The organism is Tateyamaria sp., from assembly GCF_039945315.1.
In the GTDB taxonomy this organism is placed as follows: Bacteria; Pseudomonadota; Alphaproteobacteria; order Rhodobacterales; family Rhodobacteraceae; genus Tateyamaria.
In genome coordinates this window covers 1-42,966 of sequence record NZ_JBDUXB010000016.1, presented here as the reverse complement: position 1 = coordinate 42,966, position 42,966 = coordinate 1, and the positions used below count along the sequence as shown (strand labels likewise).

Genomic DNA, 42,966 nt, shown 5'->3' with positions numbered 1-42,966 from the left:
CGGTAACCGAATGTACAACATCACCGCCAAGCGAATGATTTCCGGGCTGCTTTGAAAGCCCTTGAAAGGGTTAGGTTTGGTCATGTTCAGACGCTACGAGGCCGCCCTGCCCGTCTCAACTGGAATCTTTCTGACAAGACCCGCACCCCGTATGCGAACACCAATGACACAGTTCGGTATATCCAAGGGTTGAAAGCCGCTTACAGCGATTAAAGCTGTATCCGATCTCTTCGCAATTTAGTTACTCGAATGGAGGTCCAGCGCTGGCCCACAGCGAAAGACCGCTTCGAGCTCTTCTTGGTCGTTAGTAAACAGTGTGGCATGCAGCGCTGTCCACGAATGGCCTGTATGCGAAAGCTGCGCCGCGGCATTTAAGCCTCCGGTGAGCGACCGGATTGGGCCGGAAGCGGCATTTGCCTCACTTTTGCTGAACGGCGGTTTTGTCCGCACAGCAGTCGTTCGAGCGGTCTGTAGCGAACGACCGCTCTGAGCCCGAAGCTGCTATAGCTAAACCCTCATTGAGCGATTTGATTGCTCCGCCCCCAAGGTAGGATAATTGCGAAAAACCACTCAAAATGTGAGTCTTGTTCTGAGACCAAACACCAGTTTTGTGGAGTCGCCCGATGAAAGTGGCGTATCGAAAATCGCCTGCACGGAAGGGGTTATCTGAATGTGGTCTGTTGCATCCCATCTAAAGAATGCTTCTGCGGCTCGCTGCTCGCCGAGTGTCGTATCAGAGAGCCTCTCCCACCCCAATGCGAAGCCAAATTCCGCAACTCCATTTTCTGGGCGATAAAGTGTGCCTGCGGTAAATGACCGGTCTGCGCGCGCGACAGAGCCCTCGGAAACCCCAGCCCTAACAAATGGCATCCAGCCGTTATCCATCATCCAGTTGACCGAAAAGGCTAGCCCGTAATCTTCTGGTTTGCCGGCATCCTCTCTTTCGCCAAGATGCCAGAGCGTTAGGTGAATGGCGCGGTCGAACCGGCGTGTCCTGTCCGGTGACCAACTGAGATAGGCCTGAGAAAAGAACTCGGGGCCGTTCGGGAACCACTCGACCGAACCGCTATTGCCGTTAGCGTCATGGATGGTCAATCCTAACACGGTCTGGTCATTGGGCTTAAAACCGAAACCCGCGCCAAATCCCAGATCCGGGAAAGCAATGGTCGAGTTGACCAGGAGCGACGCGTTCTGAAATCGGGTCCACTGTCCCGAATAGCCGGACAGGTCGACGAAATCCAACGGGTCGAGCCTGCCAAATACAAAGGCGGCACTGCCCCTTTTAAGATATTGCTCCCAATAGAACGGTGCGAGAAACCATCCGGCATCGGTAAAGCTGGTTCCAGTCAATCCGGCATAGCCAAGCCGAGGACCGAGGGACGCAGGCGCGTCACCGAAGGCTGTCCGGTTTTCAATTTTCCAGACAAGGCTTCCGGTCTCTGGAGTATCGCGACCTGTCAGGGTCCAGCGCCCATAGAGCCGGAACACCCCCGACGACGCGGACTCGCCATTATCGGCGCGCTGAGCGAGGATGGCCAAGTCTCCACCAATGTCGAAGCCAAAGTTCTCCCGCAGGTCCATTTTTCGCTTCTGCCACCCTCGCAACGTCTTAGGTTCTGCCGCATCATCCGCGCTCAGGTCCGCGCCGACACTACTGGGGCCGCCTAAAAAAGTGGACTGGTCAATTGGTTCCTCCGCCAAAATTGAGGACCCAAGCGTCACGCCGAGGATCGTAAACACATATGTTTTAAGACACGACACCAACGCCTATCAGACCGGGATGTACTTGCAAGAGTACGGTGCCCAGCGGTCTTTCCAAGGGCGCGCCTCTTCTAGTTCGAAAGCCAACTCGTACAGCTTGCGGTCGTTGCCCCTGGCCGCCTGGAACATCGATCCGATCGGCAGACCCGTCTCCGGGTCCCAGTTCAGGGGGACGGACATAGCCGCATGGCCGGAAACGTTCACGGAAGCCGTATAGGACAGGCCAGCCTGAAGGAAGTTAACAGTAGACTCGTTGACCATGGTGTCGGGCGTTAGCGCGTATGCGTCTATCGACAGGAACGGCATGCAGGGTGACAGCAGCAGGTCGACCCCTCCAAAGACCTGTGCGTATAGCTCCGGTATAGTGGCGAGATACTCCAGACCTGCCGCCTGTACGTCTGCTGGTATATTGCTGCCGTATTCGATCAGGCTCGCCGTAAAGACATCAAGTAGACCACTGTCCATTGCGTTGGCCCCAGTAATCGCTCTCGCCTGATCGGAGAACACGCCAAACTGGCCAAGGAACGCGCTGTTGAAATTCGTGAAGAATTCGGAGGCATTGATTGGAATGTCCGCTTCGACGACTTCGTGGCCTAGGTCCCGCAACAACTGCGCCGTTTGCTCTTGCGCGGCCGCAACTGCCGGATGAACCGGTTCTCCGCCGTCCAGCGTTAGCGCAAATCCTATCCTGAGCCGATTTGCTGACGGTCCCGTGACCAACCCAATAGTAGAAAACGGCCCGTTTGGGTCTTCCGTGTGCACAAACAACGCAGCACTGTCTCGGACCGTGCGGCTGATTGCCTGATTGGTCTTGAACGGCCCGTGCACGCCGCCAGCTTCGCCGGGCAGCATGCGTGCCCGGCTCGGTTTTATACCGAACAAACCTTGCGCGCCGGTTGGCAAGCGGTTGGAGCCTCCCCCATCCGTACCATGGGCCAAAGGCACCATTCCCGAGGCGACCGCAGATGCCGCACCCCCCGAGGACCCAAGAGCAGATACGGAAAGATCCCATGGGTTGCGTGTCGCGCCGAATGCCGAGTTGTTTGTGATGATACCCAACTGTGCGAACTCCGGCACGTTCGTCATACCGATGATGTTCATGCCTGCGGCCTCGACACCGTCGATGTAGGGAACGTTTTCAGCAGGGATATTCGACAACATCATTCGCGACCCGTCCGTCCGACGCACGCCGCCGACGTCAATCATGTCCTTGATCAGGATCGGCATGCCCGCAAATGTCGTATCCGCCGAGATCGTTTTCGCGTTCTCGAAGGCTCGTTCATAGGTGCGGGTCGTGATCGCATTGACGATGGGTTCCATCGCCTCAATCCGGCGGATCGTGATTTCGACTGCTTCACGAGCGGAGATTTCACCTTTCTTGATCAACTCGGCCATGCCTAGCGCATCGTAATCAATGAATTCATCACTTCGCTTTGGAGCGGCCTGTGCAGGTTTGGCAATAGCCGGTGCAAGCGCGGCGTACGACACCGTGCCAATGATATTTTTCAAAACACTGCGCCGTGATGGCATTCCAAAACCTCGATCATAGCCTGACAACGTGAGCAGGATACTCAACAACTTTTGGGAGTAAATACATAGAAGGAATGAGCAAGTTGCAGGAGGGCATATACTGGACTTGGGCGTCAGCTTCGTCCGCAACTCAGCCGTTCACTTACAATGCGAAGAACGGCAACTTCTAGGCGTTTTATAGGTCCAGAGCCTAAACCATCCGAAATTTGGTGGTGTCAGACGAATTCGAACCAGTCTCAGTTTGCCGCGGAATGCGTGAACTTATCCGGAACAAAGCTGCCGCCACTCGGCGAGAGCGGCGGAACGTGCCTCTTTGAAGTTTGTCCGTTTGGAGAGCGATCATTCCTGGTTAAAGTGATTTGAGACGGAAGCGTGAACTGCAGCGAATTTCTGAAGACTTCGCATCCGCCGGAACCGGAGCATTGCCCGCTCTCTTCGTCGGAATGGCAGGTGAGAATTCTCCGCTCGATTGTTGAGCCACCCACCGGTTTCTTGACGGGCACCTGCGCCAATGTCGCGCAAGGCAGCTCGGTAGGATCGGAGTTTGTCCGAAACGATCACTTCAGGGCTGCCGTATCGTTTCATTGATTTCCTGAGGAATTTCAACGCAGCTTTGCGGTCCCGACGCTTGGTGACGTAGCTTTCCAGTATCTCGCCTTCGTGGTCCACAGCCCGCCACAAGTAGTGCGTCTCGCCGTTGATCTTCACGAAAACCTCGTCGAGATGCCACTGCCAATTCGAATAAGATCGCATCCGGCTGACCCTGTTTCTGCGGATCTCAGCCGCGAACATCGGGCCAAATCTATTCCACCAGAACCGAACCGTTTCATGACTAATCTCAATGCCACGCTCATGTAGCAGGTCTTCAACGTTGCGAAGAGACAGAGGAAATCGAACGTACATCATTACCGCCAGGCGAATGATCTCAGTGCTGGTTTTAAAGTAGCGAAATGGATCAGGTTTGGTCATGCCTGAACGCTACAAATCCGCCCTGCCCGCCTCAAGTTGGTTTCTTCTGACAGTGCCTTCCGTAGCGATAGCGGGAACCGCTCATACATCATTACCGCCAGGCGGATGATCTTAGGGCTGGTTTTGAAGTAGCGAAATGGGTTGGGTTTGATCATCCGACGAAGCTACGAAACCGACCTACCCGCCTCAAGCTGGTTTCTTCTGACAGTGCCGTTGATTTTTCTGTGTTGCAGGAATGGCTGCTTACGGAGCGCAGTCCAAGCTTGCCCTGCAGCGCCGCCGCAATACCGTTCTGAGCACAATGCGTCGGGCTTCTGCAATTCAGCGGATATCCGCGTCGATGTCGTGACAAGTCACCCGATTCATGGTTTCTGCGTCAGGCATTGAAGATCAGGCCTCACAAGCAGTGCCACGACCCAAAGTAACACCTTAGATTTCCAATACCGTACAGCCTGTTGTCTGGCGCGCCTCCAGCGCTTCATGGGCGTTTGCTACATCTCGTAATGCGAACCGCTGGCCTATATTGACCTTCACATCTCCTGCCAGCACTTTTTTGGCAAGATGCTGTGCCATGGCCTGACAAGTTGCGTGATCGGCAATATGAGTGAACAGAGTTGGACGCGTGATTTTCAGCGATCCCTTTTTTCCTAGAAGGCCAATTTCAAAAGGGGGCACCGGCCCCGATGCATTTCCAAAAGATATCATCATACCAAGAGGTTTCAGGGAATCTAGCGATCCTTCGAACGTGTCTTTGCCGACAGCGTCCATCACCACGTCGACTCCTTTGCCGTCTGTCAGGCTGCGCACTTGCGCCACCCAATCGCCGCTGCGGTAGTTCAGGCAATGGGTTGCCCCATATTCCTGCGCGAGCTGGCATTTTTCGTCTGTTCCTGCAGTTCCGATCAAGGTGATCCCTTCCGAGCGGGCCCATTGGCAAGCCAGAAGGCCCACTCCGCCTGCTGCCGCGTGAAACAGCACTGTATCACCCGACTTCAGAGGTGAAGTGCGGCGGAAAAGATACTCCACAGTCAGACCCTTGAGCATCATCGCGGCACCTTCCTCAAAGGAGATACCTTCAGGCAATGGACAGACCTGGGCGGCGGGCATGACACGTGCCTCGGTGTAAGCGCCGGGAGGGTTTGCGGCATAGGCCGCACGATCACCGACCTTAAGATGCGTAACCCCTTCGCCCACGGCCTCGATCATGCCCGCGGCTTCCATGCCCATCGCATGGGGCAATTGCATCGGGTAAAGTCCGGTGCGCTGGTAAACATCGATGAAATTCAGGCCCACAGCCTTATGTGCGATGCGGATCTCGCCTTTGCCCGGTTCACCCACATCAAGGTCCACCAATTTAAACTGCTCTGGTCCGCCATGCGCTTCGCATTATTGCAGTCAGTGCCATTTTCGATCCTCCCCTTTTTCTTGCACCATGAAGACAATTTTACCGGGATGTCCAATATTTACTTGTGACTTTTGCACCACGCAGTCTGGATATGCTCAAGGGCTATGTCACTGAATCCTTTGCAATTTGTGTCGGTGCCTCTGCTATCACCACTGCCAACATCAAAGCTGATATATTGCCGATGGGCGACTTTCGAACTCTTCGCAGCGAATTCACGCTTTGTCCCTCAACTCGGTCATTGCCCCACCAAGATTCGCCGCGGTCGCGCCCAATATCTGCTTTTCTAGCTGCGATGCAGCGCGTAGCCGAAGCGCGCAGTTTGCTGCAAGAGCGAAGGGCGCGATTTCAGTACGGCTGCTTTGGGCTCAGTGCGGTCATTCGCTGCGGGGCGCCACAAGGTCCGCTTTTCAGCAGCCCTTGTAATCCTTGGCCACGCATGCCCGTGCAAGCCGCTGCGCTTCCGTGATTTGATCTGCGGTCATCTGTGAAGCCACTGTGTCTCTATTTTTCGCGCCAATTTCGTTACCGAGTGAAGCTGCAATATTAAACCACATATGCGCGTAAACATTGTCTTGGATGACGCCTAGTCCTCTGCTGTACATCAAGCCTAGACTGATCTGCACACCTGCGTCACCCTGTTCTGCTGCCATGCGATACCACTTCAACGCTTCGGCGTAATCCTTCGGGACGCCTTGGCCGTAGCGGTGCATCCCGCCCAGAGCGTCCTGCGCACTTGCGCTGCCCTGTTCTGCTGCCAAGCGATACCACTTCAACGCTTCGGCGTAATCCTTCGGGACGCCTTGTCCATTGCCGTACATCCAGCCCAAGTTATTCTGCGCATCGGCTTGACCCTTTTCCGCGGCCAAGCGAAACCAATTCACCGCTTCGGCATAATCCTTCGGGACGCCTTGTCCATTGCCGTACATCACACCCAGATTGCTCTGCGCAATTGCGTTGCCCTGTTCGGCCAGCGGACGCCACTCTTCGAGCGCAGTTTCAAAGTCGTCAGCCATATACGCCGCCATTCCTTTGTCGAAATCCTGCGCCCTGACGGTTTGACCACCAACAGCCAAAAGCACCGCCAGAGCAATAGCACCAAAAACCTGTTTCAAAACGCCTACCTCCAAAACTCAAGTGCAGGTTATGCACCTCAAATTGGAAACGCCAGTTGCGTTCTGGGATGTCGGTGTTCCCGCAGGTCAGACAAGGCCCTGATCGATCGCCTTCGGTCCTGACGTTCGCTGCGTGGCGCTTCAATGACCGAGTTGCGGACAAAGCGGACTTGTGCAGTCACAGCCTTTGCTCACGCAGCATTTTGCTCGCAGGTGCGGCACACTCATCGTTGCGGTGCAGCCAAGTCACCAAACCAGTCATTCAAAGCGGGTGTCAGGAATAATGTTCAAACAACCTTTTCGCTAGAAAAAGGTATAACAAGGACGGCGCGTACAAACTTGCCATTCGAGCCAATGTTTGCAGGAGTGTCTGTGGTCAGGGTTTTTGGCACCAATCGCGGCGAAAGCTATGAGAGAGTTTGGCTCATCTGGTTGGTTTGAGTATGCGGCGCGTTGTCTGTGATGCAAGCGTTGCGTTTCGAGCGTTTTTCGATTGATATTTTTCCATTGCCTGACAGGGTATCGCGCAGCAATGTCCCGAGAAGGGCGTTACTTTAGAATGGCCTTGCCTCGTCCGGATGCTGCGACCATCTCGGACGTCCGATTTGTTACTCATCACCCGTTCCAAGGCCAATCTAGCACATACGATCAAGACTGCATTTCGCATCATTGTGCTCAACGCGAAAACAAGAATTTAAAGGGCATCGTAAATCTTGAACTGACCGCAAAGCTTTAACACTCCGGATTTCACCTTGGCCTCAACGGTGGCATTTCCGTCTTCACCATTGGCAGCGAGCCCGGTGGTGACCTCGACAATCCAATCGGCGATCTGGCGGAACTCAGGTTCTGCGAACCCACGTGTGGTTCCAGCCGGTGAGCCTAGCCGCAGCCCGCTCGTAATCATCGGCTTTTCGGTATCGAAGGGAATGCCGTTTTTGTTGCAGGTGATATGCGCGCGCCCCAAGGCCTTTTCAGCGGCATTTCCTTTGACGCCTTTGGGACGCAGGTCGACCAACATGACATGGGTGTCGGTCCCGCCAGTGACAATGTCCAGACCACCTTTGATCAGCTGATCCGCCATGGCTTGGGCGTTCTTGATCACCTGCACTTGATAGTCTTTGAAACTGGGTTCCAACGCCTCACCAAAGGCGACGGCCTTGGCGGCAATCACATGCATCAGGGGGCCGCCCTGAATGCCGGGGAAAATCGCCGAGTTGAACTTTTTCGCAAGTGCTTCATCGTTGGTCAGGATCAAGCCGCCGCGTGGTCCGCGCAAGGTTTTATGCGTGGTGGTCGTGGCCACATCCACATGAGGGAAAGGCGAGGGGTACAGCCCTGCAGCAATCAACCCGGCAAAATGCGCCACATCGGCCAGCAGATAGGCACCCACCTTGTCGGCAATGGCGCGAAACCGAGCGAAATCTAACTGACGCGGAATGGCCGAACCACCAGCGATGATCATCTGTGGTTTGTGCTCCAGCGCGAGGGCCTCCAGCTGGTCGTAATCAACATCGAGCGTGTCCTTGCGCACACCGTATTGCACGGGCGTAAACCACTTGCCCGACTGGTTCGGCGCCGCGCCATGAGTGAGATGGCCGCCCGCGTCCAAGGACATGCCGAGGATGGTGTCACCCGGCTGTAGCAACGCCTGAAAAACCCCTTGGTTGGCTTGCGAGCCGGAATTGGGCTGCACGTTTGCAAAGTCACAGTTAAACAGCAGTTTGGCGCGATCAATTGCAAGGTTCTCAGCGATATCAACGTATTGACACCCACCGTAATACCGCCGTCCCGGATAACCTTCGGCGTATTTGTTGGTCATCACTGACCCTTGCGCCTGCATTACGGCCTTTGAGACTATGTTCTCAGAGGCGATCAGCTCAATCTCGTCGCGTTGGCGACCCAGCTCTGAGGTGATCGATGCGAACAGCTCGGGGTCGCTATCGGCCAAGTCGCGGTTGAAAAAGCCGTCGGGGCGGAAAGTTGCAGTCATAAGGATGTCTCCTGTGGATTAGGCCACGCGGTCGCGCGGTGCTGAGCCTTTGAAAAAGTCATTGAGGTTATCCACCACACGAAAACCCATCGCCTCACGCGCTTCTTTCGTGGCACTGCCCAGATGAGGCAGCATGACGAGGTTGTCACATTGGGCCAGCATCGGGTTGATGCGGGGCTCCGCATCGAACACGTCCAAAGCGGCACCGCCGATAGTGTCGAACATCAAAGATTGTGCAAGGGCGTGTTCATTAACAACCTCACCGCGTGCCGTGTTGATCAGGAAAGCGTCCAGTTTCATCAGATCAAGCCGGGCCGAATTAATCATGTGCCGATTTTCTGCACCACCAGGGCAATGGAGCGAGACGAAATCGCTTTGCGGCAGCAAGTCCTCGATGGTGTCGACTTGGCGGGCATTGAATTGTGCAAGGATCTTGGGATCGACCTTGGAGCGGTTAAACACCACAATCTCCATCCCAAACCCATGATGCGCACGGCGGGCCATTTGCTGCCCGATGCGGCCAAAGCCAACAATGCCAAGCGTTTTGCCGGACACTTTGGTGCCAATCAGATGCGTCGGACGCCAGCCAGACCACGCCCCCGCGCGCACTTCGCGTTCACCATCTCCGGCACGCCGGGCGACCATCAGCATCAAGGTCATCGCCAGATCGGCGGTGCAGTCCGACAGCACATCAGGCGTGTTGGTGATGGCGATGCCGTGCTTTGCGGCAGCATTCACATCAATATGCGAAAAACCGACGCCATAGTTGGCAAGGATCTTGGTCTGTGCCTTTGGCACATTCATCGCCTCGGCACCGATCTTATCCGTGACTGTTGGCAGGACGGCGTCGAACTTTGCAATTGCCTCGCGAAAATCAGCCTCTGACAGCGGTCGATCATTACGGTTCAGCACGACGTTATAGTCTTCGGCCAGCTTTTGCTCGACCACTTTGGGCCAACGGCGGGTGAGCAGGACACTTGGTTTGATCATCACACGGTCTCCATTACTTTTGCTATCGTTTCGCCAATCACAGCGGGGTTTTCCGCCACGGTCACACCGGCGGCAGACAGGATTTCGACCTTTTCAGAGGCGCTTTCCCCGAAGGCAGAGATAATCGCCCCCGCGTGCCCCATGGTGCGCCCTTTGGGGGCTGTCAGACCGGCGACATAGGCGATCACGGGCTTGCTCACGTGATCACGGATATAATCCGCAGCTTCGGCTTCTTGCGGGCCGCCGATTTCCCCGATCAGGGCGATGACATGGGTGTCCTCGTCCTGCTCAAACTGCTCCAGAATGTCGCGGAAGGAAGAGCCATTGATCGGATCACCTCCAATCCCCACCGATGTCGAAACACCAATGCCACGTTCCTTGAGCTGGGCGGCGGCCTCATACCCCAAGGTGCCGGAGCGTCCAACAATGCCGACGTGGCCTTGCAGATAGATATGGCCGGGCATGATCCCCAACAGAGCCTTACCGGGGCTGATCGTGCCTGCGCAATTTGGGCCGGTCAGGATCATGCGGCGTTCTTTGGGGTAGCGGTACATATAGCGTTTGACGCGGATCATGTCCTGCGCGGGGATGCCATCGGTGATGCACACACAGTAGCGGATACCGGCATCTGCGGCCTCCATAATGCCATCGGCGGCAAAAGGCGGCGGGACAAAAACAAGCGACGCTTCAGCGCCTGTCTGCTGCACGGCTTCTTCCACCGTGTTGAACACCGGCACGCCTTCGACGGTTTCACCACCCTTGCCGGGCACAACGCCACCCACAACCTTGGTGCCATACTTCAGCATGTCTTGGGTGTGAAAGCGCGCCATTTTGCCGGTGATGCCCTGCACGATCACTTTGGTGTCGCGGTCCAGTAGAATGCTCATGAGGCTACTCCCATCTTGGTGCCTTGGGACAGGTCATTGCGCCAGGCTCCCACCACCCGTTCAGCGGCCTCGTTCAAAGTTGCTGCTCGGATGATCGGTAGGCCGGATTGTGCAAGGATCTTTTGACCCGCTTCGACATTGGTGCCGGCAAGGCGCACAATTACTGGCACCTCGACGCCCACGTCTTTCATGGCTTGCACCACGCCCTCGGCAACCCAGTCACAGCGGTTGATACCTGCAAAGATGTTCACAAGGATCGCCTGCACATTGGTGTCTGACAGGACCAACCGAAAGGCTTTGGCCACACGCTCGGGCGTGGCACCGCCTCCGATATCAAGGAAGTTCGCAGGCTCACCCCGCGCCAGTTTGATCGTGTCCATGGTTGCCATGGCCAAACCCGCGCCGTTCACGATGCAGCCGATGTTGCCATCGAGCCCGACGTAATTCAGCCCCCGGTCCGCCGCGCGGCTTTCACGCGGGTCTTCTTGGCTTTTGTCGCGCAGTTCGGCCACATGGGGGTGACGAAACAGGGCGTTGTCATCAAAGGTCATCTTTGCATCCAGCGCGATGACGCGGTTGTCTGTGGTGACGACCAGCGGGTTGATCTCCACCATGGTGGCATCCAACTCTGTAAAGGCGCGGTAGCAGCCCTGCAGCGTGCGTACCATTTGTTGGATCATGCCTGTTTCGATCCCCAGTTTGAAAGCAATCTGGCGACACTGGAATTCACGCAGACCCACGGCAGGTTCGACCGTGGCGCGCACAATGCTGTCGGGCTTTTCGGCTGAGATTTCTTCAATCTCCATACCGCCCTCAGCACTGGCCACAATCATTACCCGCTGGGAGGAACGATCGAGCACAAAGCCAAGATAGATCTCACGATTAATCGGCACGGCGGCCTCGACATAGACGCGGTAAATGCCTTTGCCTTCGGGCCCAGTCTGGTGTGTGACCATCTTTTGGCCGAACATCCCTTCGGTGGCTTCTTGAATCTCCACATCGCTGTCGCAGACCTTCACGCCACCTGCCTTGCCGCGCCCCCCTGCGTGGATCTGAGCCTTCACGACCCAACGGTCGCCGCCCAACTCGCGCGCACGGTATGTGGCCTGTTCCGGGCTATAGGCGAGCGCCCCGTCCGGGACAGCAACGCCAAAGTTCGCTAAGACTTCTTTGGCCTGATATTCGTGAATGTCCAAGGTCGCTCCTCCCAAAGCTTGTGGTGATTACTCAGCCGCCAGCGCAGTACCGTAGTGACGGTTCAGTGCGTGATCGACAGCCGCCTGATCCACCTCTGCACCCAGATCCCGCATGGCCTGCGCAAACCGCATCGCGATGTCGGTGATCGCAGTCTGGTTCAGCAGGTTGAGGATCCCGATACGCACCTGAACAGGCTCGGACAACGTGGGCCAAATGCCAAAATTCTGCGCACGGCAATGCTGCACCAGCTCCATCTCGCGGCCTGCCATGTCTTTGGGCAGGTCGAGCACGATCAGCGAGGTCATGTTAGAGGTGATGTCACAGCCCATCGCGTTCAGCGCATCGCGCAATGCGGCCTCATGGAAGGTGTAATCTTTGGCGCGCTGTGCCACGCCCTGCTGCAAAGTGATCCGCAGCGCCTCGTGAAAGGCCGCAACCGCGTAAGCGGAATGGGTGCGGTGGTAGGTGCCTTTTTCCACATCCTCGCCGCCCACAATGCCCCAATGACGCGCCTCAAGGATCGGGTGATGCACAAAGGTGCGCGTGCCGGTCGCTTTCAGTGTTTCAATGTAGTGATCCGTGAAGGACACGGGCGCGTAAGTTAGCGGCAGGCAGCAAATGCCTTTCTGCGGGCATGAGGCCCAGCCATGCACGCCGGGGAAATCATCAATCCGGAAGTCTTCCACACCAAGGCTGGAAACCGCATCCACCAGACCCATCGCGCCATGCTTTTCGCAGGCATCAGAGAACCCTTTGATGTCATTGATCCGGCCAGAGCCTGTTTCCCAATGCGCCATCGCGGCCCACTTTGGCTTGTGTTCGACCAAGGCGGCCTCAACGATCTCACCCGTCACGGACTGCCCGTGGGGGATGTTGATGATGGTGACGCTTGCCGCCTGTGGGTCCATTGAGTTGGCCGCAAGCTCCTCTGCCGTCGCTGCCTTCATGCGCACGGTCAAACCGTCAATGCCGCTGAACGTGCCGTTCACAAACATCACAACACTGTCGCCGGGCATCACAGCGCTGAACATCATGTCGAGGCCCGACCAGCCTGTGCCCGCCACGCCAAAGGTGTAGACGTTGCGCGTGCCCATGACATCGCGCAGCATCTCTTTGCATTCCGCCATGCCGCGCAGCACATCAGGGTGCATGTGATCGGCCATACCGGAGCTGGCGAACCGCGCAAGAACACGGGCGTCGGTATTGCCGGGGCCGGGGCCTGCTGCAATAGTCTCGGGAATGGTCAACTGTGGATGAATGGTCATAGGGCTCTCCTTATCGGTGGGCGAAAATCGATCATCCCTTAAGGTAAATGGAGCGCGAATGCGCACAACGCCCCTAAATCCTGCTTTTGGGTATCTATTTGGGTAGGAAAATTCCTACCTAAAGGGCTCAAAATGCCATAGTATACCAAAAGAAGACCCATGCTAATGGGTAGTTTATTGGGATTACCTTGTATGAATCAAAACGTTGGCCAAAATGACAAGCCGATTGATATTATGCTGGCGGACAGCAACCCACTGGTTTTGAGCGCTTTATCCGAGCTTATCGACCGGGATCCGCGATTCTCTCTGGTTGCGACCTCTGCCACAGCTGAGGGGTTTCTGGGCATTGTCATGCGGGTGCCGGTGCAGATCGGCGTGATCAACTGGAACCTGCCGGTGCTGGGCGGCGCCAAGTTGATTGAGGTGCTGCGCGAACAGGCCATGGCCCCCCGCATTGTCGTTTACGCCGAGGACACAGGCGATCTGCCCCGGCTTGCCATGACAGCGGGGGCGGCTGCCTTTTCGCCCCGCTCCACCCCTGCCGAGACCTTGTTAGAAACCTGTGTGGATGTCGCTGCAGGCAAGATGGTCTTCCCGTTTCTGGACGTGCGCGAGCTGCAATCAGACCCGATCCACCAGCTGTCTCGAAAGGAGCGCGTGATACTTGAGGCGCTTTCAAAAGGCCTCACCAATCGGGAGCTTGCCAAAGAGTTGGAAATCTCCACCAACACGGTCAAATTTCACCTCTCCAATCTCTACGAAAAACTGTCGGTCAAAAACCGCGCACAGGCCATCGCGTTTTACTATTCTTCGCGGCTGGCACTGGATGCGACCTGATTTCGGTATACCCAGATAGACCGAAAGAGTGCTTGACATAATCGGTCGTTCTTAACCTTTTTGGCGCAATATTCTTACCGCCAGAAAGGTCCTAAACAGATGTCATTCCACCCCATAGAACAAGCCTCTGGCCGCCTCAACCGATCAGAGCTTGCCATCCCCGGCAGCCAGCCGCAAATGTTTGAAAAAGCGGCAAAATCAGACGTTGATGTTATCTTTCTGGACCTCGAAGATGCGGTTGCTCCAGATGAAAAGGAACAGGCCCGCAAGAACATCGTCAAAGGCCTGAATGACATCGATTGGGGCACCAAATCCATGTCCGTTAGAATCAATGGATTGGATACGCACTACATGTACCGCGACGTTGTGGATGTGGTCGAACAGGCAGGCGAACGCCTTGATCTGATCATGATCCCCAAGGTCGGCACCGCCGCAGATGTCTATGCCGTCGACATGATGGTTACGCAGATTGAAGACGCCAAAGGATACAAAAAGCGCATCGGTTTTGAGCACATCATTGAGACCGCTTTGGGCATGCAGAACATCACTGAAATCGCTGGTGCCTCCAAGCGGAATGAGAGCCTGCATTTTGGTGTAGCAGACTACGCCGCATCGACCCGCGCGCGCACCACGGTCATCGGCGGTGTGAACGAAAACTACGCCGTGCTGACCGACCCGGATAGCGATGGGAACCGTGAAACCCACTGGGGTGATATGTGGCACTACGCGCTGGCCCGCATGGTGGTTGCTGCCCGCGCCAACGGGTTGCGCCCCATCGATGGGCCTTTTGGTGATTTTCAGGATGCGGACGGCTACCGCGCCGCCGCCTACCGCGCTGCTGTTTTGGGCTGCGAAGGCAAATGGGCCATCCACCCCAGCCAAATTGCCCTTGCAAATGAAGTTATGAGCCCCTCTGAGGGCGAAATCACGAAAGCCCAGCGTATCCTGGAAGCGATGGCGCAGGCCGAAGCGGAAGGCAAAGGCGCGGTCTCACTGGACGGTCGCCTGATTGACTATGCCTCCATCCGCCAGGCGGAAGTCCTTGTAGAAAAGGCAAAGCAGATTGCCGACGGATAACAACAAATGCAATCTGCCGCCTTGCCGAAAGCAAACGCTAGCTTTTGGCAGGGCGACGGCAGCTTTGTCCGCCCCTTGAGCGTTTCGTTCTCGTGGCGCTTTGTATGAATGGCCGGTCTTCACGCTGCGTTGTGACACCGAGTTCCTAGCCGTTGCAGCAATTCAGGCGCTGCGAGCGTACGCAGCATGAAAACCGAACTCACAGAATGGGCTCAGAGCTGTCGTTCGCTGCGCTCTGCCTGAACGACCGCCTTGCGGGACAAAGCGGTCGTACGGGACATCTCCCCGAAGGTGTGCATTTGGGGCCAATATCCACTTTGGCCTCATGATTTCGCGGGGTGGATCCGCTACCAGTTTGAAGTCTGTGACGGTTCCCATACAAACGGGTGTTTTATTCTATAGAAGCCTATTGCGACATCAAACAGGTGTGACTTCCCCGATTGGGTCAAAAACCGCATGGCAGAGCCTGCACTGTCCAATACATGACCACCTTGCAGGCTAGCGGTGAGACTCTCTTTTGTATCAGCAAACTCACAATGAAGCAGCCTGTTCGCGCCAAGCGGTTCGGCCATTTTTGCGTTGACGTGGATGGCGCTGGTTTCCTCGGGAATCAGATGCTCCGGGCCGATGCCGAAGTTGACTACTCCGTCAGGTGCATCCGTTTCCAAGGTCCGTTGATCACCCAACACCATCCTGCCATTCTCAATCTGAGCATCTAAATTATTCATTACCGGGCTACTGATAAACTGTGTCGCAAAAGCGCGCGCGGCGTTTCGCAAACTTCGAGCGGTGTGCCAATTTGTTCGGCAATTACACCGTTCATCACAATCATCCAGTCAGCCATTTTGATTGCTTCGTCGCCGTAAAACAACGGGCCGATACGCTTGACGCAATTGTTGAGGAACTTGATCTCCTGGAGTGAGCTGGCCACTTTGCCCCGAAGGCAAATAGAACCACAATCGCACACTCCATGTTGCCGAAACCAGACCTTCGCCGCGTTGCGACAATTCCGTAGTTTGAGCCCAAAATGTCGAATGCTGCCAGGCGCCCGAACGTCTGCTTCAAAGAGATAGAGAATGGGCTTTTGCAAGATTGTATGTGGTTCAACAATTTGTTGTCTTTCGTGCTTTAGGCGTTACAAATTTTTAGTGCGCGAGAAGCCAAATCAGGGATTTCCTGGTTGCGTATGAAAGAGCGCAGCAAACCGGGAGTTGTTTCATGAGTCGTTTTCGCAAACTGTCTTTGACCTTGGCAGTTCTTGCTGTACCGGTTCTGGCCGATACAGCAGCCGAAAGGAGCGGCGAGACAGCTTTCCATGATCCAAAAATTGAACATGCGCCCGGTGATGGTATTGTCCGCTTGTATGGTGCTGGCGGCCCCCACACAGCGTTCCGCAGCGTGGCAAAAGTTTGGACCGAACGGACTGGGACTGAAGTCAAAGTAGTCGCCGGCCCAGAGGCCGATTGGACTGCGGAAGCACAATCCCAAGCAGATATTCTATGGGGCACGTCCGAACAATCTATGACCGCTTTCCTGCTGACATATACAGCATTCGATCCAGATAATGTTGAGCCGATTTATATCCGTCCCACTATTATTGCGGTGGCCAAAGGTAACCCTCTAGGCATTGAGAGTTTTGAGGATTTACTTGGAGAGGGTGTTCGCATCGTCGTCACTGAGGGAGCGGGTGTCTACAACACATCCGGCACGGGCACGTGGGAGGATGTGGCCGGTCGTCTAGGGCGGCTGGAAGATATCGCAGGATTGCGCGCGAACATTCAATCTTTTGCCTTGGGGTCGGGTGCCGGATACGCTGAGATTTCTGAAGGACGCGCAGATGCCTGGATCACATGGCCAAACTGGCCATTGACCAAAGAGGACCTTGAAATGATTGAGCTTGCTCCCGAGCGAACGATTTGGCGCGATGTAAACATCGTTCTTTCGCCGCGGGCCGATCTGGAGGCGCAGGCATTTCTAGATTTTCTTGTGTCTGAGGAGGCTCAGGAAATCATGGCGACCGAGGGCTGGGAGCGCTGATTGAAATGCAAAGCTTAATTGGAGGCATGGCAGCCAATCCAAGACCGAAAATTCAACAATAGCCAAATAATGGGTTGGTTCGACGTCCCGAAAGCTGGCATCAAATACCTATAGCTCAAAGGCAGCTCTACCTGTAGCAAGCGGTGGCTCACCTATACGAAAGAGTTAGTAGGATATCCATTTACCTGCCCCAAAACCTATTCCGAAAAGCTATGTCTTGGTTACTTCTGGGTGCGTGTTGTTAGTGTTTCGATTTCCTTGAGCGCGCATGCACTTTGTATCTCAAGAGGATAAAAATGGGTTTTAAATCTTTACTAGTTGCAGGTGCTATTGCCCTCGCTTCGACATCTTTGAGCGCAGTGCTTTCGCCCGCAAGTGGCGCGATGGCTGCCACGTTCGATCCAATTTACATCGAGAGTTCGGACAACCGTCCCGGTGCAACGGGGGACATTAGCGGTCAAAGCGATTTGGGTCTCATCGCTGCTGGATCCCATATAGGTATTGCAGGTCGGATCGTGACGGCCGTGGATACGTGGGAATTCCAGACGGACACCAGATGGGATATCCGTTTTATTGATTTGCCAATCGATGACCAGCTGTATTTTGACAGTTCGAATATCACCGATCCTGTTGGAGGTTTCGCTGACAACGCTGACACAACGACTGCGATTTTCTCGATATTTGATGCTTCAGACAACTCGCTTCTTTTCTCAAACACAATTACTGCGGCAGCATTTGGTGCCGGCACACAGAGCGAAATCGACTATACCGGGACCGCTGGTAGCTTCGTTCTTAAAATTGATGGCCAAAATGGTAGCCCCGGGGCTACCTACGACATAGGCATTTCAACGGTTCCGCTTCCGGCGGCAGCTTGGCTATTATTAGTTGGTGTGAGTGGCTTGGCAGCTGTGAAGCGTCGCAAAAAGAAAGTCTAGTGTGCCATCAAACATAACCTATTGGTAAAGGCGGTGTTAATACATCGCCTTTTTTGCGCTGGCATGGCTGTGAGTGGCCAAGACTAACGTGCAAATTCAGCACGGGTATCAGGCGTCTTTGTCCGCAGCCCGGTCGTAGGCTTGAGCCTCTCCCTCTGAAGTGGTCCGCCCCTATAGTTAGGAAAGCAGAGGACCAGAGATGGCCATTAAGAGCCCCAAGCCCGAAGAGATTGTCGTGAAGTTACGGCAGGTTGAAGTTCTGATGGGGCAAGGTATGCCCCGGATTGATGCAATCAGACAGATCAGCGTGACTGAACAAACCTATTACCGTTGGAAGAAGAAGTATGGCGGAATGGGCACGGAACAACTCAAGGAACTGAAGCGGCTACAGAAAGAGAACGAGCGTCTGCGTCGGGCGGTTTCTGACCTGACATTGGATAAGTTGATCCTGAAGGAAGCTGCATCGGGAAACTTCTGAGCCCCTCGCGTCGGCGGGCCTGCATCGACCATGTTCGTAGTCAGTTCAAGGTTTCTGAACGACGGGTTTGTCGCGTTCTGGGCCAGCACCGATCCACACAACGCCGATTACCACGTGGACGCGCTGACGAAGAACGCTTGGTCGAGGATATGATCGAGCTGACGCGCCAGTTTGGTCGATATGGATACCGTCGAGTTGCTGCCCTGTTGAGAGACGCAGGCTGGCAAGTGAACGACAAACGTGTCGAACGGTGCTGTCAGACCAATTCGAACTAGTCTCAGTTTGCCGCCGAAACCGTGAACTTAGGCGGAACAAATCTGACGCCACTCAGCGAGAGCGGCGGTTCGGTTGAGCTTGAAATTATCTCTGTTGTAGAGATGGCGCTCCTGGTTGAAATGGTTGTGAACTGAAGAGTGGACTGCGGCAAATTTCTGCAAGCATCGCATTTGTCTGAAGCGGAGCATTGCCCGTTCTCGTCGTCGAAACGGCAGGTGAGAATTCTCAGCCCGATTGTTCAACCAGCGGCCCGTTTCCTGTTTCGTTACGTTACCAATGTCCTTCATCGCGGCACCATAAGATCGGAGTTTGTCCGTAACGATCACTTCTGGGTTGCCGTATCGCTTCATTGATTTTCTGAGGAATTTCAATGCCGCTTTGCGGTCTCGGCGCTTGGTCACGTAGCTTTCCAGCACTTCGCCTTCGTGGTCCACAGCCCGCCACAAGTAATGCGTCTCGCCGTTGATCTTCACAAAAACCTCGTCGAGGTGCCACTGCCAGTTCGAATAAGATCGCATACGACTGACCCTGTTTCTGCGGATCTCTGCCGCGAATATCGGCCCAAATCTGTTCCACCAATAACGCACAGTTTCGTGGCTGATCTCGATGCCGCGCTCGTGCAGGAGACCTTCCACGTTCCGCAGCGATAGCGGAAACCGAACATACATCATGACGGCCAGACGGATGATCTCGGGGCTCGTCTTGAAGTAGCGAAAGGGGCTGCGTTTTGTCATCCTGAGACGCTAAGTGCTCGCCCTGCCCGCCTCAACAAGTTTTCTTCTGACAGTGCCATCCCAAGAAGCTACGGATCCGCCCCGCCCGCCTCAAGCCAGTTTCCTCTGACAATGCCCAATCTGACCCTTGGTTTTTTCACTTGCAAAAAGCACTCACAAAAAGACCAAGTCAATTGCTTCGGCTTGTTCTGATGTCAGACCACAAAAAAGAATGGAATCTGCTTCCCCATAATCAAGACGAAGTCCCCGGTCATCTTCAAGCCAGCTGGATTCCCCCTCGAATATTCCACCCAGCCAAACTGTATCCTCCAGTATATCGAATTTTCTGACTTCGTCTTGGCCATCGTTGAGCCGGAACTCAAAAACATCAGCACCTGCGTCGCCGTAGAGGCTGTCATTTCCGGCGCCGCCGTTCAGAATGTCAGCCCCTTCTCCTCCGCTCAAAACGTCAGCCCCATCGCCGCCAAAAATGACATCATTTCCATCGTTTCCGAACAGCCTGTCTGATCCGGCATCGCCGCGCAGGATATCGTCTCCGAACATTCCGTTGATATGATCATCGCCTTCTGCTCCGGATAAGATGTCGTTGCCGATATTGCCGGTGATCCGGTTGTCGCCCGTACTACCTACCCCGGTGAAACCTCCATCGCCGAAAAAGACCAGTTCCTCGACATTCTCAGAGAGTGCGAAGTCCGCAGAGGCATGGACCACATCATAACCCTCACCGGCGTATTCAATAATGGTGTCAAAAGCGTCTGTGACCTTATAGGTGTCATCGCCCGCACCACCGTAGGCGATATCCGCACCGGCGTTCCCGGACAGCAAATCACGCCCTGCCCCACCGTACATCACATCATCACCCTCACCAGGGCACAATACATCGTCTCCATCACCGCCGAAGACCAAATCATCGCCCAGACCGCCGTGCAGCTTGTCGTTGCCTGCGCCTCCGTACAACTCGTCCACGCCATCGTTGCCATGCAGCTTGTCATGCCCTTCGCCGCCAAAAATAATGTCGTTGCCAGCCCCGCCCATTAGATTGTCGTTACCCGCCTGCCCGTCGATAAGGTTATCGTTTTTGTTACCTACGATCATGTTACGCAACTCGTTTCCGGTGCCGGTGCTCGCCGCGGAGTTCTTATCCAGCCATAGGTTTTCGAGACCAGAGCCTAAAGTGAAATCCACCTTGGACTTAACTGTATCCGTTCCACTGCCGCCCTCTTCGGACACCACATCCGCAGCGTTATCCACGAAGTATATGTCATTCCCGGTTCCACCAAACATCTGATCGGCACCTGCGCCGCCGTCCAAAACGTCGTTGTCCGCTTCGCCATAGATTACGTCGTTGCCGTCCTGTGCACGGATGAAGTCGTTTCCTGCACCGCCATAAATGTCATCATCACCACGACCCGAAAAGATCTTGTCTCGTCCGCCATAGCCAAGAATGACATCGTTAAGGCCGTCTGACCCATCGATCTGCGTGCCATCTGCATCAGTAAACCCGACCATGTGGTCGGCATCGATGCCACCTTGAACCGGAGATGTGTCAATTCTCAAAACCGCAGTATCAGACACACCGCTACTGTTGCTGATGGAATAGGTAAGTTCCGCAGAAACGTCACGTGGCAGTTGCCCAGGCGTGACCGCCACACGACCGTCTCCGAGATATGTGACGATCTCTCCATTTTGAAGAGTTAGCGTGCCAAGAGCAGCGACTTCGACACCGTTCAGGTGGGTCAGAACCAATGTATCACCATCAGTCACCTTGTCGTTGGCGAGCAAATCTATAATGGTCTGTTCGCCCTTCGCGGCCAGTTGCACTATGTCATCTTCCGCGATTGCAACCGTTACTTCCGGCGCTCGGATCAGAACCGTAGAAGATGTGTCGATGCCCAAAAACGGATCGACACCGCGGGTATCCATTGCGCCGTCATTGCTGGATACTTTAGGCGCCTCGGCAAGCAGCTCCATCTGAAGGTTACCGTCGGCATCGGTCACAATCTTGTAGAAACCGCCAGCGTTCGGCGTGCTCGCATCAAGGTCATGGTCGGTGCTGTTCGCCCCGACATATACGTTGCCATCGCCATCGACGATGGTTGCCCCAAAGGCACTGGAGGGAATGCCAGATTTGAGCTCACCATTGACTATCGTGCCGGTGATGGCCTGTGTGGTAACGACCGGCTCCCCTCCTAGGCTGACCTCGGAGATATCGATCGCAACCAAGGTTCCCGGAAGACCAGTTGAACCGCCATGCGCTACACCGAAAAATGTCTTCGTCTCTGCGTTGTAGGCTAAATCGGCCAGGCCTTTAGTCGAAACCCCGAGCGACGGCATGCTAACCGTTTGACTGACCAATGACCCATCCGGGTTTGTAGCAGACAAATCGTAAACCACCGCAGTGCTTAAGCTGCCATTAAATGTCCAGAGATTGCCCTGATCGTCCACGTCACCAATATACGAGCCCATGCTTCCGGGGGAGACAACAAATGTCGCCCCTGTCGCATCCATGGCAATCAGTTCATTTTTGGATATCGTTTTTCCGACAGCATCGATACCATCCGACCGTGCGATGCCGTAGATCAGGTCATGCTCGGCAGAGTAGCCAATCGCATTTACGTTAACTGCGGCCGGTGTTTCCGTCTCTGTATAGCCGTTGGTCTCGAGATCGAATTTTACCAGTTGTCCATTCAGCACTTGATAGATGAAGTTCTGACCAGGCGCGAATGCGTTGACCGTCACATCCTCACCTAGAAAAGTCATCTGGCTCACGTAAGAAGGAATGACGCCCGAAGTGTCGATTGAACTACCCGACCCAGAGTTGACGTCAGTGATTTTGAACTCAAGCTCCGAAATCTCCCCAGTTCCCACGAATTCGAACGTGTAGGTCTCAAATACACCGCCTTCGTGATAGAAATTTCCAATGCTTTCGCCGTTGTAAAATACTTCGACGGTTACATTCTGCACATCTGCAGCAAGGTTCGCTGCAAGATTGAAATCCAGCTCGTAGGTAACGTTCTGTACGGTCTCGACCGTTGTCGACAACACGGGCGTGCCATCCTCTTCGACTTCGCCGATCCAATAATCTGATACGGCATATTGGTCGAATGTCAGCTTATCACCGATGTCCTGAAGCAAGTTTTCCATCTTGGGTCTTTCCTATTTATTCTGCGATCCATTCGGGACGCGTCTTGATTTTTTCCGCAGTATTGAAACAGTGCTGCCACCTGTAGGTTTGTCCGTTGGGGAGATGTCGGAGTGTGTCTGAAAACTGAGGGGTCAGGTCGGCAAAGCCGCTGATGCCCGAGCACCATTGCGGACAAGCGCGCTCAGCATTGAGCCGTAGGCGGTTTTGCCCAACTGAAGCATGGCGCTCTCCACGGAATCGCAAGAGCTCCACCCATGGCTGAAGGCCGCGCCATCCGGTGACCCGAACAATTCCCCCGTCCGCTGAAATCGCTGAACGGCCTGCCCCGCTTCAAGCAACGCATCATGGGTACCGGCATCAAACCACATGATCCCAGCGCCGAGCCTTTGAACATTCAAGGCTCCTTCTTCAAGGTAGCTTTCGAGTAGTGTGACAATTTCCAGTTCGCCTCGCTCAGAAGGCTTTAAGGCGCGAGAACGGCGCGGCGCATCTGCATCAAGGAAATAGAGACCCGTGATGGCGCAATTGGACAGGGGATTGCGCGGTTTTTCGACAATACCCGTGACACGGTTGCCTTCGAAAGTTGCTACACCGAAGCGTTCCGGATCCGTTACCTCGCAGGTAAAAATGGTTCCGCCGGAAAGTGCCGCATTCGCGGCAACCAGATGTGGAGACATGCCATCCCCCAGAAACAAATTGTCGCCAAGCGCCAGCGCAGAAGGCGCACCATCAAGAAAGTCTTCAGCCAGCAAATAGGCTTGCGCGATACCGTCCGCTGTCGGCTGCACGATCCATTCCAGTCGAATTCCCCATTGGCTCCCATCGCCCAGCAGCCGTTGGAAAAGCTGTTGATCTTCCGGCGTGGTGATGATGGCGATTTCGCGGATGCCAGCCTGCATCAGCACGGTGAGGGGGTAGTAAATCATCGGCTTGTCATAGATTGGCAAGAGCGGCTTGCTGACACTATTTGTGATCGGTCTGAGGCGTGTACCTTTGCCACCGGCGAGAATTATTCCTTTGCGTTGCATGGTGACGCTCTCCTTCGATAAAATTTTTAGGTGCGATGGGCGGCCTGGGTCAGTAGGCACCTCTGCCGCTCAGAACTGCGCGAAAAGTCATCAGCAGGATCACTGCGTCAGTCTGAAAGGACACTCGGCGCACATAGTGGAGGTCGAGCGAGATCATCTCTTCAAACCCGATGTCGGCGCGACCGGATATCTGCCATAGGCCGGTGATGCCGGGCAGAACTGTGTGACGGAGATGTGCGTGATCGGGATATTCCTCAACCTCGGACACGAGGGCCGGACGAGGGCCAACAAGTGACATATCTCCCAAAAGCACGTTGAAGATTTGTGGCAGTTCATCAAGCGACAAGCGCCGCAGCACGCGACCAACCGGAGTGATACGAGGGTCACGCTTTACTTTCAGGCAGATGCCGTTCCGATCGCTGAGCTTCTCGACTTCTGCGCGTCGCGCATCAGCGTCCTGATACATAGAGCGGAACTTGAACATCTTGAAGGTCTTACCATTCAGGCCGACGCGCTGTTGCACGAAGAATACCGGGCCGCGCGACGTGCAGGAGACGGCAACTGCAATCGCAAGAAATACCGGCCAGATCGCCAGCAGACCCAACAGCGACAGTGTGAAATCCATAATGCGCTTAGACCGCCCACCGGACTGTACAGTATCGAGGCGAACGGCCTCAATTAATGTTGTGGTCATAGTTACTACTCCAAACTGCTTAAAACTCAGGTTCTGACTGCCAACCAGGGGTCTCTAGCCAATGCGTTGCGCAAGACTGCGACGCTGCCATTGCGCGGCAGGCTGTCCAGTCGGTCGATTTGAGAGATGATTTCCAACCGCTCATCAGAAGGTTTGATAGCAAGCACCGCGACTTCCGAATTGGATAGGATAAACTGGGCCGAAAGACGGTCCTGAAGGCTACCCGCAGAGACGACCACGACGTCAAATTCACCAGAAACTCCCTCGAGAGCCGCCCGGACCATAGGGGCTGAAACACCCCGGTCTTTCAGGGTATGGTCATTGCCCGCGCCAATTTCAAAAAGGTTATCCGCACCATCGACATCACAAGGTTTGACGACTGTCCCAGAGAGTAGATCGCTCCAACCTGCATTGGCCATTTCGGCATCCTGCCCCTCAAGGTCGGCTTCGATGAAAAGCGTTTTCATACGCGCCCGAGCAAAGCTCTGAGCCAGCGCATGAGCAAATTCAGTCGTATCGCCGGCGTTGGCACGGGTGATCGCGATGACCGGTGGTTTACCGACCAGCCTTGGCTTTCTGAGGTTCTGCAATTGCAGCTCGTTGCGCAGTAGATCAGACGCATAGGGGTCGGTTGCGTCGGCAGCAGAAACTTGTAGGACCGGCAACCGGTGCTCGAATGGCACAAGCGTTTCGGCAAATCTGACACGACGTTCGCGCAGTGCCATCGCCAACGTCATCGCCAATGCAAGGAAGGCACCCGCCATGCCGCCGCCAGAAATCATCATTTTGCGGGTATCTTCCGCGGGATCGACCGGCGTCGACGGTGGAGACATTACAACCGCGTAGCCCGGCAATGCCCGACCAAACTCAAGACGGATGACTTCAAGCGCCCGACGGGTTTCTTCCAAAAGCCCTTCGGCTTCACCAATTTCGTTTTCGATATGGTCCAGTTCGATGCGACGGCGATTGAGATCGCGCGCTTCTTTACGTGCGAAGTCGAGTTGGCTTTTTACCTTAATGTATAGTGCTTGAATTTCGGCAGTCGTGGTGTCGTCCCCGCCGGTGGTGACATCGGTTAGGGCCCCGGTCTGGCCAAGGACGCGGATCTGCTCGCGGCGATCTGACATTGCCTTTTCGATCACAGCTATCTCTTCGACTTTGGCGAATTCTTTTTGCTTAAAACGCATGTTGGAATGATTTTCGTAACCGGCACGTAATCCGGCCAGTTCACTCATCAGTTTGGCACGCTCAAAGCTCAGATCGGCCATGGCGCGATCCAAAAGTGTCGCCCGCATGATCTCCTGATTTGATGTATCGGCAGAGGCTGGCGCGCTGTTGGCCTCAAGAGTCGCCAGCGTTGCTGCAACCTCGGATTTACGACCCGCGAGCGCATCAATTTGAGCGATTTTTTCTATATGCGCTTTGGCCAGTGCGTTCAGGCCAAACTCTCCGCCAACCTCAAGCTGATCTGATCTCAGCTTTGACAGTCTGGCGGCCAGTTGAGTTTCCCGTGAGCGCAGTTCGGACAAACGCACCGAAGTCCGCGCCTCTTCCGCTTCTGTTTTTAATGCCAGATAGGATTCGATCAAAGCGGCCAGTTTCTGGCTCGCAAATGCGGCTTCCTTGCTTTTTGTTTTAAGCACGATCAGGCTGTCAGAACGTTTTATTTCGATGGACCCCGCAAGGTCCTTGGCCTTTATACCGTCGGCAATGTCAGGCCGCTGAACTACGATCTGCTCCAGAGCACGTTCCATGACCTGATGCGACGCAACATAGGTGGTTTCAGCCTTTACAAAGCTGTCGAAAGTTTTGAGAACCGAATCCTCACCCGTCGCATAAAGGATATTGGATTCCTGAGGATAGACGCGCAGGATCGCTTGAGATTCATATAGTTGGACACCCGAAAAATAGCCCACCGCTGCAAATGCCGGCGCCAATAGAATTGCCCCCGCCACTGCTGTGCGCCAACGCCCGCGCATGGCGCGTGTCAAAGCTGCAATGGGATTGGGTTGAGGCGTATCTTGAGGGACTGGGACATAGGTGTCCTGCGAATCCTCTGCCGGGATTGATGCTGCGACATTCATTTCAGGACACCACCCTCGTGGTCAGATCACGTCCCCAATGGCCCGATTTTCCCGACGGCCGAATGGCCAACACGAACCGCGCTGCAGTGTTGACTGATAAGTAGACAAATATCGAAAAAGCGCCGTTCGGCTGACGCAGGGCGCGTCCGATGACTGCCTTCACGCTGGAGCCTTCCGATTTACGCAGCCCCATGGCCTGAACTTCGCGCGCCCCGCGCAAACTACGACATCTGACTTTAAACAGGCTCGAAAGTCCCAGCGGAGCACGTGCAACGAAACGGCATTCTTTAACGAAGGCCGTTTCCTCGATGGCAAAACTGCGCCGGATGTATTCATCGTCTGCGGTGATTTCAGGCAACGGGAAAACCACTTTTGCGGCCTCTGCCGACAATGCAAAAAGGCCACCAAATTTCCCTCGATCGAAGTAGGGGTTTGTGCGCCAGCCTTTGTAATATGCCCGCACCAAATGAGACGCTTCGCTTGCGCGCACATCCATGTGCCCGCAAGCAGCCAGCGCAGTGCCCTCAAGGATCGGAACGATGAGTGACGTCAGAGACTCTGCAGTCACATCCAGATCCGCGTCGAAACAAATGACGGGTTTGTCCGGGTCCGCCTCTTTGTATCCCAGATTCAGCGCGTTGCACTTCCCAGCCTTGCTGGTTTCGATGACAACCGCCTGTGGCATAATTGATCGCGCTTTAGCGGCTGTTGCGTCAGTACAAGCATTCGCAATGACAACGATCCGAAAATCAGCAAGCGACATGCCCCGCGACATATGCAGAAGCGTTCTTTCGATCACAGCGACTTCGTTGAATGCGGGAATGAGTATGGTCGCCAAAGTCATGCTGCTTCGCTTCCTCTCGACACTTCACTTAATGAGAAAGCAGGCTCATCTTTCCACACGAAATTCCTTATCTCGCGGATCAGAGGGTCGAGCTCGCCCGCAACGTCGACAGATTGGTCGCGCGGCATTGGGAAACTGAGCGCACGCGCAACGTTCAGCGCTTGATGCAGGGCTTCGACATCTTGAACAATCGAGACATTCGAAAGACGCGCCATCTCTTTGGCAGTATCTAGCTGATGATCATTCCGATGTTCCCCGAATTTTGCCAATCGCGGCATAAGGATAACCGGCAGCCCCAGTTCTGCGGCTGAAAGGATTGTCCCCATGCCCGCGTGAGCTACGACCAGGCGGGCAGAAATCATGTGATCTCTGAATTCGGCTTGGCTGAGATACGAAACGGTTTGCATATTTTGAAAACGACGGGTGCTCGCACCTGCCTGCGCAATAACTTTTACGCCTTGGTTGCGTGCCGCCCAGCTATCCATACCACACAGCAATCGACCAAAAGGCAGTTGAGTTCCGACAGTCGTAAAGATCACGTCTTTCTCCTCAATTCAGGTTGGCAATTCAGATGACTGCGCCGCGGTACTCGGCACCGGTCAATGCGGCCACGCCAGGCCATTGCGACAGCACGCGGTCGGCAACTCCTATCGAGAGTCGCGCCGAAATCGACAGCTCGCGCGCGTTGGCGATCGAGTCGATGAACATCGTGCGAGCGCCAATCAAACGCGCCATGCGGATGGCAAGAAACCCACCCGCAGCGCCTGTCGAAACGACCACGTCTGGCCGCAGCCAGAACACGATCAACGCAAGACGGAAAACGCAGTACAACAGACGGAGTGGTGTTTTCTTATTGGCGTCAGGGTAAACGTGAAGTTGTGACGCACCGACGTGTTCCACTGCTGTTGCATCAGTCGTTGCAAAGTGCACATCCGCGCCGGAAAAAGCTGGCGCAATACGTCGCATCTGAACCCAATGCCCTCCTCCCGAAGATACGGCGAGTACGATTGGGCGTGATTTTTTTCGTCCGTGCATTTGGGTGATCCTGATAACTTTTTTCGTTGGCACTTTTTAAGGTACCCCGGATCAACTCTTTGATGTTAGTGCGTAAAAGGCTACTTTCAGGAAGCTTACGGAGTAGCGGTGCTAGCTTTTTGGATAGAAGTTATTGCAGAAGGATATTCGAGAATACCCTTGTAGACAGCAAACAGCCCATTTGCCTTTGCAGACCAAAGTCCCTCGCGCAAAACTTTGCTACATGCCCCTTTTCCAAGCCGCGTTCTGAGCGCAGGCGACAGAGCAAACTTGCGCAGTGCTGCGCCGATATCCTGTGAGAACTGGATCGGCTCTGTTACCGGAATGCGCATACCGGATGATGTATCGATGATACTCGAGGGACCGCCCCGATCGGCGGCGATTACAGGCAGGCTGTGACGCATGGCCTCGTAGAGAACCCCCCCCGCGGGTTCACGGAAAGACGGAAAACAGAATACGTCATGTGACGCGTAAAGCTGCTCGACCTCTTCGCGGCCAATCTTGCCCATGAACTTAATACGGTCTGCTACGCCCAGCCGCCCCGCTTCCGTGCGACAGATTTCGATCTCTTCACCGGCGCCTGCGCTGGTCAGTGTGACGCCCGGTAGGTCTTTTAGCATCGCCATTGCCCTGACCGTATCCCGCAGGCCCTTTGTTCGAACGCCGCGACCGACATGCAGTACGCGGAGCTGTCCGATCCGCCCAGTCCGCAGCCTTTCTTGCTCGACGCCGTCAATGCCAAGTTCAAGAACGGGCTCGAACCGGCGGAACGGAATATCGGCGAGAACATCTTTGACGTATGGCGCGACCCCGAGGATGCAAGCGGCACGTGAATAAGATTTCCTCAACCACGGATCATGGCGGAACCGATACTGATCAAGCGCGCGAAGACGCGTAAAAAATGGAGCGTTTGCGGCTTCATTGCGAAATGCCTCCGGGGTGTCGAGAGCACCACCTAAAGGTCCTATGAGGTAGGGAATTTTGAAATGCCTCAGAGGCGACGGATAACGCGCAGCCTGAGGCATCAGTTGATGCGCAATATCGAAATCTTCTCCAGCAAAGATTGCAGATTTTATCCACTTCCGTACATGGCGGGAAAACACCGGCCACGCGGGTTTAAGCATCGCATTCAATCGTTCGTTTCTGCGCGCCCAAGTCGGTTCCGGCCATGTCACGACATGTGCATTTGGCAATTGCTTGGCTAGATCGGGCCGGCCAGGCCGTTGGAACGCCAGTATGGTTACATCCGTGATCCTAGAGAGCGCATCAGCCCATTTGAACGCAACAAACGCCTCACCTACGTCCGTGGCATCAACATTGGGCGCTATTAGAAGAACTTTCACGAGTGCTTAGCCTTGTGGGTCGAGTTGCTAGGCCAGGCCCTGCGAAAATTCGCCGATACCATTCCAAAGTGGCGAGCCCGCTCAGCGGCTCCGGGACGCTTGATCAGGCTGGAGAGTGCCCAAAAAGCGGCTCTTGAAATATTGTGCAAGGTCAAAAGGGCATAGCACAGAATACCAGCAACCCATCCGCCATGTTTGAGGTGCAGACGGGTTGTTCCCTCAGTCATGAGGACATCCCGCTTGTGACTCAATTTGCTGACGGACCCGTTTCCGAAATGCGTGATCGATGGTATCGGCGTGAAAACGATGTCCCAGCCCGCATTGCGAAAACGTCGGCACCAATCAGTTTCTTCACCGTAAAAAAAGAATGCTTCATCCAGAAGACCGACCTGCGCCATTGCGGAGGAGCGCACAAACATCGCCGCGCCAGAAATGACATCGACCTGTCGTTCCGAAGACCGATCCCATCCTGTCATCCGGTAAGCATCGAAGCACCGGAATCGAGTCAACCCAAGGGTCTGCATTGCCAGAAACCCCAAGGAAGGAAAGGAACTACAAGAGGGCTGCACAGTGCCGTCCGTGTTCAAAACCTTAGGCCCCATAACGCCGCATAGCGGGTTTTCGTCCAGCCAAGTGACTGCATCCTGCAGCACCGTCCCGTGCACTAACGTGTCAGTATTCAGCAACAGAACATAGCGACCGCGAGCAAGTCGCAGCGCCAAATTGTTCCCTCCCGCAAACCCCAGATTGGATTTGCTTTTCATCAACCTAACTTCCCGGAATTCACTGATGACCATATCGCAAGAGCCGTCGGTCGATGCATTATCAACGACAAGCACCTCTGCTTTGAGGTTTCCCAAACCGGCGTGCACGGAACGCAGACAATCGCGCAGCAGATCCTGCGTGTTCCAATTGACGATGACGATCGAAAGATCCATGGGATTTCCTTTACTCAATAAAATCAGAACAGGCGCGCCGCAGGCCTGAATGGCAGTATAAAGCTGGCCTCCGTCATGCGACCCTTTTTGGGGTCGGGCTTTGCGTCCAAAAGCCAAGCTCCCGCTCCAATCAAAAACAGAAACAGCACAAAAAGCGCGTTCCACAAATGAACCGTGGCCGCAGCTACCGTGATGCCGAACAGAGTGAACGCCCAAGCGTGACGGGCGCGCCGCCATTCTGGTGGTAGGTTCTTGCGCTGTCCGACCGTCCAGACCAGACCAAGCAGCAAGGCCAAAAGCAAAAAGAGAGCAGGCAAACCATATCTCACAGCCGTAACCAACCAGAAGTTGTCCATGCTGTCTGACATCCACACAGGCCGCACCCAGTCGCCAAGCCCAATCCCAAATATCGGATACCGCGCAACTTCGGCGCTACCAAATTCGAAAATCAGGATGCGGTTGTAGGCGGATTCTCGTGAAAAGGTGAAATTATTCACAAAGACATGAAACGGCGATTTCGTCGAAAAGAGGTCAATCGCAATGTATGCCAATGCAAACAAGCTAAAGAGAGCGGCCCACCTGCCCTGCACGTCGCCAAGCACGCGTTGCCAGGCACATACGAACCCTTGCATCATCAGCACAAGGTAGGGCCCGCCCGACGCCGACATAAAAGTGGCGAGCACCACACCGACGACTTTTGCCATCCCTGAGAAATTCATCAGTTGACGTTTGGCTATCACAAAATAAGCAAGCGAAAAGGATGATGCCGAGAACACACCATATAGGATCGGGTGATCGAATGGTCCAAACGTACGCTCGATCCCCATGCGTGGCTCAATATAGGGCGCCATGGGTCCACCTACGGCTCCGGAAATGCCATCGTGCAAGATGTGAATAGCGGTCAACGCTTCGGGAACCGTAAACACGAGTGTGGCGAGGACCAATCCGACATAGGCCCGCGCCATGGCCGCGAAATCTTCATATGACCGGATGTACAGGCGGCCCAAGAGGTAGGCACCAGCAAATTCGACGATATAGATGCCGCCAGATTCGATGCCCTGCGCCACGCCACCCCAATTTATCAATGCCAAAAGGGCCCATCCGCAGTGCGCTAAAACGAGAAAATCGAAAACATGCGCTCGCCCTCGGCGACCGGACACAAGATCCAAAAGCATTGGCAGGATCATGACAAGCAAAACAACACGATAGGCAGAGAGCCTCAACCCGCCAAGGTTCACCGACACGGCGGTCGGCAACATCATCGCGATGAAAAAGAGCGCAACCGGGACAGGTACGCCGAAAACTGTTTTTGATGCTGCGCCGGTCTGGGTCATTTTCTACAACACCGAGCGGCGCGCGCTCAGGCTCGGCCGTTCAACAAGGTGCCAACTCAGGTACGCCAACGGAATAGTGCACAGAACGGTCACTACGGCCAGCACAGCTGGTATGACCCCGGGGGACAAATGAACAATCGCCTGAGACACCGGCCAACCGTAGATATATAGCCCGTAAGACGTATCGCCCCGTAGGGTCACAATCGGCGCGTGCATGATGAGTGTCAGCATGATCAAAGCGACTGGAGCAACGGCGAGTTGCCATGGCAATAGAACCGTAAGACCCAAGCAGACAATGACGACACTGGGCGTCAGTTGGATATGCTCACGATAGAGATAGGCTGCGATGCCGAAAGCGAAGGCCGCAAAGAGCGGCGCAAAGACACCAAGGCGTCCGGGGATGAGATCGTGAAGCAGTGCCCCTGACACCGCGACAGCCAGCAGGGCAGCAACCGCCCACCTGTTGTACGCGCAGCCCGCCCAAACAAAGCAAGCACATACACAATATGCCGCGACCTCATAGAACAGGCTCCAGAGCGGGCCATTTACCACTTCGGGGAAAGGGTTGCCGGCGAAGGCACCGGGCAGACGATGTTCGATCGACACCAGAGAGAGTGCCCGGAGATACCAAATCATCATCTCGGAAAACCGCGGCACAGCACCGCTTGCCAACGCAATAGCAAGCGTAGCGAGCAGGGCAACACTCAGGCCAGGCAGGATTCTGCGCGCCCGCGCTGTCCAGAAACGTGTCTTCCCACTGCGTGTTGCACTGCCCGTGATGAGCATGCCGGACATAAAGAAAAAGAGCCCCACCGCCCAACCGCCAAGCGACCGCCCCGTCAGCCCTTCAAGCGGTTCAGGCGTGCCGGGCCCCAAGGCAAGCGGCCAAGCATGGCTGATGATAACCGAAACAGCCAGAACGACCCGCAGCACATCGAGATTGCTGGAGCGCTGGGAACGCAATGCCTGCCCGAGCGTCATTGGCTACGCCTCGCGACGACAACCGGCCGCCAGAGTCTTTCGCGGAAAACACGTTTCCAAGTCCCGAGCACCGATTGCACTTTTTGCCTGAACGACAGCTTGAGCCACAGCCCAAAAATCTGCTGACCGCGATCCACAGGGGCTACCATCCCAAGCACACGCATAGCCACACGACGCCCCCAGACAGCCCCGTGCGTGGCGCTCAGATTGGGCTGAGCCCGCGCAATGACATCCCGCGATTGGGCATCAGCCACCAGCACGCCCGCGGCGATGGCCGCTTCGACGAATGCCACTCCGCGGGCGGTGCGTGCCACGATCAGCGAGCGTCCGGCATCGATGTCGCCGTCTGGCGGTGCATGCCACGGGTCACCCACAGAGATATCCGCGAAAGCGCCAGTGTGGTCAGCACAAACCCGGCAGCGCCAGCGGCGACTTGATTGCAGGATTTTGCCCCACCCTTCGGCATAGGTGACGCCTTGGCTGACAGAACGGACGCCCGCTCTGTCCTCCCATTCTGCCTGCATGAGCCCTGGCCAGCCCTTGCCGCGGTAACGCAAGTCGGTCAGGCGCGCGTTTTTTGGCACACCCAGACGATCCAGAAGGCTTTGAGTTGCCGAAAGGTTTGGCGCCCCGGCACAGAAGATCGCTATCGTAAGCGGGATTTTCCTTCCCAATTGGGGGTCGGTTTGCATGGCCTTACTGACCGATGCGACATCACAAGGTTTGCCGACAAAGGCAATTTGCTCATTGCCTTGTCTAATCTCACCAATGGCTTCGGCAGGGCTTGCCTGTGCGTAGCGAGACCCTGCTCCGCGCATCAGGCCATCCATATCTCGGCTGATGACCGCTTCATTCAGGCGCGGGTCCTGCGGTTTGGCAGCCACATGAGCGACGCCGGATGCGACACCGCTCATAAGCGCGAATTGCGACAAGGCCGTAACCGCACCACCGGATGATCCGCGGTGCCGAATCTCGGCATCGCTGGCCCACCCTTCCCATGTTGCAAGCACTGGCCCCCACGCCTGATCAATTTCGTCTTGCAGGGAAAGGCTGTTCCAGTCCGTGCCGCCACCTGCACAATAGTTTGCGGCCGCAACTGCCGCGCGCTGGCCTTCTGCGGATGCATCAACCACTGGACGGCGTCCATGTTCAGCATCGTCCACCATCTTGATAAATTCAGGAAAGGCACCGGCGCAGCCACCACACCCGGTGCACAGATTGCATGCGACAATTTTCGAAATCGGGTCCGTGGTCATACCAAGGCCTCCTGCAGGTCAAGTCTTTGGGTATGGGTTTTAGCTAATTGTATTGCGCGCAGCGTGGCCCCCGCCTCGCCCAGCGCCGCAGCTGCTGCAATCGCCGTCAGAGGCCCGCCAAGAAACGCAAAGACACCTACCGGCAAAAGAGCGAACGCCCGAAAAAGATTTGCCCTAGCCGGATCGCCTGTGCGCCCGCTCGCGATGGCAAGTTGCGAATAGGGCGTTCGAAGAATTCGGAACCCCGCCGCACATCCAAGCGCCAGCGCCAACACGCCGCTTGGCTTGAACTCAGCGCCATAAATGACCCCAATGACAGATGGCGCCAGCGCCGCGAAACCTGCGACTATTGCGCAAGCCAACATCAGATGAAAGCTTGCAATTGGTTGCCAAACCTCGGCCAAGCAGTTGTCACGAAATGCTTGACGCAGGCGCGGCAGCACAAGGGAGGCTGCGGCCCGTCCAACGATCTGGGCAGGAATGAGCGCCAGCTGGAGCGCGACACCGTAAAGTGCAAGTGTTGCCCAATCATAAGCGCCTGCCACGATCAGCCGATCAGCGTAGAAGGTAAAAAACAACAGGATTGCATTCAGCAATAACGGCGCGCCAAAACACCATGAGCGCACCATCGTATCTGCATCAAAACACAGTCGGTACTGGCGGTGCGCAACAAAGTGCGACAGCACCGTATAGGCCACCGCATGGGTGACCAGAACCAATGACATGGCGCGGTGATCATTTGTCAGCCATGCGGCAGGCAAAACGCACACAGTCATGGCGAGCGTTGCTCCCGCTTCGACCATCGCCATCTTGGCGTAACTGCGCTGTCGTTCAGCCCGCCGATAATCCAGATGTACGAAACCGCGCAAGAGCGGCACAAACGCCAGCAACGCATAGCTCGCCGTGTTGGGTCCATCCGCAAAACTGCCCGCCAAAACCGGCGCGATTGCGACAATCAGCAGGCTGGTCAAAACGCCGCGTGCGATCAAGACTCCCTGGAGCCTTGACTGAAGTGTCGCTGAATTCCCGTCGGGCGCTTGCAAAAGCAGCCGGTCGACGCCCAGATCGCTTGCCATTTCAACCAGCCGGACGGTCAACGCGAGCATCATCGCCTTGCCCAGTTCGTCGGGACCCAGAGTCCAGGCGAAGGCAATAGACCGTCCAAGTGCTGCTGCTTCCGCGAAAACAGGCGTCGCCCACGCAAACGCGCGACCAGAAGACCTAAGCCTAACCATCAGATTAAATCCCGCACTGCCGTGCGATTTCATCCATTTCGCCAGCGGCGCGTGCGCGAATACCGTCCAACCGGGACCTTAGCCCTGCCCGGTCCATTTCCCGCGCCGAGAATGATGCAACAGCGCGGTCAGCAAGCGCGCGCGCATCCAGTTTGCGCAGGTCAGCCACATCCTTGCCGATGTCACACTCATCAAAAACGCCCTGAGCCTTGTCCGTGTAGCCCAAGCCAAGTGTAGGGACGCCCGATGAAAAAGCCCCAATCGTTGCATGCATACGTGCGCCAGCAAACCAGTCCAGTCGAGCAAGAATCCATTTCAGTTCCATAGCACTGGGCTGGCCTTCAACGATGCGCACCCTGCCTTCTGCAAGCGCGCCAAGGCGACGTAACAGTACCCGTGCCGCAGCAACATCGCTTTCAGGCTCGTCTTCGTTTTTATGAACATGTGGCACCAGTAACAGCCGCAGTCTTTGGTCAGATTCCAAAAGCCCCCGAGCGACCGCTTCGATCTGGTCTTGATGCGACGCAGCAAGACCAAATGTTTGGCGTGATGCCGCCTCATCGTTGCACAACAAACCGGAAACGTTCAGCCCTGCCAAGGGAAACGCCCGATCAGCAACAAGCCATGACCGCAGATTGATGTCCAAGCTGGTAGGCTCTGCTTGTGACAAAGCGACAGCAACGTCCACACCAAGGCGATGGCGTTGCGGGTCGAAGTCGCGGCCCAGCTTTTCTGCGAGGAATGCATGGCTTTGAGCGTCCCTGACCCAGATCGCCGACGCGCGGCGCAAAATGTCTACGGCTTCGGCCGCCATGCCCTTATCGCTAAAAGGACCTAACTTCTGGGGCAAAAGGATCAGTGGGACACGCGCATCCAATGCCATACGCTTTGTCATCGCCATAGCTTCAAACCTCTTGCGCCCGTAGATATCGGTAAAGCTATCGCCACCGGAGATGTCCAACACCGCATCGGACCGCAAAATTGCCCGTGCTGGCGGGCTGGCCGCGCCACCGATACGCATCATTGCGTGCGCCGTGCGCAGGTTGTCGCCGCGCCAGAAGCGGCGGTTATGGGTCAAGCCAACGAGCTCGACCTTAGTGTAACCCCAGTTTGCTTGACGTAACCCGCGACCGTGATCCGCAACTGTCATTCGAGAGGCTCCACGTTCTACCAGTCCCGCGACGACTGAGTGACATAAGGCGCTTACGCCTTGGTTTCCGGTGTCCGGTGCAGCATTAAGCAAAGTAATCATATGAACTCTCCAATTAACGTACACTTCTATACTTGAATTGTCAGAATTGGTTGGTTGCGCATCGGTACAAACGAAATAGCAATTGGCTAGTATCTTCTATCCATTTGGATAGCCCAAATACTCAAAAAAGATTATTCAGTTCTAAACCGCCCGCATCTTGGGGACCAAGTAAATGAAACCCTAAACCAAATTTAAATCGCGGGCGATCATTGCGGCATGGGTCCTGTTTTTGGCTCCCAATTTACGGCTCAGCGTCTTGGCATGTAACTTTATCGTTGCTTCGCCCAGTTGGCAGTCGTTGCCAATTTCCTTGTTTGACTGGCCCCGACATATACCTTGTAGCACTTCATGTTCGCGGTCGGTCAGCGAATGGTTGGAGTTGTCATCAGTCTTTCGCATGAAATTAAACGGGGCATAGATCTCTCCAGAGACCATGAACCGCGCTGCACAGATCATGGATTTAGCACCCAATGTCTTGGGAACAAAACCGGCGGCGCCAAGCGAGATCGCTTCTTCGGCAAGGATTTTCGTCGTTGTCCCAGATATTAATGCGACGGGCTTAGTGTTGTTGACAGCGATCATGCTCTGCAGCCCTACAAGGCCACACATACCAGGCATATTGTAATCTAATAGGATCAGATCAAACGTGCCTTCCTTCTGAACTATTTCCAAAGCCTCAAAGAGCGATCCGGCTGTGGCAGCTTCGCAGTTCCCCTCAGCAATCAAAACCGTCGCAATGGATTCGCGTACAAGGTCATGGTCGTCTGCTATCAATACCCGCACGTGGCAACTCCTGATTACTACCGTCCAGCTACTGCACGCCAAAAGGAAAATGGTATAATTTGCAGTATTCAACCGCACGGCAGTCGGTTTTTGGTTGTAACACAATTAGCGTCGGTTCCGGCTCTATTCCATGCCCATTAGACCCTGGGAAAAGGGCATACGTATACCAGACCTATACAATAGTATGATGCTGCTGGTGCTGCCAGACTAATTCGAACCAGTCTCCGCAAGTACAGTGACACTGTCCATTAATTCACGCCAAGACCACGCCACTCAGCCAGAGCGGCGGCGCGGTTGAGCTTGAAATTTGGTCTCGTTGAAAGGCTGTGTTCCTGATTAAAGTGATTGTAGACTGAAGCGTGGACGGATGCGAATTTTTGCAAACTTCGCATCCGTCTGAACCGAAGCATCGCCCGTTCTCGCCTTCGAAGTGGCAGGTGTGAGTTTTCTGCTCTGTTGTTCAGCCAGCGGCCCGTTTCCTGTCTGTCTGCAGCGCCCATCTCCTTCAGAGCAGCGCCATACGATGCCAGCCCGTCCGTCACGACCACGTCAGGACTGCTGTGCTTACGCATTGCTTTCTTTAAGAATTTCAATGCGGCTTTCTTGTCGCGTGCCTTCGTGACGAAGTTTTCCAGGATTTCGCCTTCATGATCGACAGCCCGCCATAGATAATGTCGCTCGCCGTTGATCTTCACGAATACCTCGTCCAGATGCCAGCGCCACTTGCTGGATTTCATGCCCGCAATCCGCCGTTTTCTGATCTCGGACGCGAACATCGGACCGAACCGATGCCACCAAAATCTCACAGCTTCATGGCTCACATCAATACCGCGCTCATGCAGCAGATCTTCCACATTGCGGAGCGATAATGGAAACCGCACGTACAGCATCACTGCCAGTCGGATTATCTCACGGCTCGTTTTGAAATAGCGAAACGGATCAAGGTTGGTCATCCGGCGAGGTTACAAACCCGCCCTGCCCGCCTCAACCCGGTTTCCTCTGACAGTGCCGTGCGGGATGAACCGGTCAAGCTTACTGGCGACGACATTGATCGGTTGGTAGCGGACATTCGCGTAGCGGGCGACCGTGACCGCTGGTCGCCCTGATCTACTACACAACTGGTTTAATCGCCGCTTCCAAAGCTTGGTCCCGCCCCATCCAAGGCACCGTCCTGAAGCGTGAACGTGTTCAGCCAGACCTGAGTATCCACTTCCACTTGCCGAGGGCTGTCTTCCGCCGGGAACCGCATTGGCTGTCCCGGCAATGCGCCGGTGGCCTCATTATCGCGTTTTACAAACACTCCGTTTACCATCACATGCGGAAGGCCAACGGGTGGGATACCCTGCATTTTGGCCGTATAGTCTGATCCCGGTGCAACGGTTTCAGGGTCAAAAATGACGATGTCTGCCGCCATGCCTTCCTGAATTCGCCCACGTACATCCAAAAACTTGACACCAGTACCGCCCATGTGAAGGGCGGGCCAATAGCTGAGTTGCGACAAGGTGAACATCAACTCGACATCATTGTCGCGTGCCAGTTTCAAAACCGTAGAGTGACTGCCCGAGGTTCGCGGGTGGCCCGCAAACTCTAAAGGGTCGCCATCGTGACCGAGGTCTTCAGAGTGCCACATGCCGTCACTGCCAACCACCATGTGTGGCACCCGGAGCCATTGCGGCAACCATTCTTCCCGGGCCGGGTTAAAGACGATGACCGTCCGGCCGGGATCGTCAGCAGAGATTCTGACGTATTCTTCCTCCGACAGGAATTTATCCTCACTGGGGTCGAACATGATGTCTTTGTATTCGAGCCCCAATGCCCCGACAGCTTCGGGTTTCAACTGATCGGATGCAATCGAGGTCGATCCCGCCGTGTAAGGATAATACTCGGACCACATGTTCAGACCCTTGGCGCGGGCGAGCTGGAGTTTTTCTTCGATCTCCCACCAGCCATAGTCATTGTTGTGCGCATAGAGCAGTGGCGCATCAAGCAGATACGCGTTGGTGAAAACTTCATCAAAGCTGAGTGGCGCCTCTGGGTTGTGAGCGGATGTGTGAAACCGCCCGTGAACCGCGGTCGCACGCCCATAGCGCGCCGCTGTTCGCTGGAGTTCAAATTGCTCGTAGGTGCTGATACCAGCACCGGCATAGCCCACTGTCGAACCTGCACACAGACCGCCTTCCTGAAGCCCTTTGTCGACGATTGCCATGATCTGATTGAGTTGCTCGACGCTCGCCCGGGTGACAGACCAGTCGGCAACGTCATCTTCGGCGCTGGCTTGCGCGCGTAGTTTAAAGACTTCAGCCGCATCAGCGGGCTGGTCGACGGTGAGACCGTCCATGACGACCATGCGTGCAAGTTCATGCGATACGCATGTGCCGTAATTACTTGACCAGTTTCCCTCTTCCCTTGCATACCAATCCGCGATGTGGATGGCACCGACCTCGGCGTCATAAGCAGTCGTGACACCGTCCATCATGCTCATGTTGACCGCAAATTTCTGGCTTGAATGGGTGTGGCTGTCGATGAAACCCGGCGCAAGGACGTGGCCTGTCGCGTCAACAACGTCATCGCCGTCAATCGGGTCCGTCGTGATCTTGACAATCCAGCCGGCGCTGATCCCGACGTTGGTGATCTGATCAAACCCGGTTTCCGGATCCATGACCCGGCCATTCATAATCGCAACATCGTAGGTTTGGGCAAATACCAGTGCGCCGCTGCACAACAATGTGGCTAGGGCATAAGGCGCGCAGTTAAGGGTTTTCAGTTTTCGCATATCTGTGTTCTCCCGTGAAAAAATAGAATATCGGCGTCTTTTTCATTCTGTTGTTGTTTGTTCAGTGACTATCTTTCAAAGCCCGATCCGGTCACCAATAACCCGGGCCGGAGAATTCGGTCAGGGTTCGCAAATTCAACCAGAACGAGCTGGGTTCCATTCTCTGAATTGATCTCGTAGCCGCCGGAAATCAGCTTGCCCTCATGTGGATACTGCGCGCCATTAGGCAATGAGATTACAACGATCTGAGAAGCCGCAATTTCTGCCTCGGTTTCTCCGGCACTCATGCGGGCAAACACCCGGTCATATGGAACTTCAAACTGAACATGGATCGGGTCGAGTTGGACCAGCGTTGAGATCTCCGGCCCTTCATCAATGTTCACGTTGGCATTTTCACGATATTTCGGAGCCGACATTTGACCGTCAAACGGCGCATAGAGTTTCTGGATCGATAGTATAGCCTCGGCCATTTCGAGGTGGGTATTGGCGGCCCGGTGGTCGGCCCTGGCCTTGTCTGCAGCGTGTTTGGCGGCATTGTAGGAGACCTCAGAAGCGGCCGCGCTCTGCCTTAGTTTTTCTTGCCTCTCAAGGGCCTCGTTGGCGCTCGCCATGTTCGTAGTCGCCTTATCGAGAGCTATTTTGGCAAGTTCGACGTCAAACTTCTTGAATACTGTGTCAAACTCGACAAGCAAGTCGCCCTTCTGGACCAATTGTCCCGTCGTGAAATGCAGACGGCGGATCTTGTTGCTGACCTCAGCGGAAACATCCCACGAACGCGCAGGCACTACGGTGCCTTCCGCAGTGGAGGTAAGGGTTTGTGCATGTGTTGCGGCTCCGGCAATGATCAGAGCCGCGACAATACTCACGAGACGTCGCATGGATTACTCCAATGTGTTCTTGTAGATTTTGCCGTTTTCATGATCAGCTGGATGGTCTTGATCCCCCGCTCCCGCGACTCGGCATCGACGAGCACGTTGGCGTTCTCGATCCGCTCCTCGTTCACTCCGTCAAATATGTGAACGTTGGTAAACAAGGTTTGCTCGGGTGTATTCTGAGCCAACGCGCTGGTCGCAAAGGTGAGCTGAACAAGGGTAAATGTGATCCCAAGGAAAGAGGAGTGGCGCATGGTAATTTCCGTTCTCCAGAAGTAGTTGCATGAGTGATCCAAACCTGAACCTTAGAGCAACAAGGACTGCAATACTTGACATTACGAACGGACGAAGCATTTTCTTTGTACCCATTGTCAACTTTCTCAAGCAAGCTGGAGTCTTCGTTGCAATGACGACATTTCAGACATGACAGTCCCGTTGATCACAGCATCGATGGCAAAACTCTTTGCCGACATGGCCTTGTCGCGTGGCTATGATCCTGCGCCAATTCTTGAGAAATCAGGCATTGACCCAGCTTTGATAGGCGAAGCCGACGCCTACATTCCTATACAGGCTTGGTATGATTTTGCTGAAGCGGTATCCAGTCTCCTTGACGATCCCTACACTGGTTTTAGCATCGGATATTCTCCTGAAAACAACAGGTTGCCGAATCTTAAGGCCGTAGAGCGGGAGAGTGCGGCTCTTGGAGAGGTTTTTACGGCCCTGATTGTCGACACCCGCAGAATTCTGACCGGCAACGCGTACCAGCTGACGCTTGACGAGTCCTTTGCAACGGTAAAATCTAGACGCAATTTTTGCCCGACAAGCCCACCGCGACAGATCGATGGGTTTTTCGTGGGTTTCATGATGCGTATGTTTCGTGAGCATGTCACGGGCCATTGGCGGCGCTGGGACCTGACAGTCACGGTGTGCGACCCTAATGCCATTCCTGAAGAAGAACGGCAGCGTTCGGTGTTCCAGAAAGGCGACCCGATTGGTGCAACATTCCAGTTTCCCGCAGAATGGTTGCTGATGCGCTCTGGAAAAAATTCATCCAATGCAGAGGTTGGGCAAAATCGCCTTGATACCGATTTCATGAACGGCCTGCGCGGTGTCATTCAATCGCAACTCAACGATCCCGGTATTTCAATCGAAACAGTCGCTAAGCAATTAGCCCTATCGCCCCGCCAACTTCAGACGCAACTTTTTAAACTCGGGAGCAACTACACTCAGGAGTTAAAGAACCTACGCCGCGCCGCAGCGTGTCAACTGCTGACCGATGGTAACATTAGTGTAGCAGCCGTTGGAGAAGCCGTTGGCATCCCCGATCCCACAGCGTTCAGCCGGGCTTTTAAATCCTGGACCAGTGTTTCCCCGCGACGGTATCAGCAGGAAAAGTGTAGCAAGGCCAATTCATAGGAGACTCTTGGCAGCACAAGTTGCTTTTTAACTGATCACAAGCAAAGGAGAGCTTCGGCTCATGGCTTGCCACACCCCATTTTTGGCGAAAGTATTTGGTCGTGGTCTTTGTGACTTCAAGTGTCGAGTTAGGCTTTGGTTGGTCGCGACGCAGCCGCAGTAATCCGCGCTGGATGGCCGCTCTGGGCTGCTCACGCAGACCGATGCGATGCTGCAAGTGCAAAGAACACCAGATACACTGGGTCTCCTTCGGGCTCAAAGCGGTCTTGCGGCGGTGCAGCAGAGCAAGCTTGGACTGTGCACCATAAGCAGTCATTCCCGAAATACAGAATTTTCAACGCTTTCAGAGGCGTGGATCAATGAGCGGACATTGGGCTGTTCGGAGCGGTCGTTGAACCACGGAATGGGTATTTTGTCATTCCATGGTAAAGTCTGACGGCATTGAAGGGAGTTCAGTTATGAGAAAAGGCATT

Annotated in this window: 36 protein-coding genes and 3 pseudogenes; 6 read left to right on the top strand and 33 right to left on the bottom strand. The window is 55.0% G+C overall.

Annotated features, from left to right (window positions below; genetic code table 11):
- From ABJD00_RS04425 to ABJD00_RS04375, 11 genes and pseudogenes are all read right to left on the bottom strand, one after another.
- Positions 1-84: pseudogene (locus ABJD00_RS04425) on the bottom strand (IS6 family transposase); the annotation flags it as partial.
- Between the two features lie 486 nt (positions 85-570).
- Positions 571-1,740, bottom strand: a complete 1,170-nt coding sequence (locus ABJD00_RS04420) for a carbohydrate porin (RefSeq protein ID WP_413848798.1) — start codon at positions 1,738-1,740, stop codon at positions 571-573.
- A gap of 30 nt (positions 1,741-1,770) precedes the next feature.
- On the bottom strand, positions 1,771-3,270 hold the full coding sequence (locus tag ABJD00_RS04415; protein WP_413848796.1) for an amidase: 1,500 nt from the start codon (positions 3,268-3,270) through the stop codon (positions 1,771-1,773).
- Between the two features lie 282 nt (positions 3,271-3,552).
- Positions 3,553-4,260 (bottom strand): annotated as a pseudogene (locus ABJD00_RS04410) (IS6 family transposase).
- Between the two features lie 429 nt (positions 4,261-4,689).
- Positions 4,690-5,613, bottom strand: a complete 924-nt coding sequence (locus tag ABJD00_RS04405) for a quinone oxidoreductase family protein (RefSeq protein WP_413848794.1) — start codon at positions 5,611-5,613, stop codon at positions 4,690-4,692.
- Between the two features lie 459 nt (positions 5,614-6,072).
- On the bottom strand, positions 6,073-6,777 hold the full coding sequence (locus ABJD00_RS04400; RefSeq protein WP_413848792.1) for a tetratricopeptide repeat protein: 705 nt from the start codon (positions 6,775-6,777) through the stop codon (positions 6,073-6,075).
- 694 nt (positions 6,778-7,471) lie between these two features.
- Entirely contained in the window at positions 7,472-8,767 is a 1,296-nt protein-coding gene (glyA, locus tag ABJD00_RS04395) for a serine hydroxymethyltransferase (RefSeq protein ID WP_413848790.1), read from the bottom strand.
- Positions 8,768-8,785: 18 nt separating this feature from the next.
- On the bottom strand, positions 8,786-9,757 hold the full coding sequence (locus ABJD00_RS04390) for a 2-hydroxyacid dehydrogenase (RefSeq protein WP_413848788.1): 972 nt from the start codon (positions 9,755-9,757) through the stop codon (positions 8,786-8,788).
- Positions 9,757-10,644, bottom strand: coding sequence for a succinate--CoA ligase subunit alpha (sucD, locus tag ABJD00_RS04385; RefSeq protein ID WP_413848786.1), 888 nt, complete (start codon positions 10,642-10,644; stop codon positions 9,757-9,759). The genes ABJD00_RS04390 and sucD overlap by 1 nt, the downstream gene beginning before the upstream one ends.
- On the bottom strand, positions 10,641-11,840 hold the full coding sequence (locus ABJD00_RS04380; RefSeq protein WP_413848784.1) for a malate--CoA ligase subunit beta: 1,200 nt from the start codon (positions 11,838-11,840) through the stop codon (positions 10,641-10,643). Before ABJD00_RS04380 ends, sucD begins: the two co-directional genes overlap by 4 nt.
- Before the next feature lie 27 nt (positions 11,841-11,867).
- A complete protein-coding gene (locus ABJD00_RS04375; RefSeq protein WP_413848782.1) occupies positions 11,868-13,106 on the bottom strand; it encodes an aminotransferase class V-fold PLP-dependent enzyme in 1,239 nt (412 codons plus the stop codon).
- Positions 13,107-13,340: 234 nt separating this feature from the next.
- On the opposite strand from ABJD00_RS04375, the gene ABJD00_RS04370 reads away from it, so the two are divergent.
- Together ABJD00_RS04370 and ABJD00_RS04365 are read left to right on the top strand one after the other, a co-directional pair.
- On the top strand, positions 13,341-13,943 hold the full coding sequence (locus ABJD00_RS04370; protein WP_413848800.1) for a LuxR C-terminal-related transcriptional regulator: 603 nt from the start codon (positions 13,341-13,343) through the stop codon (positions 13,941-13,943).
- 99 nt (positions 13,944-14,042) lie between these two features.
- A complete protein-coding gene (locus tag ABJD00_RS04365; RefSeq protein WP_413848780.1) occupies positions 14,043-15,020 on the top strand; it encodes an HpcH/HpaI aldolase/citrate lyase family protein in 978 nt (325 codons plus the stop codon).
- Between the two features lie 347 nt (positions 15,021-15,367).
- Here ABJD00_RS04365 and ABJD00_RS04360 read toward each other — a convergent pair whose 3' ends face one another.
- Positions 15,368-15,748 carry a hypothetical protein gene (locus ABJD00_RS04360; RefSeq protein ID WP_413848778.1) on the bottom strand — a complete coding sequence of 127 codons (381 nt, stop codon included), beginning with the start codon at positions 15,746-15,748 and terminating at the stop codon, positions 15,368-15,370.
- Positions 15,748-15,951 (bottom strand): hypothetical protein, encoded by a 204-nt coding sequence (locus tag ABJD00_RS04355; RefSeq protein WP_413848776.1) that lies wholly within the window; start codon positions 15,949-15,951, stop codon positions 15,748-15,750. Before ABJD00_RS04355 ends, ABJD00_RS04360 begins: the two co-directional genes overlap by 1 nt.
- 287 nt (positions 15,952-16,238) lie before the next feature.
- Between ABJD00_RS04355 and ABJD00_RS04350 the strand changes: the two genes are divergently transcribed.
- The 3 genes and pseudogenes from ABJD00_RS04350 to ABJD00_RS04340 form a co-directional block, all read left to right on the top strand.
- A complete protein-coding gene (locus ABJD00_RS04350) occupies positions 16,239-17,057 on the top strand; it encodes a substrate-binding domain-containing protein (RefSeq protein WP_413848774.1) in 819 nt (272 codons plus the stop codon).
- A 296-nt stretch (positions 17,058-17,353) separates the two neighbouring features.
- Positions 17,354-17,992, top strand: a complete 639-nt coding sequence (locus tag ABJD00_RS04345; RefSeq protein WP_413848772.1) for a VPLPA-CTERM sorting domain-containing protein — start codon at positions 17,354-17,356, stop codon at positions 17,990-17,992.
- 199 nt (positions 17,993-18,191) lie between these two features.
- Positions 18,192-18,721 (top strand): annotated as a pseudogene (locus ABJD00_RS04340) (transposase); the annotation flags it as partial.
- A gap of 51 nt (positions 18,722-18,772) precedes the next feature.
- Here the strand turns inward: ABJD00_RS04340 and ABJD00_RS04335 are convergent.
- The 20 genes from ABJD00_RS04335 to ABJD00_RS04240 form a co-directional block, all read right to left on the bottom strand.
- Positions 18,773-19,480, bottom strand: a complete 708-nt coding sequence (locus ABJD00_RS04335) for an IS6 family transposase (RefSeq protein ID WP_413848770.1) — start codon at positions 19,478-19,480, stop codon at positions 18,773-18,775.
- 153 nt (positions 19,481-19,633) lie between these two features.
- Positions 19,634-22,624, bottom strand: coding sequence for a calcium-binding protein (locus ABJD00_RS04330; RefSeq protein WP_413848768.1), 2,991 nt, complete (start codon positions 22,622-22,624; stop codon positions 19,634-19,636).
- A 132-nt stretch (positions 22,625-22,756) separates the two neighbouring features.
- On the bottom strand, positions 22,757-23,653 hold the full coding sequence (locus tag ABJD00_RS04325; RefSeq protein ID WP_413848766.1) for a sugar nucleotidyltransferase: 897 nt from the start codon (positions 23,651-23,653) through the stop codon (positions 22,757-22,759).
- Between the two features lie 49 nt (positions 23,654-23,702).
- On the bottom strand, positions 23,703-24,347 hold the full coding sequence (locus tag ABJD00_RS04320) for a sugar transferase (RefSeq protein WP_413848764.1): 645 nt from the start codon (positions 24,345-24,347) through the stop codon (positions 23,703-23,705).
- A gap of 26 nt (positions 24,348-24,373) precedes the next feature.
- Positions 24,374-26,431, bottom strand: coding sequence for a hypothetical protein (locus ABJD00_RS04315; RefSeq protein ID WP_413848762.1), 2,058 nt, complete (start codon positions 26,429-26,431; stop codon positions 24,374-24,376).
- Between the two features lies 1 nt (position 26,432).
- Positions 26,433-27,275 (bottom strand): glycosyltransferase, encoded by an 843-nt coding sequence (locus tag ABJD00_RS04310; protein WP_413848760.1) that lies wholly within the window; start codon positions 27,273-27,275, stop codon positions 26,433-26,435.
- Entirely contained in the window at positions 27,272-27,814 is a 543-nt protein-coding gene (locus ABJD00_RS04305) for a glycosyltransferase (RefSeq protein WP_413848758.1), read from the bottom strand. Before ABJD00_RS04305 ends, ABJD00_RS04310 begins: the two co-directional genes overlap by 4 nt.
- A gap of 28 nt (positions 27,815-27,842) precedes the next feature.
- A complete protein-coding gene (locus tag ABJD00_RS04300) occupies positions 27,843-28,310 on the bottom strand; it encodes a UDP-N-acetylglucosamine--LPS N-acetylglucosamine transferase (protein ID WP_413848756.1) in 468 nt (155 codons plus the stop codon).
- 95 nt (positions 28,311-28,405) lie between these two features.
- Positions 28,406-29,653 (bottom strand): glycosyltransferase family 4 protein, encoded by a 1,248-nt coding sequence (locus ABJD00_RS04295; RefSeq protein WP_413848754.1) that lies wholly within the window; start codon positions 29,651-29,653, stop codon positions 28,406-28,408.
- Positions 29,650-30,591, bottom strand: a complete 942-nt coding sequence (locus ABJD00_RS04290; protein ID WP_413848752.1) for a glycosyltransferase family 2 protein — start codon at positions 30,589-30,591, stop codon at positions 29,650-29,652. The genes ABJD00_RS04295 and ABJD00_RS04290 overlap by 4 nt, the downstream gene beginning before the upstream one ends.
- A 23-nt stretch (positions 30,592-30,614) precedes the next feature.
- Positions 30,615-31,925, bottom strand: a complete 1,311-nt coding sequence (locus ABJD00_RS04285; protein WP_413848750.1) for a hypothetical protein — start codon at positions 31,923-31,925, stop codon at positions 30,615-30,617.
- A gap of 3 nt (positions 31,926-31,928) precedes the next feature.
- A complete protein-coding gene (locus ABJD00_RS04280) occupies positions 31,929-32,906 on the bottom strand; it encodes an acyltransferase family protein (RefSeq protein WP_413848748.1) in 978 nt (325 codons plus the stop codon).
- Complete coding sequence (locus ABJD00_RS04275; RefSeq protein WP_413848746.1) at positions 32,903-34,162, bottom strand: Coenzyme F420 hydrogenase/dehydrogenase, beta subunit C-terminal domain; 1,260 nt, start codon at positions 34,160-34,162, stop codon at positions 32,903-32,905. Before ABJD00_RS04275 ends, ABJD00_RS04280 begins: the two co-directional genes overlap by 4 nt.
- Complete coding sequence (locus ABJD00_RS04270) at positions 34,159-35,430, bottom strand: oligosaccharide flippase family protein (RefSeq protein ID WP_413848744.1); 1,272 nt, start codon at positions 35,428-35,430, stop codon at positions 34,159-34,161. Before ABJD00_RS04270 ends, ABJD00_RS04275 begins: the two co-directional genes overlap by 4 nt.
- Positions 35,402-36,649 (bottom strand): polysaccharide pyruvyl transferase family protein, encoded by a 1,248-nt coding sequence (locus tag ABJD00_RS04265; protein WP_413848742.1) that lies wholly within the window; start codon positions 36,647-36,649, stop codon positions 35,402-35,404. The genes ABJD00_RS04270 and ABJD00_RS04265 overlap by 29 nt, the downstream gene beginning before the upstream one ends.
- A 180-nt stretch (positions 36,650-36,829) precedes the next feature.
- Entirely contained in the window at positions 36,830-37,432 is a 603-nt protein-coding gene (locus ABJD00_RS04260; RefSeq protein ID WP_413848740.1) for a response regulator transcription factor, read from the bottom strand.
- A gap of 248 nt (positions 37,433-37,680) precedes the next feature.
- The gene (locus ABJD00_RS04255) at positions 37,681-38,385 is read right to left on the bottom strand and encodes an IS6 family transposase (RefSeq protein ID WP_413848738.1); all 705 of its coding nucleotides are present in this window, start codon (positions 38,383-38,385) and stop codon (positions 37,681-37,683) included.
- Between the two features lie 170 nt (positions 38,386-38,555).
- Complete coding sequence (locus ABJD00_RS04250) at positions 38,556-40,205, bottom strand: hypothetical protein (protein ID WP_348190437.1); 1,650 nt, start codon at positions 40,203-40,205, stop codon at positions 38,556-38,558.
- Positions 40,206-40,273: 68 nt separating this feature from the next.
- Entirely contained in the window at positions 40,274-41,083 is an 810-nt protein-coding gene (locus tag ABJD00_RS04245; protein WP_348190434.1) for an efflux RND transporter periplasmic adaptor subunit, read from the bottom strand.
- Positions 41,068-41,331: a hypothetical protein gene (locus tag ABJD00_RS04240; RefSeq protein ID WP_348190432.1), complete on the bottom strand. Its 264-nt coding sequence runs from the start codon at positions 41,329-41,331 to the stop codon at positions 41,068-41,070. The genes ABJD00_RS04245 and ABJD00_RS04240 overlap by 16 nt, the downstream gene beginning before the upstream one ends.
- A 169-nt stretch (positions 41,332-41,500) precedes the next feature.
- On the opposite strand from ABJD00_RS04240, the gene ABJD00_RS04235 reads away from it, so the two are divergent.
- A complete protein-coding gene (locus tag ABJD00_RS04235; RefSeq protein WP_413848735.1) occupies positions 41,501-42,493 on the top strand; it encodes a helix-turn-helix domain-containing protein in 993 nt (330 codons plus the stop codon).
- The last annotated feature ends 473 nt before the right edge of the window (positions 42,494-42,966 follow it).

Coding starts and splice junctions, on each gene's coding strand:
- glyA (WP_413848790.1), bottom strand. CDS start 8,767: ATGACTGCAACTTTCCGCCCCGACGGCTTTTTCAACCGCGACTTGGCC.
- ABJD00_RS04390 (WP_413848788.1), bottom strand. CDS start 9,757: ATGATCAAACCAAGTGTCCTGCTCACCCGCCGTTGGCCCAAAGTGGTC.
- sucD (WP_413848786.1), bottom strand. CDS start 10,644: ATGAGCATTCTACTGGACCGCGACACCAAAGTGATCGTGCAGGGCATC.
- ABJD00_RS04375 (WP_413848782.1), bottom strand. CDS start 13,106: ATGACCATTCATCCACAGTTGACCATTCCCGAGACTATTGCAGCAGGC.
- ABJD00_RS04370 (WP_413848800.1), top strand. CDS start 13,341: ATGCTGGCGGACAGCAACCCACTGGTTTTGAGCGCTTTATCCGAGCTT.
- ABJD00_RS04365 (WP_413848780.1), top strand. CDS start 14,043: ATGTCATTCCACCCCATAGAACAAGCCTCTGGCCGCCTCAACCGATCA.
- ABJD00_RS04360 (WP_413848778.1), bottom strand. CDS start 15,748: ATGAATAATTTAGATGCTCAGATTGAGAATGGCAGGATGGTGTTGGGT.
- ABJD00_RS04350 (WP_413848774.1), top strand. CDS start 16,239: ATGAGTCGTTTTCGCAAACTGTCTTTGACCTTGGCAGTTCTTGCTGTA.
- ABJD00_RS04345 (WP_413848772.1), top strand. CDS start 17,354: ATGGGTTTTAAATCTTTACTAGTTGCAGGTGCTATTGCCCTCGCTTCG.
- ABJD00_RS04335 (WP_413848770.1), bottom strand. CDS start 19,480: ATGACAAAACGCAGCCCCTTTCGCTACTTCAAGACGAGCCCCGAGATC.
- ABJD00_RS04330 (WP_413848768.1), bottom strand. CDS start 22,624: ATGGAAAACTTGCTTCAGGACATCGGTGATAAGCTGACATTCGACCAA.
- ABJD00_RS04325 (WP_413848766.1), bottom strand. CDS start 23,653: ATGCAACGCAAAGGAATAATTCTCGCCGGTGGCAAAGGTACACGCCTC.
- ABJD00_RS04320 (WP_413848764.1), bottom strand. CDS start 24,347: ATGACCACAACATTAATTGAGGCCGTTCGCCTCGATACTGTACAGTCC.
- ABJD00_RS04315 (WP_413848762.1), bottom strand. CDS start 26,431: ATGAATGTCGCAGCATCAATCCCGGCAGAGGATTCGCAGGACACCTAT.
- ABJD00_RS04310 (WP_413848760.1), bottom strand. CDS start 27,275: ATGACTTTGGCGACCATACTCATTCCCGCATTCAACGAAGTCGCTGTG.
- ABJD00_RS04300 (WP_413848756.1), bottom strand. CDS start 28,310: ATGCACGGACGAAAAAAATCACGCCCAATCGTACTCGCCGTATCTTCG.
- ABJD00_RS04290 (WP_413848752.1), bottom strand. CDS start 30,591: ATGGATCTTTCGATCGTCATCGTCAATTGGAACACGCAGGATCTGCTG.
- ABJD00_RS04285 (WP_413848750.1), bottom strand. CDS start 31,925: ATGACCCAGACCGGCGCAGCATCAAAAACAGTTTTCGGCGTACCTGTC.
- ABJD00_RS04280 (WP_413848748.1), bottom strand. CDS start 32,906: ATGACGCTCGGGCAGGCATTGCGTTCCCAGCGCTCCAGCAATCTCGAT.
- ABJD00_RS04275 (WP_413848746.1), bottom strand. CDS start 34,162: ATGACCACGGACCCGATTTCGAAAATTGTCGCATGCAATCTGTGCACC.
- ABJD00_RS04270 (WP_413848744.1), bottom strand. CDS start 35,430: ATGAAATCGCACGGCAGTGCGGGATTTAATCTGATGGTTAGGCTTAGG.
- ABJD00_RS04265 (WP_413848742.1), bottom strand. CDS start 36,649: ATGATTACTTTGCTTAATGCTGCACCGGACACCGGAAACCAAGGCGTA.
- ABJD00_RS04255 (WP_413848738.1), bottom strand. CDS start 38,385: ATGACCAACCTTGATCCGTTTCGCTATTTCAAAACGAGCCGTGAGATA.
- ABJD00_RS04250 (WP_348190437.1), bottom strand. CDS start 40,205: ATGCGAAAACTGAAAACCCTTAACTGCGCGCCTTATGCCCTAGCCACA.
- ABJD00_RS04245 (WP_348190434.1), bottom strand. CDS start 41,083: ATGCGACGTCTCGTGAGTATTGTCGCGGCTCTGATCATTGCCGGAGCC.
- ABJD00_RS04240 (WP_348190432.1), bottom strand. CDS start 41,331: ATGCGCCACTCCTCTTTCCTTGGGATCACATTTACCCTTGTTCAGCTC.
- ABJD00_RS04235 (WP_413848735.1), top strand. CDS start 41,501: ATGACAGTCCCGTTGATCACAGCATCGATGGCAAAACTCTTTGCCGAC.